This is a genomic window from Promicromonospora sp. NPDC050880, from assembly GCF_044456525.1.
Taxonomy (GTDB): Bacteria; Actinomycetota; Actinomycetes; order Actinomycetales; family Cellulomonadaceae; genus Promicromonospora.
Map to the genome: position 1 here is coordinate 1 of NZ_JBITFV010000001.1, position 52,711 is coordinate 52,711.

At 73.2% G+C, this 52,711-nt stretch carries 63 protein-coding genes and 1 riboswitch (1 of these 64 cut by a window edge); of the genes, 38 read left to right on the forward strand and 25 right to left on the reverse strand.

Features of this window, described 5'->3' with window-relative positions; translation table 11 throughout:
- Positions 1–645 precede the first annotated feature (645 nt).
- Complete coding sequence (locus ACIBBF_RS00005) at positions 646–978, reverse strand: tyrosine-type recombinase/integrase (RefSeq protein WP_397410641.1); 333 nt, start codon at positions 976–978, stop codon at positions 646–648.
- Between ACIBBF_RS00005 and ACIBBF_RS00010 the strand changes: the two genes are divergently transcribed.
- The 4 genes from ACIBBF_RS00010 to ACIBBF_RS00025 all read left to right on the forward strand — a co-directional run bounded on the left by ACIBBF_RS00010 (position 942) and on the right by ACIBBF_RS00025 (position 3,337).
- Positions 942–1,388 carry an NUDIX hydrolase gene (locus ACIBBF_RS00010; RefSeq protein ID WP_397410643.1) on the forward strand — a complete coding sequence of 149 codons (447 nt, stop codon included), beginning with the start codon at positions 942–944 and terminating at the stop codon, positions 1,386–1,388. The genes ACIBBF_RS00005 and ACIBBF_RS00010 overlap by 37 nt on opposite strands.
- Positions 1,381–1,791 (forward strand): NUDIX hydrolase, encoded by a 411-nt coding sequence (locus tag ACIBBF_RS00015; protein WP_397409196.1) that lies wholly within the window; start codon positions 1,381–1,383, stop codon positions 1,789–1,791. Before ACIBBF_RS00010 ends, ACIBBF_RS00015 begins: the two co-directional genes overlap by 8 nt.
- Positions 1,792–2,174: 383 nt before the next feature.
- On the forward strand, positions 2,175–2,744 hold the full coding sequence (locus tag ACIBBF_RS00020; protein WP_397409198.1) for a hypothetical protein: 570 nt from the start codon (positions 2,175–2,177) through the stop codon (positions 2,742–2,744).
- A 404-nt stretch (positions 2,745–3,148) separates the two neighbouring features.
- Entirely contained in the window at positions 3,149–3,337 is a 189-nt protein-coding gene (locus ACIBBF_RS00025; RefSeq protein ID WP_397409200.1) for a hypothetical protein, read from the forward strand.
- Positions 3,338–3,340: 3 nt separating this feature from the next.
- Here the strand turns inward: ACIBBF_RS00025 and ACIBBF_RS00030 are convergent, their stop codons facing one another.
- From ACIBBF_RS00030 to ACIBBF_RS00040, 3 genes are all read right to left on the reverse strand, one after another.
- A complete protein-coding gene (locus ACIBBF_RS00030; RefSeq protein ID WP_397409202.1) occupies positions 3,341–3,604 on the reverse strand; it encodes a GlsB/YeaQ/YmgE family stress response membrane protein in 264 nt (87 codons plus the stop codon).
- Between the two features lie 48 nt (positions 3,605–3,652).
- Positions 3,653–3,826, reverse strand: a complete 174-nt coding sequence (locus ACIBBF_RS00035) for a CsbD family protein (protein WP_397409204.1) — start codon at positions 3,824–3,826, stop codon at positions 3,653–3,655.
- A gap of 119 nt (positions 3,827–3,945) precedes the next feature.
- Positions 3,946–4,332: a hypothetical protein gene (locus ACIBBF_RS00040; RefSeq protein WP_397409206.1), complete on the reverse strand. Its 387-nt coding sequence runs from the start codon at positions 4,330–4,332 to the stop codon at positions 3,946–3,948.
- Positions 4,333–4,426: 94 nt separating this feature from the next.
- Between ACIBBF_RS00040 and ACIBBF_RS00045 the strand changes: the two genes are divergently transcribed.
- From ACIBBF_RS00045 to chrA, 3 genes are read left to right on the forward strand one after another with little or no spacing between them, the layout of a single operon-like run.
- Positions 4,427–4,936: a Chromate resistance protein ChrB gene (locus tag ACIBBF_RS00045; RefSeq protein ID WP_397409208.1), complete on the forward strand. Its 510-nt coding sequence runs from the start codon at positions 4,427–4,429 to the stop codon at positions 4,934–4,936.
- Positions 4,933–5,364 (forward strand): chromate resistance protein ChrB domain-containing protein, encoded by a 432-nt coding sequence (locus ACIBBF_RS00050; RefSeq protein ID WP_397409210.1) that lies wholly within the window; start codon positions 4,933–4,935, stop codon positions 5,362–5,364. Before ACIBBF_RS00045 ends, ACIBBF_RS00050 begins: the two co-directional genes overlap by 4 nt.
- 59 nt (positions 5,365–5,423) lie before the next feature.
- Positions 5,424–6,821: a chromate efflux transporter gene (chrA, locus tag ACIBBF_RS00055; protein WP_397409212.1), complete on the forward strand. Its 1,398-nt coding sequence runs from the start codon at positions 5,424–5,426 to the stop codon at positions 6,819–6,821.
- Positions 6,822–6,843: 22 nt separating this feature from the next.
- On the opposite strand, the gene ACIBBF_RS00060 is transcribed toward chrA, so the two are convergent.
- Positions 6,844–7,245 carry a hypothetical protein gene (locus tag ACIBBF_RS00060; protein WP_397409214.1) on the reverse strand — a complete coding sequence of 134 codons (402 nt, stop codon included), beginning with the start codon at positions 7,243–7,245 and terminating at the stop codon, positions 6,844–6,846.
- A gap of 120 nt (positions 7,246–7,365) precedes the next feature.
- Entirely contained in the window at positions 7,366–8,307 is a 942-nt protein-coding gene (locus ACIBBF_RS00065; protein ID WP_397409216.1) for an AraC family transcriptional regulator, read from the reverse strand.
- A 147-nt stretch (positions 8,308–8,454) separates the two neighbouring features.
- Between ACIBBF_RS00065 and ACIBBF_RS00070 the strand changes: the two genes are divergently transcribed.
- The 4 genes from ACIBBF_RS00070 to ACIBBF_RS00085 all read left to right on the forward strand — a co-directional run bounded on the left by ACIBBF_RS00070 (position 8,455) and on the right by ACIBBF_RS00085 (position 11,814).
- Positions 8,455–9,228 carry an SDR family NAD(P)-dependent oxidoreductase gene (locus ACIBBF_RS00070; protein WP_397409218.1) on the forward strand — a complete coding sequence of 258 codons (774 nt, stop codon included), beginning with the start codon at positions 8,455–8,457 and terminating at the stop codon, positions 9,226–9,228.
- A 117-nt stretch (positions 9,229–9,345) separates the two neighbouring features.
- Positions 9,346–9,499, forward strand: a riboswitch (cyclic di-AMP (ydaO/yuaA leader).
- A gap of 67 nt (positions 9,500–9,566) precedes the next feature.
- Positions 9,567–10,433, forward strand: coding sequence for a M15 family metallopeptidase (locus tag ACIBBF_RS00075; protein ID WP_397409220.1), 867 nt, complete (start codon positions 9,567–9,569; stop codon positions 10,431–10,433).
- 28 nt (positions 10,434–10,461) lie between these two features.
- The gene (locus ACIBBF_RS00080; protein ID WP_397409222.1) at positions 10,462–10,893 is read left to right on the forward strand and encodes a hypothetical protein; all 432 of its coding nucleotides are present in this window, start codon (positions 10,462–10,464) and stop codon (positions 10,891–10,893) included.
- A 168-nt stretch (positions 10,894–11,061) separates the two neighbouring features.
- Entirely contained in the window at positions 11,062–11,814 is a 753-nt protein-coding gene (locus ACIBBF_RS00085) for a C40 family peptidase (RefSeq protein WP_397409224.1), read from the forward strand.
- 64 nt (positions 11,815–11,878) lie between these two features.
- Here the strand turns inward: ACIBBF_RS00085 and ACIBBF_RS00090 are convergent, their stop codons facing one another.
- Positions 11,879–12,817: an NADP-dependent oxidoreductase gene (locus ACIBBF_RS00090; protein ID WP_397409226.1), complete on the reverse strand. Its 939-nt coding sequence runs from the start codon at positions 12,815–12,817 to the stop codon at positions 11,879–11,881.
- A gap of 110 nt (positions 12,818–12,927) precedes the next feature.
- Here ACIBBF_RS00090 and ACIBBF_RS00095 point away from each other — a divergent pair, with 110 nt between their 5' ends.
- The 3 genes from ACIBBF_RS00095 to ACIBBF_RS00105 all read left to right on the forward strand — a co-directional run bounded on the left by ACIBBF_RS00095 (position 12,928) and on the right by ACIBBF_RS00105 (position 14,524).
- The gene (locus ACIBBF_RS00095; protein WP_397409228.1) at positions 12,928–13,449 is read left to right on the forward strand and encodes a MarR family winged helix-turn-helix transcriptional regulator; all 522 of its coding nucleotides are present in this window, start codon (positions 12,928–12,930) and stop codon (positions 13,447–13,449) included.
- 90 nt (positions 13,450–13,539) lie between these two features.
- Positions 13,540–13,806, forward strand: a complete 267-nt coding sequence (locus tag ACIBBF_RS00100) for a DUF1905 domain-containing protein (protein WP_397409230.1) — start codon at positions 13,540–13,542, stop codon at positions 13,804–13,806.
- Positions 13,807–13,873: 67 nt separating this feature from the next.
- Positions 13,874–14,524, forward strand: a complete 651-nt coding sequence (locus ACIBBF_RS00105) for a hypothetical protein (RefSeq protein ID WP_397409232.1) — start codon at positions 13,874–13,876, stop codon at positions 14,522–14,524.
- Between the two features lie 44 nt (positions 14,525–14,568).
- On the opposite strand, the gene ACIBBF_RS00110 is transcribed toward ACIBBF_RS00105, so the two are convergent.
- A complete protein-coding gene (locus tag ACIBBF_RS00110; protein ID WP_397409234.1) occupies positions 14,569–15,813 on the reverse strand; it encodes an ROK family protein in 1,245 nt (414 codons plus the stop codon).
- 106 nt (positions 15,814–15,919) lie between these two features.
- Between ACIBBF_RS00110 and ACIBBF_RS00115 the strand changes: the two genes are divergently transcribed.
- The 4 genes from ACIBBF_RS00115 to ACIBBF_RS00130 all read left to right on the forward strand — a co-directional run bounded on the left by ACIBBF_RS00115 (position 15,920) and on the right by ACIBBF_RS00130 (position 20,745).
- Entirely contained in the window at positions 15,920–17,194 is a 1,275-nt protein-coding gene (locus ACIBBF_RS00115) for an ABC transporter substrate-binding protein (protein ID WP_397409236.1), read from the forward strand.
- Positions 17,195–17,221: 27 nt separating this feature from the next.
- Complete coding sequence (locus tag ACIBBF_RS00120; RefSeq protein ID WP_397409238.1) at positions 17,222–18,160, forward strand: carbohydrate ABC transporter permease; 939 nt, start codon at positions 17,222–17,224, stop codon at positions 18,158–18,160.
- The gene (locus tag ACIBBF_RS00125; protein WP_397409240.1) at positions 18,160–18,981 is read left to right on the forward strand and encodes a carbohydrate ABC transporter permease; all 822 of its coding nucleotides are present in this window, start codon (positions 18,160–18,162) and stop codon (positions 18,979–18,981) included. The genes ACIBBF_RS00120 and ACIBBF_RS00125 overlap by 1 nt, the downstream gene beginning before the upstream one ends.
- A gap of 75 nt (positions 18,982–19,056) precedes the next feature.
- The gene (locus ACIBBF_RS00130; RefSeq protein ID WP_397409242.1) at positions 19,057–20,745 is read left to right on the forward strand and encodes a glycoside hydrolase family 13 protein; all 1,689 of its coding nucleotides are present in this window, start codon (positions 19,057–19,059) and stop codon (positions 20,743–20,745) included.
- Between the two features lie 4 nt (positions 20,746–20,749).
- On the opposite strand, the gene ACIBBF_RS00135 is transcribed toward ACIBBF_RS00130, so the two are convergent.
- Positions 20,750–21,616 (reverse strand): GNAT family N-acetyltransferase, encoded by an 867-nt coding sequence (locus ACIBBF_RS00135; protein WP_397409244.1) that lies wholly within the window; start codon positions 21,614–21,616, stop codon positions 20,750–20,752.
- Positions 21,617–21,699: 83 nt separating this feature from the next.
- Entirely contained in the window at positions 21,700–23,193 is a 1,494-nt protein-coding gene (locus tag ACIBBF_RS00140; protein WP_397410645.1) for an SDR family oxidoreductase, read from the reverse strand.
- A gap of 126 nt (positions 23,194–23,319) precedes the next feature.
- On the opposite strand from ACIBBF_RS00140, the gene ACIBBF_RS00145 reads away from it, so the two are divergent.
- The gene (locus ACIBBF_RS00145) at positions 23,320–24,111 is read left to right on the forward strand and encodes a tryptophan-rich sensory protein (protein ID WP_397409246.1); all 792 of its coding nucleotides are present in this window, start codon (positions 23,320–23,322) and stop codon (positions 24,109–24,111) included.
- A 64-nt stretch (positions 24,112–24,175) separates the two neighbouring features.
- On the opposite strand, the gene ACIBBF_RS00150 is transcribed toward ACIBBF_RS00145, so the two are convergent.
- The 3 genes from ACIBBF_RS00150 to ACIBBF_RS00160 form a co-directional block, all read right to left on the reverse strand.
- Entirely contained in the window at positions 24,176–24,445 is a 270-nt protein-coding gene (locus ACIBBF_RS00150) for a hypothetical protein (protein ID WP_397409248.1), read from the reverse strand.
- On the reverse strand, positions 24,442–25,725 hold the full coding sequence (locus ACIBBF_RS00155) for an anion permease (RefSeq protein WP_397409250.1): 1,284 nt from the start codon (positions 25,723–25,725) through the stop codon (positions 24,442–24,444). The genes ACIBBF_RS00150 and ACIBBF_RS00155 overlap by 4 nt, the downstream gene beginning before the upstream one ends.
- Before the next feature lie 128 nt (positions 25,726–25,853).
- The gene (locus ACIBBF_RS00160; protein ID WP_397409252.1) at positions 25,854–26,420 is read right to left on the reverse strand and encodes a TetR family transcriptional regulator; all 567 of its coding nucleotides are present in this window, start codon (positions 26,418–26,420) and stop codon (positions 25,854–25,856) included.
- A gap of 111 nt (positions 26,421–26,531) precedes the next feature.
- On the opposite strand from ACIBBF_RS00160, the gene ACIBBF_RS00165 reads away from it, so the two are divergent.
- Entirely contained in the window at positions 26,532–27,638 is a 1,107-nt protein-coding gene (locus ACIBBF_RS00165) for a saccharopine dehydrogenase NADP-binding domain-containing protein (RefSeq protein WP_397409254.1), read from the forward strand.
- Between the two features lie 118 nt (positions 27,639–27,756).
- On the opposite strand, the gene ACIBBF_RS00170 is transcribed toward ACIBBF_RS00165, so the two are convergent.
- The 3 genes from ACIBBF_RS00170 to ACIBBF_RS00180 form a co-directional block, all read right to left on the reverse strand.
- Positions 27,757–27,993: a hypothetical protein gene (locus ACIBBF_RS00170; RefSeq protein WP_397409256.1), complete on the reverse strand. Its 237-nt coding sequence runs from the start codon at positions 27,991–27,993 to the stop codon at positions 27,757–27,759.
- A 228-nt stretch (positions 27,994–28,221) separates the two neighbouring features.
- Complete coding sequence (locus ACIBBF_RS00175) at positions 28,222–28,917, reverse strand: haloacid dehalogenase type II (protein ID WP_397409258.1); 696 nt, start codon at positions 28,915–28,917, stop codon at positions 28,222–28,224.
- Between the two features lie 31 nt (positions 28,918–28,948).
- Positions 28,949–29,608: a DJ-1/PfpI family protein gene (locus tag ACIBBF_RS00180; RefSeq protein ID WP_397409260.1), complete on the reverse strand. Its 660-nt coding sequence runs from the start codon at positions 29,606–29,608 to the stop codon at positions 28,949–28,951.
- 166 nt (positions 29,609–29,774) lie between these two features.
- On the opposite strand from ACIBBF_RS00180, the gene ACIBBF_RS00185 reads away from it, so the two are divergent.
- Positions 29,775–30,725, forward strand: a complete 951-nt coding sequence (locus ACIBBF_RS00185) for a GlxA family transcriptional regulator (protein ID WP_397409262.1) — start codon at positions 29,775–29,777, stop codon at positions 30,723–30,725.
- Positions 30,726–30,744: 19 nt separating this feature from the next.
- On the opposite strand, the gene ACIBBF_RS00190 is transcribed toward ACIBBF_RS00185, so the two are convergent.
- From ACIBBF_RS00190 to ACIBBF_RS00200, 3 genes are read right to left on the reverse strand one after another with little or no spacing between them, the layout of a single operon-like run.
- Positions 30,745–31,320 (reverse strand): TetR/AcrR family transcriptional regulator, encoded by a 576-nt coding sequence (locus ACIBBF_RS00190; RefSeq protein WP_397409264.1) that lies wholly within the window; start codon positions 31,318–31,320, stop codon positions 30,745–30,747.
- Positions 31,317–32,018 carry a DsbA family oxidoreductase gene (locus ACIBBF_RS00195; protein ID WP_397410647.1) on the reverse strand — a complete coding sequence of 234 codons (702 nt, stop codon included), beginning with the start codon at positions 32,016–32,018 and terminating at the stop codon, positions 31,317–31,319. The genes ACIBBF_RS00190 and ACIBBF_RS00195 overlap by 4 nt, the downstream gene beginning before the upstream one ends.
- Complete coding sequence (locus ACIBBF_RS00200; RefSeq protein WP_397409266.1) at positions 32,018–32,182, reverse strand: hypothetical protein; 165 nt, start codon at positions 32,180–32,182, stop codon at positions 32,018–32,020. The genes ACIBBF_RS00195 and ACIBBF_RS00200 overlap by 1 nt, the downstream gene beginning before the upstream one ends.
- 75 nt (positions 32,183–32,257) lie before the next feature.
- Here ACIBBF_RS00200 and ACIBBF_RS00205 point away from each other — a divergent pair, with 75 nt between their 5' ends.
- From ACIBBF_RS00205 to ACIBBF_RS00215, 3 genes are read left to right on the forward strand one after another with little or no spacing between them, the layout of a single operon-like run.
- Positions 32,258–32,530 (forward strand): thioredoxin family protein, encoded by a 273-nt coding sequence (locus tag ACIBBF_RS00205; protein ID WP_397409267.1) that lies wholly within the window; start codon positions 32,258–32,260, stop codon positions 32,528–32,530.
- A 14-nt stretch (positions 32,531–32,544) separates the two neighbouring features.
- Complete coding sequence (locus ACIBBF_RS00210) at positions 32,545–33,408, forward strand: AraC family transcriptional regulator (protein ID WP_397409269.1); 864 nt, start codon at positions 32,545–32,547, stop codon at positions 33,406–33,408.
- A 9-nt stretch (positions 33,409–33,417) separates the two neighbouring features.
- On the forward strand, positions 33,418–34,335 hold the full coding sequence (locus tag ACIBBF_RS00215) for an NAD(P)-dependent oxidoreductase (RefSeq protein ID WP_397409271.1): 918 nt from the start codon (positions 33,418–33,420) through the stop codon (positions 34,333–34,335).
- 12 nt (positions 34,336–34,347) lie between these two features.
- Here ACIBBF_RS00215 and ACIBBF_RS00220 read toward each other — a convergent pair whose 3' ends face one another.
- On the reverse strand, positions 34,348–35,415 hold the full coding sequence (locus ACIBBF_RS00220; RefSeq protein ID WP_397409273.1) for a phosphotransferase family protein: 1,068 nt from the start codon (positions 35,413–35,415) through the stop codon (positions 34,348–34,350).
- A gap of 129 nt (positions 35,416–35,544) precedes the next feature.
- The gene (locus ACIBBF_RS00225; RefSeq protein ID WP_397409275.1) at positions 35,545–36,303 is read right to left on the reverse strand and encodes a DeoR/GlpR family DNA-binding transcription regulator; all 759 of its coding nucleotides are present in this window, start codon (positions 36,301–36,303) and stop codon (positions 35,545–35,547) included.
- Between the two features lie 48 nt (positions 36,304–36,351).
- On the opposite strand from ACIBBF_RS00225, the gene ACIBBF_RS00230 reads away from it, so the two are divergent.
- The 11 genes from ACIBBF_RS00230 (at position 36,352) to ACIBBF_RS00280 (ending at position 46,117) form a co-directional block, all read left to right on the forward strand.
- On the forward strand, positions 36,352–36,735 hold the full coding sequence (locus tag ACIBBF_RS00230) for a DUF4406 domain-containing protein (protein ID WP_397409277.1): 384 nt from the start codon (positions 36,352–36,354) through the stop codon (positions 36,733–36,735).
- Positions 36,732–37,400, forward strand: coding sequence for an NUDIX domain-containing protein (locus tag ACIBBF_RS00235; protein ID WP_397409279.1), 669 nt, complete (start codon positions 36,732–36,734; stop codon positions 37,398–37,400). Before ACIBBF_RS00230 ends, ACIBBF_RS00235 begins: the two co-directional genes overlap by 4 nt.
- Before the next feature lie 59 nt (positions 37,401–37,459).
- Complete coding sequence (locus ACIBBF_RS00240) at positions 37,460–38,131, forward strand: SDR family oxidoreductase (RefSeq protein WP_397409281.1); 672 nt, start codon at positions 37,460–37,462, stop codon at positions 38,129–38,131.
- A 53-nt stretch (positions 38,132–38,184) separates the two neighbouring features.
- Positions 38,185–39,042: an endo alpha-1,4 polygalactosaminidase gene (locus ACIBBF_RS00245; RefSeq protein WP_397409283.1), complete on the forward strand. Its 858-nt coding sequence runs from the start codon at positions 38,185–38,187 to the stop codon at positions 39,040–39,042.
- Between the two features lie 65 nt (positions 39,043–39,107).
- Positions 39,108–39,884: a FadR/GntR family transcriptional regulator gene (locus ACIBBF_RS00250; protein ID WP_397409285.1), complete on the forward strand. Its 777-nt coding sequence runs from the start codon at positions 39,108–39,110 to the stop codon at positions 39,882–39,884.
- A 206-nt stretch (positions 39,885–40,090) separates the two neighbouring features.
- Positions 40,091–41,404, forward strand: coding sequence for an ABC transporter substrate-binding protein (locus ACIBBF_RS00255; protein WP_397409287.1), 1,314 nt, complete (start codon positions 40,091–40,093; stop codon positions 41,402–41,404).
- Positions 41,404–42,351 (forward strand): carbohydrate ABC transporter permease, encoded by a 948-nt coding sequence (locus tag ACIBBF_RS00260; RefSeq protein ID WP_397409289.1) that lies wholly within the window; start codon positions 41,404–41,406, stop codon positions 42,349–42,351. Before ACIBBF_RS00255 ends, ACIBBF_RS00260 begins: the two co-directional genes overlap by 1 nt.
- The gene (locus ACIBBF_RS00265) at positions 42,348–43,238 is read left to right on the forward strand and encodes a carbohydrate ABC transporter permease (protein WP_397409291.1); all 891 of its coding nucleotides are present in this window, start codon (positions 42,348–42,350) and stop codon (positions 43,236–43,238) included. The genes ACIBBF_RS00260 and ACIBBF_RS00265 overlap by 4 nt, the downstream gene beginning before the upstream one ends.
- A gap of 44 nt (positions 43,239–43,282) precedes the next feature.
- Entirely contained in the window at positions 43,283–44,497 is a 1,215-nt protein-coding gene (gene manD, locus ACIBBF_RS00270; protein ID WP_397409293.1) for a D-mannonate dehydratase ManD, read from the forward strand.
- A gap of 203 nt (positions 44,498–44,700) precedes the next feature.
- Entirely contained in the window at positions 44,701–45,282 is a 582-nt protein-coding gene (sigK, locus tag ACIBBF_RS00275) for an ECF RNA polymerase sigma factor SigK (protein WP_397409295.1), read from the forward strand.
- A complete protein-coding gene (locus ACIBBF_RS00280) occupies positions 45,275–46,117 on the forward strand; it encodes an anti-sigma factor domain-containing protein (RefSeq protein WP_397409297.1) in 843 nt (280 codons plus the stop codon). Before sigK ends, ACIBBF_RS00280 begins: the two co-directional genes overlap by 8 nt.
- Before the next feature lie 115 nt (positions 46,118–46,232).
- Here ACIBBF_RS00280 and ACIBBF_RS00285 read toward each other — a convergent pair whose 3' ends face one another.
- Both ACIBBF_RS00285 and ACIBBF_RS00290 read right to left on the reverse strand, forming a co-directional pair.
- Complete coding sequence (locus ACIBBF_RS00285) at positions 46,233–46,928, reverse strand: fasciclin domain-containing protein (RefSeq protein ID WP_397409299.1); 696 nt, start codon at positions 46,926–46,928, stop codon at positions 46,233–46,235.
- 139 nt (positions 46,929–47,067) lie between these two features.
- A complete protein-coding gene (locus tag ACIBBF_RS00290) occupies positions 47,068–47,469 on the reverse strand; it encodes a PaaI family thioesterase (RefSeq protein ID WP_397409301.1) in 402 nt (133 codons plus the stop codon).
- 80 nt (positions 47,470–47,549) lie between these two features.
- Here ACIBBF_RS00290 and ACIBBF_RS00295 point away from each other — a divergent pair, with 80 nt between their 5' ends.
- The gene (locus ACIBBF_RS00295; protein WP_397409303.1) at positions 47,550–48,134 is read left to right on the forward strand and encodes a TetR/AcrR family transcriptional regulator; all 585 of its coding nucleotides are present in this window, start codon (positions 47,550–47,552) and stop codon (positions 48,132–48,134) included.
- Positions 48,135–48,151: 17 nt separating this feature from the next.
- Here ACIBBF_RS00295 and ACIBBF_RS00300 read toward each other — a convergent pair whose 3' ends face one another.
- The gene (locus tag ACIBBF_RS00300; protein WP_397409305.1) at positions 48,152–48,733 is read right to left on the reverse strand and encodes a TetR/AcrR family transcriptional regulator; all 582 of its coding nucleotides are present in this window, start codon (positions 48,731–48,733) and stop codon (positions 48,152–48,154) included.
- 134 nt (positions 48,734–48,867) lie between these two features.
- Here ACIBBF_RS00300 and ACIBBF_RS00305 point away from each other — a divergent pair, with 134 nt between their 5' ends.
- A complete protein-coding gene (locus ACIBBF_RS00305) occupies positions 48,868–50,493 on the forward strand; it encodes a hypothetical protein (protein WP_397409307.1) in 1,626 nt (541 codons plus the stop codon).
- A 47-nt stretch (positions 50,494–50,540) separates the two neighbouring features.
- Positions 50,541–52,097, forward strand: a complete 1,557-nt coding sequence (locus tag ACIBBF_RS00310; protein ID WP_397409309.1) for a family 20 glycosylhydrolase — start codon at positions 50,541–50,543, stop codon at positions 52,095–52,097.
- Positions 52,098–52,106: 9 nt separating this feature from the next.
- Here the strand turns inward: ACIBBF_RS00310 and rsmI are convergent, their stop codons facing one another.
- Positions 52,107–52,711 carry the 3' portion of a 16S rRNA (cytidine(1402)-2'-O)-methyltransferase gene (gene rsmI / locus ACIBBF_RS00315; protein WP_397409311.1) on the reverse strand. It continues 259 nt past the right edge of the window, so the window shows 605 of its 864 coding nt (coding positions 260–864); its start codon lies off the right edge, out of view; it ends in the stop codon at positions 52,107–52,109.

Genomic DNA, 52,711 nt, shown 5'->3' on the forward strand with positions numbered 1-52,711 from the left:
CTGAGATGACCATGCTTGCCCTGCATCCGGTGCCTCCCGAGATCAGCGTCTGCCCCATCTCACAGCACCCATTGCACTGACCGGTTGAATCCGCCATGACTCCGGACGGGCCGAGTTTCCGCTTGGCGAGGTACTCGAAGTCCGAATCCGAGTGCTGTTCGAGGACCGGGCGGGTGACGCGTTCGCGTCGGCGACTGCAATCGAGTTGTTCGAAGGAAACAAGCTCGTGGCGACGGGCGAGCTCCTCGACACGCCGTAGTGGCTCCTCACGTCTCGCGGCGGAGGAGCTAGCGACTGGGCTGGAGAGTTTCGTGCAGCAACTCGAGAGTTCGGTGCCTCGCTTCTGCCTCGCTTTCCCTGTTCCTGCCTCGGTTTCGCCTCGGATTCGGGCACCGCTAGTGACCGCTAGTGACCGCTCATGACCACCAGGTCTGGGTTAGACTCGACATGCTGGAATCGTTGAGATTCCGCCGATCCGACTCCGCCCACGCAGGCGAGCGAAGGATCGCAACCCGAGCCTTTCTGCTCGGCGGAGCGGGATGAACCCTTTCGAGAAGGTCGGGGGTTCGAATCCCCCTAGCTCCACAGACGGAAACCCCGCTTGACCAGGGCGAATGCTCCAGTCAAGCGGGGTTTCTTCGTTGCCTAGGAGGCGTCTTCCTCGGATTGCGGCCCCCCGGCGGCCCCCGCGTCGTCAGAGACCCCTTCGTTGAGGCGATCCAGGCCCGCCTTGTCGGCTCCGGTACCCAGGTAGTGCAGGAACCGGTTCGTGGTCGCGATGGACTCGTGGCCGCACCAGGTCTGCACCGTTCCGGGGTCGATGCGCCGTGCCAGCCAGAGGCACGCGGCGGTGTGCCGTAGGTCGTGGAGGCGTCGGCCACGGCCGGTCCCGACGTTGTTCCCGGCGTCGTCGAGCCTGGTCCAGTCGAGCGGCCGCAGTGATGACGACCGCCATAGTTGCGCCCCGCCTGACGTCAGAACGGGACGACAGCGGGCCTCAGCGGCTCATGGTCGCCCTCGCCGTGGTCCAGCGGGACGATTCCGTTCTCCTGGTCCAGCGTCGAGACGATGGCGCGCTCCGCTGGCAGTTCCCGGCTGGCATCGTGAAGCCCGGCGGGTCACCTGCCGATGCCGCCGTCCGTGAGACCTATGTCGAGACCGCCGTCCACTGCTCCGTCCGCGAGCAGATCGGAGCCCGTGTGCACCCGCACACGGGTGTGTATATCGAGTATTTCCACTGTGACTACCTCGCCGGTGAGGCGGAGAATCGCGACGTCGTGGAGAACGCCAGCGTCGCCTGGGTCGCCGTGGCGGACCTGGGAAAGTTCATACCGGAGAGCACTATCTACCCGCCCATTCTCGAAGTGCTGGGAGGCACGCATGTCTGAGGCAGTGACCGAAGAGAAGCCCGCCATCGCAGCGGCGATCATCGTCCAGGACGGGAAGCTGCTGATGGTTCAGCGGCGTGTTTCCGAGGGGTCGCTCTCGTGGCAGTTCCCCGCCGGTGCCGTCGAGCCGGGGGAGACATTCGAGCAGGCGGCGGTCCGTGAGGCGGCCGAAGAGGCTGGGCTCACGGTTCAGGCCGTGAAGTTGTTGGGGGAGCGTGTGCACCCGAACACCGGCCGCCTGATGGGCTACGTCGCGTGCGACGTCATCAGCGGCGAGGCGTACGTCGCTGACGCCGAAGAACTCGCAGACATCGTGTGGGCGACACCCGACAAGTTCACCGACTACGTGCCCTACGGCTTTGCGCCGGCGGTGCAGGACTACCTCACGGCGACGCTGGCCTGACGCGGTAGCGGTAGCGGAGTCGCGGACTATCCGTCGAGCGCCGGAACCCGGGTTTCGAGCCAAATCAGGGGTGTAGCTCGAGGGCCGCTACTCCGCTACCTCCGGCGAGAATCGTTGAAATCTAGCGGCTCCCGGAGTGGCGGGCGCGGTAGCGCCCCCGCTACCGGTAGCGGGGCTCTCCGCTACCTGCGCTACCCCGCTCGTCGCGCTGAGCGGGGTCGGCTACGGTCCTGCTCGCTTGCCGTAGACGGCTCAGGTGTCCTCTCCTGGCCGCCGACCCGATCGACCTTCTGTTGCCCGGGTTCGTCGTCAAGGTCAACCACAGTGGCATCGATCGTCCGGTCCCACCGGGCCTCTGCTCATAACAGGAGTAAGGAAATTCATTGGCCGCAAATCCGTTTGTTGACCGCCTGATCACGCAGGGTACCCCGTCGCAAAAGCTGCAATTCGCAGCGGCTTGCGCCGAGCGGTCTGCGGGCGTTCTGTTCTGGGCGGCATCGCTTGATGACCGAATGGCGGATGCTGACCTATACGGCCAGATACTGGATAGACTCTGGTCGGGAGTCGCGAAAGAGGGCGAGTGGGCTCGTCTTGTGGAGCAGATCGAGGGCACGCAGGATCTGGTGGATGGGCACGAGCGCGGCGGCGCATATTCTTATGCGTTCAGCGCTGGCGCGCTGATGCACTCGTGCTTGAACTTTGCTCGATCGATGTTTCCTTCCGGACTTTCTGGGATCGCTGAGGAAGCAACAAACAACGCGTCCCGGATAGGATTTAGAGTTGGTGTAAATCTTATCGATGAAGAACTGGGTGAGCATATGAGAGACGCCAACGCCGTTCTCCTATCTGCAGCGATGCCGAGTGCCGTGGACATGTTGCGCGAACGGGCACGCAGTATTGGGCGAGGGCGTCTCTCTGCATTGAAGAAGTGGGGGGACGAGAACGGCCTGTGAGCGGGCCTGCTCGACGGGAGAGCGCTTGTCGCATGAGGGATCCCGTGCCGCACCGGCACTTCGTTACCTACGGGATGAGCGAGCTGCGTGCGCCCCCCCGGCAGCCCTGGGCTGGACGCACCGCATGCACTCGGGAACCCGCTCCAGCAGGGCCGAAGATGGGCCCTGGCATCCTTCGGTCGGGGGTTCGAATCCCCTAGCTCCACAGACGGAAACCCCGCTTGACCAGGGCAAACGCTCCGGTCAAGCGGGGTTTCTTCGTTGCCTAGGGGGCGTCTTCCTCGGATTGCGGCCCCCCGGGGCCCCGCGTCATCAGCGACCCCTTCGTCCAGGCGATCCAAGCCCGCCTTGTCGGCTCCGGTCCCCAGGTCGTTCGGGTACCGGTTCGTGGTCGCGATGGACTCGTGGCCGCACCGCCCGAGAGCGTCGCCGCCGTCGTCGAGCGCGCGCTGACCGACCGGCGGCCGATGGCGCGCTACCTCACCGGTGCCGCGGCCCTGATGACGGCCGTCCTGAGGCGGGCGTTGCCGACCCGGGACGTCGATACGGTGACCGGCGTGATGATGGGGCTGCCGACACGGGTGGCCGACTGACGCTCAGGTTCGCCGTCGAGCGATCGCTCCCCAGATCACCAGGACGAGCAGCGAGCCCACCAGGGCCCAGAACCACGTCGTCAGCGAGAAGAACGAGTCGTTGACCTGGACATCGAACAGCGCTCCGCCGATCCATCCGCCGAGGAGCGCGCCGAGCACGCCCACGACGAGCGTGATGAGCCAGCCACCGGCGGCCCGGCCAGGAAGGATCGCTCGGGCGATGGCGCCCATGATGAGACCGATCAGGATCCAGCCGATGATTCCCATTGGTGCTCCCTTCGAGAACGGGTCGTGGTGGTGGTGACGCGCTCGTACTCAGTCCTTGAAGGCGTCCTTCACCTTCTCGCCGGCCTGCTTGAGCGATGCCTTGGCCTGGTCGGTCTCGCCGTCGGCCTGGAGCTCTTCGTCGTCGGTGGCCTTGCCGAGCGCCTCCTTGGCCTGACCCGTCGCGTCTTCGGCGGCATTCTTGAGCTTGTCGTCGATGCCCATGATGTCCTCTCTTCGCAAGGGGTTCTTTCACCTCCACCATCACTCGAACGGCAGAAGCTCGCCAGAGGAGGCCCTGGCTCCGGGCTCGTCGCACGTCAAGCCGGTCCTCTTCGGCCCGGTCAGTCCGGCTCGACGTACCCGGTGATCTCCCGGCGGAGCCCGGTGCGCTCCGCCCTCGGCTCCAGGGCTTCGTTGCCGGGCCAGTCGAGCGGTATCTCCGTCACGTCCGCACGGTCGAACTCGAGGACCGTGTCGTTGTCCAGGGCGCTGTACTCCGACCGGTAGGGGTCGTCCACCACCCCGGCCAGCCGGTCACCGTCCTGCGCGGTGACGCGCACGTACGGCGTGTCGGACCAGCCGGTCGCCGGGTCCCCGTTCCCGGAGACCTGGACGCGCACGACGTTGCCCACCGTGACGTGCTGCCGGATCCCGGGGTGCAGCTGGCCGCCGGACCAGTCGTACACGTCCTCGGGCCGCGGCCGGAACACCTGGTAGCCACCCTCCATGCGGTCAGGCTAACGACGGGACCACCGCGACGCTCCCCAGGTCGAGCCGGGCACCCTTGATCAATCTCATGTAACCGTGGTTACATGAGGCCCTATGACCGGCGAGTGGGTGCTGCTGAGCTACCGGCTGCCGCGGGAGCCGTCCTCGCCGCGCGTGGCGTTGTGGCGACGGCTGAAGCGGTACGGCGTCGCGCAGATCTCGGACGGGCTGGTCGCACTGCCGGCCGATGCCCGGACCCGGGAACAGCTCGAGTGGGCGGCCGACGAGGTGGTCGAGCGCGACGGAACCGCGAGCGTGTGGCTGGCACGCCCGGCCAGTGCCGCGCAGGAGCGCGAGCTCGCCGGGGCCATGGCGGGCGCCCGGGCCAAGGAGTACCTGGACCTGGAGGCCGCCGCCCGCGCTGCGCTGGACGAGGCACCTGCCGCACGGCGCAAGTCCCTGACCGGCCTGCGCCGCGCCTACCGCGACGTGCGCCGCCGCGACTTCTTCCCGCCTGCCGAACGGGATCGTGCGCAGGCGGCGCTGCACCGCCTGGAGGAGCTGGCGCGGCTCGACGACGACGCGGCACCGGCCGTGCGTGCGGCCACCCGGGGTGCGCGATGAGGTGGGCCACACGGGCCGGGGTGCACATCGACCGGGCCGCGTGCGCCTGGCTGATCAGCCGGTACATCGACCCGGGTGCCGTCTTCGTGTTCGTGGCGGACGCGAGCGAGGTGCCGACCGATGCGACGCCGTTCGACATGCGTGGGGTCGAGCTCGGCCACCACGGCCAGGACTGCAGCTTCGAGACCTTCCTGTCGCGCTACGAGCTGACCGACCCCGTCCTGGCCCGGATCGGACAGCTCGTGCACGAGGCCGACCTCGACGACGGCCGGTTCGACGCACCCGAGGCGCCCGGCCTCGACGTGATCCTGCGCGGCCTGTCGATGACCGGCGACGACGAACACACCCTCGCGATCTCCGGGCCCGTGTTCGACGGGCTCTACGAGTTCTACCGCCGCTCCTACCTCCTGGGCCGCGAACCCGCCTGAGGCCGAGACCGGTACCCGCGGCCCGGAACCCACCGCCGATCACACGACTCTGGAGTGCGATGAACGTCGACAGCACCAACCCCGACGCCGGGCAACAGCCCGGCGGCCGACAGCGGGACCTGGTCCCGTTCCGCACCGCCGTGCGCGCCTGGTTCGCGATCTCCTGGCAGACGTTCGGCGGACCGGCCGGCCAGATCGCCGTCATGCAGCGCACGCTGGTGGACGAGAAGCGGTGGATCGGGCAGGGCCGGTTCCTGCACGCGCTCAACTACTGCATGCTGCTGCCGGGGCCTGAGGCGCAGCAGCTCGCCGTGTACACGGGCTGGCTCCTGAACGGGTGGCGCGGTGGCATCCTCGCCGGAGGCCTGTTCGTGCTGCCCGGGATGCTCGCCCTGCTGGTCCTGTCCGCCGTGTACGTCGCGTTCGGCGACACGACCGTCGTCTCCGCGGTCTTCGCCGGCCTGGCACCGGCCGTCCTGGCCATCGTGGTCCAGGCCGTGCTGCGGGTGGGCAAGCGGGCGCTGACCAGCCCCGCGCTCGTCGTGCTCGCCGTCCTGGCGTTCGTGGCGCTCACCTTCTTCGCGGTGCCGTTCCCGCTCGTCGTGCTCGGTGCGGGCGTGGTCGGGTGGCTCGTGCACCGGTACGCCCCGGGCTGGATCGCCACCAGGCCGCCCCGCGACCAGGGCGACGGCCCCGCGCCGCTCATCCCCGACGACGCCCTGCACGCCGAGAAGCCCTCGGGGCGTCGGGCGCTGCGGGTGCTCCTGCTGGGACTCCTCGCCTGGGGGCTCCCGCTCGGCGCCGTCGCGCTGCTCACGGGTGCGGACAGCGTGTTCACCCAGCAGGGTCTGTTCTTCTCCGGCAGCGCCCTGGTGACGTTCGGCGGTGCCTACGCCGTGCTGGCCTATGTGGCCCAGCAGGCGGTGCAGACCTACGCCTGGGTCACGCCCGGGGAGATGACGCGCGGCCTGGCCCTGGCCGAGACCACACCCGGCCCGCTGATCATGGTCGTGCAGTTCGTCGCGTTCCTCGGCGCCTACCGCGATCCGGGCGACCTCGACCCCTGGGCCGCCGCGCTGCTCGGCGCGCTGCTGACCACCTGGGTCACGTTCGTGCCCTCGTTCCTGTTCATCTTCCTCGGCGCCCCCTACGTCGAGCGGCTCCGGGGCAACCGGGCGCTGTCCTCCGCGCTGACGGCGATCACCGCGGCGGTCGTCGGCGTCATCGCCAACCTCGCGATCTACTTCGCCACCCACACGCTGTTCGCGGCCTCGACCTCGTTCGCCGCCGGCCCGCTGCGGTTCGAGGTTCCCGACCTCACCAGCGTCCAGCCCGCGGCGCTCGGGATCGCCGTCGTGGCGGGGCTGCTGCTGTTCGTGGTGCGCTGGTCGGTGCTGCGGACCCTCGGGGTGTGCGCCCTGCTCGGGCTCGCTCTCGGGCTCGTGGGGTGGATCTAGCAGGTCTGCGCACCGGGAGGGATCAGCGCGTCCTGCCGTCCCGGTCGCGCACCAGCCGACGGGTGATCGCGGCCACGATCGTGCCGCCGCCGAGCGTGCCCACCAGCACGAGGATCGCCCCGACCGCCCACAGCCCCGAGTCGTCGCTCGCCGCGGCCTGGATCGTCCAGGCCGTGGTGAAGGGCAGCGCGACGCCGAGCACCGCGAGCCAGGCCGGCACGAGCAGGGATCCGATGACCACCAGGCCGACGAGCGCGACGACGCACGCGACGACCTGGACCGTGCCGTAGGGACCGGTGACGGCGCCGGTCACGGGGTCGACGTCCTGGGTCGTGTCCTGGCCGAGGGCCCACCAGGTGGTGACCGAGAGTACGACGAGCGTGAACGTGGCAAGAGCGATGAAGGAGGGGTTCCGCGTCGTCATGGCTCCATTGTGCAGTGGCCCGGCCCCGGGCGTGCCCGCCGGCTCGTCATGCCGTCCGCACCCAGGGCGGCGGACCGGTGGTCGCACCCGCGCACGCGTCGGACGGGGAACCCGCCCTGCTCAGCCCTCGCTCGTGACCGAACGCCGTGCCTCGTCCCGGAACTTCGCGGGGGACGCCCCGACCACGCGGCGGAACGCGGTGCTGAACGCGCTCTCGGACTGGTAGCCCGTGGCCCGCGCGAGCTCCGAGATCGACAGCGTGTCCCGGGCAAGGGCGTCGCGCGCGAGGCTCATGCGCCACTGGATCAGGTACTCCAGGGGCGGCACCCCGACGTGGCTCTTGAACGACTGGGCGAACGCGGAACGCGACATGTGGCTCAGCTCGGCGAGCTCCTGGAGGCTCCAGGAGTGGGCCACGTCCGCGTGCACCGCGCGCAGGGCGGTGCCGATGCCGTCGTCGTTGAGCGCACCCAGCCAGCCGGTGGGCCGGTCGGTCTGGCCGGCGTGCGCGCGCAGCATGTGCACGAGCAGGATCTGCGCGAGGTGGTTCTGCACCAGCGGCCCGCCGGCGGCAGCGGAACCGACCTCGGTGGCCAGGTGGTCGATGAGCTGACCGAGCCGTGCGCCGTGCGGATCGGCGGCGCGGACGATCACGAGCGGCGGCAGCAGGTCGGTCAGGAGCGCCGCGTTCTGCTCGTCGAACCCGATGTGCCCCACGCAGAGGTAGACGTCCTGGTCGGACTCCGGGCCGATCCGCACGAACCCGTCCACGGCCTCCGCCCACACCTCCTGCGCGGGGCGCGGACGGGCTCCGGGCGTGCTGGCCAGGACGTAGGGCGGCGGGTTGCCCAGCATGAAGGTGTCGCCCTCGCGCAGGAGCACGGGTTCGTGCCCGTCCAGGGTCAGCCAGCACGTGCCACGGACCAGGCCGCCGATCCGCACGTGCAGGAAGGTCTCGAAGCGCAGCGCCCACTCGCCCACGGCCCGGAGGCTCGGGCCGACCACCGTGCGAGGCCGCAGCAGACCGATCGCATCGGCCACCGGGTCCTGAAAGCCCAGCATCGACGACACCTCCTGGACGATACGTCAAGAATTCGCGGGCAGGCGCCATGGATCGTACAGGATGGTCACGGCCCGGGCGTGGGCCCCGTGGAACCTGGACGGATAAACCTTTCGTGCCGGTCGACCGCCCGATGGCACCATCGAACCGTGATCGATCCCGGACTGAGCGGAAAGACCGTCCTGGTGACCGGCGGCGGCATGAACATCGGCGCAGCCGTCTCCCGCGCCTTCGCCGCACAGGGTGCGCGCGTGGCCGTGCACCACGTGGGCGGCTCGGCGTCAGGATCCCGCGAGCACGCGCGCGCCGCCACCGACGAGGTCCACGCCTTCGTGGCGTCCCTGCCCGGCGCCGTCGCCGTCGAGGCCGACTTCCTCGTGCCGGGCGCCGCCGCGCGGCTCATGGACCAGGTCACCGCACGGCTCGGTCCGGTCGACGTGCTCGTGAACAACGCCGCGCACGCCGAGGAGTCCGACTCGTTCGACACCGTCGGCGAGGCCGGGTTCGAACGCACCTACCGCGTCAACGCCGTGGTGCCCGCGATGCTCGTCGCCGAGCTCGCGCGCCGGCTGCCCGACGACGCCGCACCGGGCGGCGTCTCCGTCGTCAACATCTCGACCGACGCCGCCCGCGGCTTTCCCGGGCAGGTCTCCTACGGCACCTCGAAGGCGGCACTCGAGTCGCTGACGCGCGGCGCCGCCGTCGACCTCGGCCCGAGGATCCGGGTCAACGCCGTGGCGCCGGGGCCGGTGCAGACCGGATGGATGAGTGACGAGCTCGTGGACGCCGTCGTGCCGGCGATCCCCCTGGGCCGGGTCGGCGACCCGGCCGACATCGCCGATGCGGTGGTCTTCCTGGCCTCGCACCAGGCCAGGTGGATCACCGGCCAGGTGGTGCAGGTCGCGGGCGGGCACTTCCTCTAGCTCGCCGGGCGACGCGCGGCCGTTACTCTTTCGTGACATCCCGGTGCAGACGGGGTACATTCGTGGCGGCCCGCCGTGCGGCGGGACGTCCTGGCGGGCGCCGAGCCCTGTCACCGCCCGGAGTCACCGACGAACCACAGGACAGGGACGGGGGACCCACTTCCGGGCACTGCGGTGTCCTCGGGGTGAAGTCGGCGGACGTCGTCCGTCGGCCGGGTCAGTCTCCGACCCGAACCCGACAGCTAACCTCGCAGGCGCCGGGAGATACGTTCCATGCCATCGAAGACCCTCGGGCACCTGCCAGCGCCTCCACACCTTTCCCCACGTCGGGGAGCACGATGAGGCACGGGCAGGAGCGATCCCTGCCGCAGTCCTTCGCGCCGCGTCCGGCACCTGCCCGGCGAACGCGCGGGCGCCACAGCAAGGGGCGGCACGCCGCGCCGGCACGGCGGCCGCGGACCTCGATGCTGGGCCGGCTGCCCCTCACTCTCGGCGTCGGCCTCGCCCTCGCCTCGACGACGTCGTTCACCGCCGCCTCCTTCGGCGCGCCGGGAACCGGTGAGCCCCTCCTCTCTGCGCCCGACGGCGCGGCCGCGCTCACGGGCGCGGGCCCGGCGTCGGCGGCCCTGGCCGATCGGAGCAGCGGAGCCTCGCGGAGCCAGGAGCGCACGTCGCTCGAGCGGTCCGCCGGCGTCACGGTCCCTGGCGACGCGGTGCTGCCCGTCGAGAAGTCGGCTCCCGTGCAGGTCGAAGCACCTCCGGTGCTGCCCGGCTGCGACGGCGTGGCCACGGGCGAGGGTCTCAACGGCCAGCTTCCCGTCAGCGAGCTGTGCGACCTCTGGGACGGCTACCCGCCGATCCGCGCCGACGCGGCGGTGGCCCTGGCGCGTCTCAACCAGGCCTACACCGAGCAGTTCGGCGAGTCGCTCTGCCTCACGGACGGCTACCGCAGCTACGCGCAGCAGGTCGCGGCCAAGGCGGCGAAGCCCACCCTGACGGCGACCCCTGGCACCTCGAACCACGGCTGGGGTCTGGCGGTGGACATCTGTGCCGACGGCTACGCCGGCGAGCGCTGGGACTGGCTCAAGGCGAACGCGCCCGAGTACGGGTGGGACAACCCGCTCTGGGCCCAGGCCGGCGGTGCCGGCCCCTACGAGCCGTGGCACTGGGAGTTCACGGCCGCGGTGACGGACGCCGCCCGATGAGCCGCCGGGTGCGGACGGCGGGGGTGTGATGAGCCCGACCCGTCGCCTGCGTGCGCTCCTCGCCGGACCTGGTTCGGGGTCGGCGGGAGTGCTGTCCGTGCTGTTCCTCGTGCTCGCCGTGCTGGGTGGGCCGGTCGTGTGCGGCATCCATGCCGACGAGCACCCGCAGGCGCATCACGGTTCAGCCGTCGAGGCGGCGTCCGGCCCGGCAGGCGGCCTGGTCCCGGCGGACCGCGCCGAGCCCACGTCCGACGGCGGCGAGGCGCACTGCTCGGACCACGGCCGCGCGACGGCGCAGACCGACCCCGTCGTGTCGTCGTCGTCCGGTCTGGCCGCCGTCGCCGAGCCCGCGGTGCAGGGGATCGCGCCCGTCCTGGCGTACCCGGACCACCGGACCGCGCCGGGCGTGGTGCGCCCGGCCGCGCCGAGCCTGCACGCCCTGGGGATCTGCCGGACGTAGGACGCCGGCCACGTCGACGCCGAGGCGTCGACCGCCGGCGCGCCGCCCACCGACGGGCCGCGCGTGGTTCTTCGTTCGAGCAGAAAGGCCGATCTTCTGATGGACCCCACGATCTCTGCTGCCCCGACCGCACGCGGTCGGGGCAGGCACCGGGCGGTACGCCGCCCCTTGTTCACCACCACCGCCCAGGTGGCGGCCGTGCAGGCCGTCACCCGAGGCGCCGTCGTGGCTGCGGGCTCCGGTCTGCTGATGTCCCTGGTGGCCGCCCCGGCGCAGGCGGCGCCGGCCGGCGGTGTCGCCGCGACGGTCGAGGGCGGCGTGCTCCAGGGCAGCCTCAACAGCGCCGACCTCGACGCCCTGGCCGGTCAGGCCCGGGCCGCGCTCGCCTCCGCGCCGGTGGTGACCGTGGCCACCGACGCGGAGCTGAAGGTCGAGAAGGCCGCGGTGTCGGTCGTCTCCGCCGCGGAGAACGACGAGTACCAGGCGCAGCTCGCCGCGGAGGCCGAGGCGGAGGCTGCCGAGGCGGCGGCCGCTGCTGCGGCGGAAGCGGCGCAAGCAGCCGCCGCGGTCGAGATCCCGGCCTCGGCGTCGGGTTCCGCGGTGGTGTCGATCGCCATGCGGTACCTCGGTGTGCCCTACCTCTGGGCCGGCTCGACGCCCGAGGGCTTCGACTGCTCCGGGTTCACGTCCTACGTGTTCGCGCAGGTGGGCATCGACCTGCCGCGCACCTCCTCGGAGCAGCGGTACGCCGGGACCGAGGTGTCCTGGGCCGACGCCCGGCCGGGCGACCTCATCTGGAGCCCGGGTCACATCGCGATCTACGCGGGTGACGGCATGCAGGTCGAGGCGCCGGTGCCGGGCAAGACGGTCCGGTACACCGCCATCTGGCAGTCCAACCCGACGTTCCTGCGGGTCGGCTGAGACCCCTGTCCGGGGCGAGGCCAGCCCCTCGCCCCGGACAGGTACCGCGCCGGACCCGGGCCGGTCACGCGCCGTCCGGCACGGCGACCACCTTGCCGTGCACCTGGCCCGCCTCCGCCTGCACGTGGAGCGCGGGCAGCTCGCTCAGCGGAACCCGCCGGGCGATCTCGACGTGCAGCTCACCGTCGTCGACGAGCGTGACGAGCTGTGCGAGCACGTCCGCGTCGGGGTGCAGGAAGACCGTGGCGGCGCGCACGCCGCGCGCCTCGTCGCCGGGCGTCGTGACCCGCGGCGTGGTGGAGACCACCACGCCGCCGTCGCGGACCCGGGCGGCCATCGCGGTGAACCCCTCGGGGGTGATCGGGGCCAGGTTGAGCAGCACGTCGACGGGTTCGGTCACCGCGTCGAGCACCGAGGTGGTCGTGTGGTCGACGATCTCGTCCGCGCCCGCCGCCCGGACGCTCTCGGCGCTGCGGGGGCTCGCCGTGGCCACGACGTGTGCGCCGGCCCGCTTGGCGAGCTGCACGGCGTAGCCGCCCACGGGGCCGCCGGCGCCGTTGACGAGCACCCGCTGGCCCGCCTCGAGCCCGCCCGCCTCGAAGAGCGCCTGCCAGGCGGTGAGCCCGACCGACGGGAGACCGGCGGCGTCGGCGAGGGGGATCGCCGTCGGCGCCGGCACGAGGTCACCGGCCGGTGCGACGACGTACTCCGCCGCGGAGCCGTCGGCGCTCATGGGGATGAACCCGACCACCTCCTGGCCCACGGTGAGGCCGTCCACGCCCTCGCCCACCGCGTCGACCGTGCCGGAGACGTCGTAGCCGGGGACGTGGGGCAGCGTCACCGGGATCGGCAGGAATCCGCCGCGGATGCCGCCGTCCGCCGGGTTGTACGCCGAGCCGGCGACCCGGACCCGCACCTCGCCGGCGCCGGGCACCGGCTGGTCGGCGTCCTCGTACCGCAGGACCTCGGGGCCGCCCGTCTCGTGGAACCGCACTGCCTTCATGATGTTTCCCTCCGTCGTGTGCTTCGGATTCGAAGCAACTGCGGAGGACGCTAGCACTGCTTCGAACTTGAAGCAAGTGATTCGAAGTCGAAGCACGGTAAGATCTGTCGATGACCTCCTCGCCGCCTTCCCTGGATGCCACGCAGCTCGGCGCCTACTTCGCCCTCATCGAGGCGAGCAGCCTGCTGAAGCACACCGTCGAGCAGCAGCTCCAGGACGCGGGCGGCCTCAGCTACGTGCAGTTCCAGCTCCTCGCGAGCCTCGGCGACTCCCCGACGGGCAGCCGGCGGATGACCGACCTGGCCGACGGCGTCGTCTACAGCCGCAGCGGCCTCACCTACCAGGCGCAGACCCTGGAGAAGCGCGGCCTCGTCACCCGCACGCAGGCCTCCGACGACGAGCGCGGCGTCACGGTGACCATCACGCAGGAGGGCCGCGCCGTGCTGGCGGCGGTGTTCCCGGGCCACATCGCCGTGCTCGATGACCTGCTGTTCGCACCGCTGACCCGGACCGACATCGAGACCCTCGCCGACATCCTCGGCCGCGCGCGCGACCACATGCGGCGGACGCCGCCGCGGTCGGCCGGGCCGCGCCGGCGCAAGAGGGCGGCGGCTCCGGAGCAGGCCCCGTAGGCCGGGTCGCGCGCCACCGGTGAGTTGTGGAGCCCGGCGTCGTCTGACCCTGTGAACCCGTCGTCAGCGCACTCCCAGAAGGTGGTCCCCATGATCGACAAGAAGTTCACCGCGATCCTCCGCAAGAGCCCGAACGAGGGCGGCTGGACCTACGTGGTCTGGCCCGAGTCCGCCGAGTTCTTCCAGACCCGTGGCCTGGTCAAGGTCCGGGGCACGATCGACGGCCACCCGTTCCGCAGCTCGTTCATGGCGCTGGGCGACGGCACGCACAAGCTCCCCGTGAAGGCCGACGTCCGCACGGCGATCGGCAAGGAGGAGGGCGACACCGTGACCGTGCACCTGGAGGAGCGGCTGTAGGAGCGGCGTCGCCCGGCGGCGGATTTTCCGTGGTCAGGCGCCCGGGCGCCTGCCTAGGCTGCCGGGCGTGCATCCGTTCGACGACCTGGCCGGCCTCCCGCACCGCGAGGTGGCCGGACGCCTCCTCGCCGACGGCTGGAACGTGTGCGGCCTCGGCGACTGGGCCACGGTCTGGCGCTCTCCCGACGGTGCGCTGGTCGCCCGGGTGAGCCCCTTCGAGCCGGCGTACCAGGTCTTCGTGGCGCTGTGCCGCACGCTGGACGGCCATCCGCTGCTCCCGCACATCGAGTTCGACGCCCCGCTGGACGGCGGCGGTCGCCTCACCGTGCTCGAGTTCCTCACCCCGGCCGGGTCGGCCGAGGCCGACGCCGTCGTGCGCCGCTGGGAGGCGGCGCTGCCCGGCGACCCTGTCACCGAGGTGCGCCGCGAGGCGGAACGGCTCGACGCCGAGGCGGCCCGGGCGATCCCGTTCTGGGGCGGCCTCGACCACAACCCCGGCAACGTGCTGCGCACCGCGGCCGGCGAGCCAAAGCTGGTCGACCTGTTCTACGCGGCCGGCCTGGAGATCTACCGGGTGCTGGCCGAGAACCCGGCCGAGATCGCCGAGGCCTTCCCGCCGGACCAGCGCCGCTACGTCTGCGACATCGCCGCGCTGGCCCGCCAGGCGGGTCCGGGTGAGCTGGCTGCCCTGCGCGCCGCGGCGGACAGCATCGCCTGACGTCGCCCGTCCGGGGCGACCGTGCCCCCGACACGGCGGTGCGGTCAGCGGCCGGTTGCGCTCCGGACGAGCTCGAAGTCGAACGGACTGGCCCGGACGATCGCCAGGGCGCGCCGCACCGCGCCCACGTGGACACCGTCGGAACCCAGCGCGGAGGCCACGATCGCGGGCACCGGCGGGTGGATGTAGGAGGGCAGCCGTTCCGCGGCCCGCGCCACGACCGGGCCCAGCGCCGGGGCGAGCGCGCCACCCACGACGATCCGCTCGACGTCGAGCAGTGACGCGATGACGGCGCAGACGCGGGCGAGCCGGTCGGCGAGCTGCTCGACGATGCCGACGGCGACGGCGTCGCCGCCCTGCGCCGCCGCGAGCACGTCGGCGGCGTCGAGCGTGGCGGGGTCGTGCCCGCCCAGCGCCGAGCCGGCCAGGTCACCGGCGTCGGCCGCGCGGCGGGCCAGCTCGCGGGCCACGTGGGCCAGGCCGTCGGCCGACCCGACGCCCTCGACCAGGTCGAGCAGCCGCATCTCGCCGGCCCCGCCGCGCGGGCCCCGGAGCAGGGTGCCGTCGATGATGAGCCCGGCCCCGAAGCGCTCCCCGGACAGCAGCGTGGCGAACGACGACTGCCCGACGCCGGCACCGGTGGTCCACTCCGCGACGGCGGCCAGGTTGGCGTCGTTCTCGACGGTGACCGACTGGCCGACGTCGGCGAACTCCTCGGCGAGGCCCGGGTTCATGCGGGCCCAGAAGCGCCCCTGGTTGCCCGGCGGTGAGGCGCCCTGGGCGTCGGTCGGTGCCGGGACGCCGAGCACCACGGCGAGCACCGGGCCGGCCTGCTCGCCGGTGCTGCCGGTGCCGCTGCCGCTGGTGCCGACGGCGTCGTCGATCGCGCGGCGGATGGTGCGTACCCGGGTCGCGGGGGAGGCGTCGGCCCGCAGCTCCTGGGCGGAGCGGGCGAGCACGGCGCCGCGCAGGTCTGCCACCGAGGCGGTCACGTGGTGCTGCCCGGCGTCGACCCCGACGACACGGCCCGCGCGCGGGTCGAACGCGTACCGCCGCGCGGGGCGGCCCAGGCGGTACTCGCCGGCGGCCCGGGCGTCGTCGAGCTCGCTGACCCAGCCGCGCGCGGTGAGCTCGTCGCACAGCGCGAGCACGGTGGAGCGGGTGAGGCCGGTGTCGGCCATCACGTCGCTGGCGGTGAACGTCTCCCGGTCCCAGACGAGCCGGAGCGCGGCGGCGGCGTTGGTGTGCCGCAGCAGCCGGGCGGAGCTGGCCACGGGGTAGGAGTCCACCCCTTGACTCTAGCGCGCGCCGCGTACATGATCGGGACAGTAAATCTAGACATTAGATTTAGGTCCGCACCAGCGTGGGTGGGGGCCGGACCAAGGAGACGACGACGTGCCAGCACCTTCCCGTCCACCGTCGCAGGGACTGAGCCGACGGGCCTTCCTCGGCGCCGGCCTGCTCGGCGCCGGCCTCGCGCTGACGGGCTGCGGGCCCCTCGGCCGGGGCGCCGAGGTGTCGTTCCACCAGTCCAAGCCCGAGGCCATCGGCTACTTCGGCGAGCTCCTGGGCCGGTTCCGCCAGGCACACCCGGGCCTGCGGGTCAGCCACGACTCGTCGTCGAACCTGTCGGCCGGGTTCGTCCGCAACTCGCCGCCCGACCTCGGGTGCCTCAACTACAACTTCGAGGTGGCGCGGTTCGTGGACCGCGGCGCGATGAGCGACCTCGGCGACCTGCCCGAGGCGGGCCGGATCAACCCCGACCTGCTGCCGCTCGTCGACCTGACGGCGTCGTACCCCGGGCGCACCAGCGTGCTGCCGTACTCCCTCATGGCCGCCGGAGTGCTCTACAACCGCACGCTCTTCGCCGACCACGGACTGGTGCCGCCGACCACGTGGTCGGAGCTGATCGAGGTCTGCGACGCCCTGACCGACGCGGGCGTGACCCCGTTCTACGGCACCTACGCCGACCCGTGGACGGTGGGGCAGGGGCTGTTCGACTACACCGTGGGCGGGATGGTCGACGTCACCGCGTTCTTCGAGGCCCTGGCCCAGCAGGGCGCCGACACGGGGCCGGACTCGCCGGTCTCGTTCGAGAAGCACCTCCGCGAGCCGGTCGAGCGCATGCTCACCCTGGTGGGCTACTCCAACGCCGACGCCGCGAGCCGGGGCTACGGCGACGGCAACCTCGCCTTCGCGCGGGGTCAGGCGGCGATGTACCTCCAGGGCCCGTGGGCGCTCACGGAGATCGCCAAGACGGCGCCCGACCTCGACGTCGGCGTCTTCCCGCTCCCCATGACGGACGACCCGGCGGACCGCAAGGTGCGGGTCAACGTCGACCTGGCGCTGTGGATCCCCGAGATCTCACCCAACCAGGACACCGCCCGCGAGCTCCTGACGTTCCTCATGCGGCCTGAGGTCATCGACACCTACAACGCCGACAACCTCGGCTTCGGCGTCACCACCGACGCGCCGCCGGTCACCCACCCCACCCTCGTCGAGCTGCAGACCTACTACGACGACGCCCGGTTCTACCTCGGCCCGTCGCAGCTCGTGCCGCAGTCCATCCCGATCTACAACTACGCCCAGGCGCTCGTCACCGGTGCCGACCCGGGCGCCGTGCTGCGCACCGTCGACGCCGACTGGGCGCGGCTGGCCCGCCGCTCCTGAACCCGCCCCCGAACCCGAGGACCTGTCATGGCGACACCAGCCACCACGCTCCCCGAGGCCCGCACCGCAGCGGCCCTCGCCGAGGGAACGTCGGTGCGCCCCGCCCCACGGCGGCGCGTCGACGCGACCTACTACCTGTTCCTGCTGCCCACCGTCGCGCTGTTCACGCTCGCGATCACCGTCCCCGCGATCATGGGCGTGGCCTACAGCTTCACCGACTCCATCGGCTTCGGTGAGGCCCGCTTCATCGGTCTGACCAACTACGCCGTGCTGTTCTCCGACCCGGCGATCCTGAGCTCCTACGGGTTCACCGTCGGGTTCGCGCTGGTCACGGTGGTCGTCGTCAACGTCGTGGCGTTCCTGCTCGCGATCGGGCTGGCGGCCCGCATCCCCGCCCGGGCGGCGCTGCGCACGGTGTTCGTGCTGCCCATGGTGGTCTCCGGCATCATCATCGCCTACGTCTTCAACTTCCTGTTCTCCAACTCGCTGCCGCAGCTCGCCTCCGCCGTCGGGCTCACGGCGCTCCAGGAGAGCGTGCTGGCCGACCCGGACCTGGCCTGGACGGCGATCGTGGTGGTCACGGCCTGGCAGGCGATCCCGTCGGCGCTGCTGGTCTACACCGCCGGCATCGTCTCCATCCCCGGCGAGGTGTACGAGGCGGCCAGCATCGACGGCGCCTCCGGCTGGCGGCAGCTGCGCACCATCACGTTGCCACTGCTCGCGGGGTACGTGCTCATCAACATGGTGATCGGGTTCAAGAACTTCCTGAACGCCTACGACGTCATCGTGGGCCTCACCGACGGCGGACCAGGCACCGCCACCCGCAGCGTGGCCATGACCATCTTCTCGGGGTTCACCGGCGGCGACTACGCCTACCAGATGGCGAACGCCACCGTCTTCTTCCTCATCGCCCTCGTGCTGGCCCTGGTGCAGCTGCGGCTCACCCGTGGAAAGGTGGCTGTCTGATGTCCAGGCGCATCAATGTCCCGGTCACCGTCGTCCTGCTCACGTGCACGCTCGCCGTCCTGGTGCCGCTCTACGTCACGGTCACGATGGCGCTGAAGACCACCGAGCAGTCGGTGGACGGCAACGCGTTCTCGCTCCCTGCCCCGGTCAGCCTCGACGGGCTGGCCGAGGCCTGGACCCTGACCAGCTTCCCCCGGTCGTTCGCGGTCTCGCTGCTCGTCACGGCGGTCGCGGTCGCCGGGACCGTCGTGCTCAGCTCCGTCGCGTCCTACGCCATCGCCCGCAACTGGGACCGGCGCCTGTTCCGGTGGTCGTTCTTCTACCTGCTCGGCGCGATGTTCCTGCCCTTCCCGGTGCTCGCGCTGTCCCAGGTGCGGCTCACGGGGCTCGCGGGCCTGGACAACCCGGTCGGGGTCGCGATCCTGCACGTGATGTTCCAGCTCTCGTTCAGCACCCTGCTGTACACGGCGTTCCTGCGCTCGCTGCCCGCCGAGCTGGAGGAGAGCGCCCGGCTCGACGGCGCCACCACGTGGCAGGTCTTCTGGCGGCTGGTGTTCCCGCTGCTGGCGCCGATGAGCGCGACGGTGGGCATCTTCGCCTTCCTGGCATCGTGGAACGACTTCATGATGCCGTTCCTGATCACGTCGGACCCGGCGCTGCAGACCCTGCCCGTGCTGCAGAACATCTTCCAGACCCAGTTCAGCAACAACTACAACGTCGCCTTCGCGTCCTACCTCATGGCCATGGCGCCGGCGATCGTCGTCTACCTGTTCACGCAGCGCTGGGTGATGTCCGGGGTCACCCAGGGCGCCGTCAAGTGACCAGCCCCGGCTAGCCGGTCCCGACAAGCCCAGCCAGACAAGCCCAGCCAGACAAGCAAGGAGAACGATCACCTCATGACCGAAGTGATGGAGCCCACCCTCACCCCCGACTCCTCCGCCGGAGACGCCACCTGGTGGCGGCAGGCCGCCGTCTACCAGATCTACCCGCGCGCGTTCGCCGACGCGGACGGGGACGGCATCGGCGACCTCCCGGGCATCACCGCGCACGTGCCGTACCTGCGTGAGCTCGGCGTCGACGCCGTCTGGCTCAGCCCGTTCTACCCGTCGGCGCTCGCGGACGGCGGCTACGACGTGGACGACTACCGCGACGTGGACCCGCGCCTGGGCACGCTCGACGACTTCGACGCGCTGGTGGCCGCGCTGCACGACGCCGGGATCAAGCTGATCGTGGACCTCGTGCCGAACCACACCTCGGACCGGCACGTCTGGTTCCAGGAGGCCCTGCGGTCGCCGAAGGGATCGCCCGCGCGCGACCGCTACATCTTCCGTGACGGCAAGGGGCCGGACGGTGCCGAGCCGCCCGCCGACTGGCAGTCGGTGTTCGGCGGCCCGGCCTGGGAGCCGGTCGGGGACGGCCAGTGGTACATGCACCACTTCGCTACCGAGCAGCCGGACCTGAACTGGAAGAACCCCGAGGTCCGGGCCGACTTCCTGCACACGCTGCGGTTCTGGTCGGACCGCGGGGTGGACGGGTTCCGGGTCGACGTCGCGCACGGGCTCGCCAAGGACCTCGGTGAGGAGCTGCCCAGCCAGGCCGAGCTCGACGCCACGCCGCGCGACGGCAACCACCCCCTGTGGGACCGGGACGACGTGCACGACATCTACGCCGAGTGGCGCACGGTCTTCGACTCCTACGACCCGCCCCGCACCGCCGTCGCCGAGGCGTGGGTGGCCGCGGACCGCCGGGCGCGCTACGCCAGCGCCCACGGCCTGGGCCAGGCGTTCAACTTCGACCTGCTGGAGGCCGACTTCGACGCCGGGCAGTTCCGCGAGATCATCACGTTCAACCTGGAGCTCGCTGAGACGTCCGGGTCGTCCACGACGTGGGTGTTCTCCAACCACGACGTCGTGCGGCACGCCACCCGCTACGGCCTGCCCCCGCGTGGCACCGGTGCGGCCGGCGGCGACCACACCGCGGAGAAGCAGGGCAAGCGGTGGCTGCTCTCGGGCGGCACCGAGCCCGTGCTCCAGCGGGAGCTCGGGCTGCGCCGGGCACGTGCGGCGACGCTGCTGGAGCTCGCGCTGCCGGGCTCCTCGTACCTCTACCAGGGGGAGGAGCTGGGCCTGCACGAGGTGGCCGACATCCCCGACGAGTCGCGCCAGGACCCGACGTTCTTCCGGAGCCCGGGCATCGAGATCGGCCGCGACGGGTGCCGTGTCCCGCTGCCCTGGACGCGCGAGGGTGCCTCGTTCGGGTTCGGTGCCGGGCCCGCCGACCTGCCGCAGCCAGACTGGTTCGGGGACCTCGCGGTGGAGGTGCAGGAGCAGGACCCGGCCTCGACGCTCGCGCTGTACCGCCGGGCCCTCGCCCTGCGCCGGGAGCTGCAGACCGACGAGACCATGGAGTGGCACGACACCGGCCGCGACGACGTGCTCGCGTTCCGCCGGCCGAACGGCTGGCTGAGCGTCACCAACTTCGGTGACGACGTCGTCGACCTTCCCGCCGGCGAGGTGCTGCTGACCAGCGCCCCGCTCGACGGCGGCCGCCTGCCGGGAGCGACCACGGCCTGGCTGCGGGTCTGACCGGCTACCCGGCCCGGCGGCGGTCGAGGCGGTCCGGCAGCCGGTCGAACCCCGCCGACACGTAGGTGGCCACCGCCGGGGTGCGCGCTCTCTCGGTGATGACGACGGCGCTGGACGAGCCGAGCTCACGCAGGGCGGCCACCCCGGCCAGGGTGACCGCCCTGCCGTAGCCGTGCCCGCGGTGGTCCGGGTGCACGCCGAGGGGCTCGACCAGGCCGGGCCGCCCGGCGCCGGCCGACCAGACCGTGGTCGCGCCGACCGCCGCGCCCGCCTCGTCGTAGGCGACCAGGCACCGGGCGTCGGCGTAGAGCGGGCCGGCTGCCATCGCGTGCCAGCGGTCGTCGGTGAACGAGGGGCCGCCGAACGCGGCCCGGTGGACGGCGGTGCGCTCGCCGGCCCGGTCGGGTCCGGCCACCTCCACCCGAACGCCCGGGGCCTCGACCGGGCCGGCGAGGTCGCGCACCAGCGGGGCCCACGGCTCGTCGTCGCCCCAGCCCGCCTCGCCGAGCAGCTCGCTCACCAGGGCGCCCGGCGGCGCCTCGACCATGACTTCCCCGCCCGGCAGCACGCCGCGCTCCGGCGTCGTCACGTCGGCCACCATCCTGCGGGCCAGGGACTCGTCCCGGCGCACGTCGGGCGCCGTGCTGAGACGTAGCAGGTCCGCACCGTCGAGCAGGCCGACGGCGAGCACGTGTCCGTCCCGTGTCCAGGTGCGGACGGCCGCGGCCGTCGCCGTGGTGCCCCACCGCCAGAACCAGCCGATGTCCCCGGGGTGGAGCTGCACGGGATCCGTGTCGGACTGCCACTCCCGCAGCACGTCGACGACCCGGGTCAGGTCGTCGGCGCCGGGCACGTTCAGGTGGATCGTCATACCGGCGATCCAAGCCGGTGCCGGTCCGGTCGGCGATCTTTTTCTCGGGCCCCGCCCGGCACGGGAGGGGCCCGGACGCGGACTCACCCCGGGCGCGACGCACTCGCCTGCGCCTTTCCCTGTTCCTGGGCGGCACGGGCGATGTTGCGCTGCATGCCGCCGAACACGATGCCGTGGAAGGGACTGATCGCCCACCAGTACAGCTGCCCGGGCAGCCCGCGCGGCGAGAACACCGCCCGCTGGCGGAAGGTGGGCCGGGCCGAGCCCGGGTCCTCGACGGACAGCTCCAGCCAGGCCCGCCCCGGCAGGCGCATCTCCGCGCGCAGCCGCAGCATGTGGCCCGGGTCGATCGCCTCGACGCGCCACCAGTCCAGGGCGTCACCGGGGGAGAGCTGATGGGGGTGCCGGCGACCGCGGCGCAGGCCGGGACCGCCGAAGAGGCGGTCGAGCACGCCCCGGGCGACCCAGCCGAGGCGCCAGGAGTACCAGCCGTGCGCCCCGCCGATGCCCTCGATCACCGTCCACAGCGCCTCGGCCGAGGTGTCCACCCGGCGCGAGCGGTCGTCGACCAGCAGGCTCCCGCCCGCCCAGTCCGGGTCCTGGGGCAGCGGGTCGGACGGCGCACCCGGCGTGGAGGCGGACACCCAGCTCGTCCGGACGTCGAGGTCACGGATCCGGGTCAGGGCGAGCGTCACCGCGTCGTCGAAGCCGAGGAGCCCGCCCGGCGGGTCGGGCACGTACTCCTTGATGTCGTCCTCCTGGGCCACCACCTCGTGCACCAGCGATCCCACGAGGGGTCGCGCGATACCCGGCGGCACCGGTGTCACCAGCCCCACCCAGAGGCTCGCCAGGCGGGGCGTCAGCACGGGGACCGCTCCGACCAGCCGGCGGCGCAGCCCGGCCACGGCGGCGTAGCGCTGCATCATCTCGCGGTAGGTGAGCACCTCGGGTCCGCCGACGTCGAAGGCACGGCTGACGTCCGCCGGGACGCGGGCGGCACCGACGAGGTAGCGCAGCACGTCCCGGACCGCGATGGGCTGGATGCGGTTGTCGATCCAGCGCGGCGCGACCATCACGGGCAGCCGCTCGGTGAGGTACCGCATCATCTCGAAGGAGGCACTGCCGGAACCGAGGATCACGGCGGCGCGGAGCACGACGGTCGGCGCGCCGCCGTCGAGCAGGATCTCCTCGACCTCCCGGCGGGACTCCAGGTGCGGGGACAGCCGTTCCTTCTCGGGGTGCAGCCCGCCGAGGTAGACCACACGGCCGACGGCCGCCTCCCGGGCCACCACCGCGAACCCGCGGGCCGTGCTCCGGTCGCGCTCGGCGAACCCGGGTCCGGCGCCGAGCGCGTGGATCAGGTAGTACGCGACGTCGACGCCGTCGAGGGCCCGGCGCAGGTCCGCACGCGACGTCGCGTCGCCTGCCGCCACCTCGACCTGGCCGGCCCACTCGCGCGGCGCGACCCGTTCGGGATGCCGGGCGAGCACGCGCACGTCGTACCCGGCCGACAGCAGCTCGGGGACCAGGCGCCCGCCGATGTACCCGGTCGCGCCGGTCACGAGGGCGAGGGGCACGGTCACTCACCAGCCTTTCGCACACAACAGGAAGCCAAGCAGACTACTAGTTAGGCTAGAGAGTATCGCGGTCGCTGTCGTGCCGGGCCGTCGGCCGACCGGACGGGACACGAGGAGGAGCACCACATGGCACAGGAGAGATCCACCGACCGGACCGGGCAGGTCGCCGTCACCCTCAGCTTCCTGGTGTGCCTCGCCGGCTCCATGATCGGCGTCGGGGTGTTCGGCGGCACCCCGATCTCCTCGGCGGCGGGCGGTGCGCTCTCCACCGACGCCACGCTCCTGGCACCGGCCTCGGGTGCCTTCGCGGTGTGGACGGTGGTCTACCTCGGGCTCGCCGGCTACACCGTGCTCCAGTGGTTCCCGGTGGCCGAGGACAGGCAGCGTCGCCTGCGGCTGCCGGTGGCCGGGACCATGCTGCTCAACGCCGCGTGGATCCTGGTGGTGCAGGCGGGCCGGCTCTGGGTGAGTGTGCTGGTCATCGGGGTTCTGTTGATGCTCCTGAGCCGCATCTTTGTCCTGTTGACCCGCACCCGCGCGAGCGGTCCGCTGGATCGCGTGCTCGTCGACGGGGTGCTCGGTGTCTACCTGGGCTGGGTCTGCGTCGCGACCGTGGCCAACGTCGCGGCGGCCCTCGTCGCCTCCGGGTTCGGTGGCGCGGGCCGCACGCCGGACGGGTGGGCGGTCGCCGTGCTCGTCGCGGTCGCCGGCATCGGCGTCGCGCTCGCCGTGCGAGGCCGGGGGCGGTTGGCGGTCGGTGCCGCCGTCGCCTGGGGCCTGGCCTGGATCGCCGTGGCCCGGTGGGACGGTGCGCTCCCGTCGGCCCCGGTGGCCTGGACCGCTGCCGCCGCTGCCGCCGTCGTGCTCGGCACGACGCTGGCCGTGCGGGCGCGGGCGGTGGCCCGGCCGGCCACCTGACGCGGACCGCCGAGGGCCGGCCCTGCGCCGTCCGGGGCACGAGGCCGGTCGCGGCGACGCGGGCTCAGTGACCGCCCGAGATCACGAAGACCAGGCCCGTGACGACCGCCGCGACCACCGTGCCCAGGCACAGCACCGCTCCGGCCAGGCGCACGGGCCCCGGCCGGGGCGGGCTCACGGGGGCGTTCCCGTCCGTCGTGGCTCCGTCCGGGACCGGCCCGGTGCCGGCCAGGAGGCGCAGCCCCAGGGCGAACAGCGCGGGGATCCCGGCGCCGACGAGCACGCCCGCCACCAGCACCTGGCCCAGCGCACCCCACTCGATGAAGTCGTTCACGGCTGCTCTCCCTTCGAGGTGGTGCCGGCGTTCCCGGCGTCGTCCGCTCCCACGGAGCTGATGGCCCGGCCGACGGAGGAGGCCGTCGCCACGGCGGGCACGGGGGCGACGCGCTCGCCGCCCGTGGCGCCCGTCGTCGCGGCGACCGGCTGCACGTCGGCGCCCTTGTCCTCGTCCCAGTCCTCGTTGACGGTGGCGTGGTTGACCGGCCGGCGCCGCGAGGCGATCCAGATGGCGAGGGTGGACGCCACCAGCACGACGAGCACCGCGATGGTGCCCGCCGCGCCGCCGATGGCCGACTCGAGCCAGTGGCACAGCGCGCCGACCAGCCCGGCGGCCGGCAGGGTCAGGGCCCAGGCCACGAACATGCGCCCGGCGACGCTCCAGCGCACCTTCGCGCCCGGCATGCCGACGCCGGAGCCGAGCACCGAGCCGGTCGCGACGTGCGTGGTCGAGAGCGAGAAGCCGAAGTGGCTGGACAGGAGGATGACCGCCGCGGACGACGTCTCCGCGGCCATGCCCTGGCGCGTGTCGATCTCGACGAGGCCCTTGCCGAGCGTGCGGATGACCCGCCAGCCACCCATGTAGGTGCCGACGGCCATGGCGATCGCACAGCTGAGGATGACCCACAGGGGCACGTCGGAGTCGGCGGGCACCGCGCCGCCCGCGATGAGCGCGAGCAGGATGATGCCCATCGACTTCTGCGCGTCGTTGGTGCCGTGCGCCAGCGAGACCAGCGAGGCCGAGCCGATCTGGCCCCAGCGGAAGCCGCGGTTGGTCACGTCCTGGGGTACTCCGCGGGTCAGGCGCGCGACGCACCACGTGCCGAGGCCGGCCACGGCGATCGCGATGAGCGGGGCGAGCAGGGCGGGCAGCAGCACCTTGGACACCACGCCGGTCCACAGCACCCCCGACGTGCCCACCGCTGCCAGCACCGCGCCCACCATGCCGCCGACGAGGGCGTGCGAGGAGCTGGAGGGGATGCCGAGCAGCCAGGTGAGCAAGTTCCAGACGATGCCGCCCACCAGGCCGGCCAGCACCACCGGCAGGGTGATCACCTCGGCATCGACGATGCCCTTGGCGATGGTGGCGGCGACGGCGAGCGAGAGGAACGCCCCGACGAGGTTGAGCACGGCGGACAGCGCGACGGCGGTCCGCGGCCGGAGGGCGCGGGTGGCGATGGACGTGGCCATCGCGTTCCCCGTGTCGTGGAATCCGTTCGTGAAGTCGAAGGCGAGTGCTGTCACGACGACGAGCACGAGCAGGAGCGTTTCGGTCACGCCCTCGATGGTCGGAGACGGATCAGGGGTCGAACCGCGATTTCGGGCGAAAGCAAGGCACTGTTCCGCCATCGTTCATCTGATGTTCACCTGACGGCCGACCCGAGGCCGGGCCGGTGTGCCGCGCCTCACTGCGCCAGGGCCTCCCGCAGGGTGCCGGCCACGGCAGCCAGGTCGTCGCTGAAGCTCGTGCCGTCCCCGGCGGTCCAGCGGCGGAAGGCCAGGCCGAGCGTCGCGGCCCCGACCTGCGCCACGAGCGCGGCGGTGCCGGGCTCCGCGCCGCGTTCCAGCAGGGCCTCCTCGATCGCCGCGACCACGCCTGCCGCCTTGGTCCGCTCGCGCTCCTGGAGCTCCGGGCTCGCGTCGATCACGACCCGCCGGCGGGCGGCGTGGCCGTGGTCCACGAGCGTGGCCACCTGGGCGCCGACGCGGCCGAGGGCGTCGAGCGCCGCGGCGAACGGCGGCGCGTCCGGGTCGGCGGCGAGCACCGCCGCGCGGACGGCGTCCGGCAGGCGTTCCGCGCCCGCGAAGAGCACCTCGCGCTTGTCCGGGAAGTAGCGGAAGTAGGTGCGACGGGTCAGGCCGGCGCGCTCCGCGATGTCCGACACGGTCACCGTGTCGTAGCCGCGCTCCAGGTACAGGTCGAGCGCGGCCTCGGTCAGGCGCTCCTGCGCTCCGGGATCCCATCTCGCCACGATCAGAGACTAGCACTGATGACACTGTGTGCCATGAGTGCTACCGTGATGATGACACACGGTGACATCACTCGGGTACGGGCATGCCCGGCCTGACGAGAAGGAGACCTCATGGCACAGCGGAGCGGTGAGACGGACAGCCCGGCCCGGACCGGGGAGATCTGGGTGCTCGGAGCCACGGGGAGGACGGGCCGGGCCGTGGCCGCCCGGCTCGTGGCGGACGGCGTGGCACCCGTCCTGGTGGGGCGCGACGCCGGGCGGTTGCGCCGGGCCGCCGAGCAGCTCGGGCCGGGGTCGGGCGTGCGGACGGTCGTCGCCGCCACCCCCGAGGCGACGGCGGACGAGGTCGCCCGGCAGCGGCCCGCGGTGGTGGTCAACACCATCGGCGACTACGCCCGGACCGCGCTGCCCGTGGTGCGCGCGTGCCTGCCGGGCGGCCACTACGTCGACCTGGCCTCCGACCTGGGCGCGATGGAACAGCTCGCCGCGCTGCACGACGAGGCGGAGAGCGCCGGCAGCACCCTCGTCACGGGCGCCGGGTTCGGCGTGCTGGGCACCGAGGCCGTGGTGGCCCGGCTGTGCGCCGGGCGCCCCGTCCCGGCCCGGGTCCGGGTCGACGCCCTCGCGTCGGTGGCCGTCGAGGCGGGCCGGCTGGGCGAGGCGCTGGCCGCCAGCATGGTGGACGTCGCGGCGACCGGCGGCCGCCGCTACGCCGCAGGCCGGCTCGTGCGCACCCGTCTCGGCGCCGACGTCTACCGCTTCACCCTGCCCGACGGCGTGGCGGTGACCAGCGTCGGTGCTCCGTCGGGCGAGCTCTACGGGGCACGCACGGCGAGCGGCGCCCCGGACGTCGTCGCCACGTCGATGCTCGTCCCGGCCGCCCCCGCGGTCCGGGCGCTGTTGCCGGTGGCGGGTGCGCTGCTGCGGGTGCCCGCGCTACGCCGGCTGGTCGTGTCCCGGCTCGCCCGCGTCGAGCTGCCCGCCTCGCCGCGGCCGCGCGAGCACACCTGGGGGCACGCCGTCGTCACGTGGGCCGACGGCACCGAGCGCGAGGGGTGGCTGCGTGCCGGCGAGGCGATGGACTTCACCGCCGCCGCGGCGGCCACGGTCGCGCAGCGCCTCGCCCGGGGCGAGGGCAAGCCCGGCGCGTGGACGCCGGCCACCGCCCTCGGCCCCGACCTGGCGGTCGAGGCGGGCGGCACCTTCGTCGACGGCTGAGGCGACGCCGGCCGGGTGCACCAGCCGGCGACGCATCGGCCGGTGCACCTGACCGGTCGCCCTGACCGGTCGCCCTGACCGGCCGCTCCGGCCGGTCGCCCCGGGCCGACGTGAAGGGTCAGCCGGCGTCGAACCGCTCCTCGCCGTCCTTGTCGGGGTTGTCCTCGGGGTGCTCGCCGGGTACGGCTCTCGGGTCCGCCGGGTGCATCGGCGAGTCGTCGGCCGAGTCGTCCGGCGTGCGGTCGGCCGGGGCGCCATCCGTGCGGCCGCTCGTGCGGTCGTCGGTCGTGCGGCCGCTGGCACCGTCGGTGGTGCCGGGACGCTCGCGGTAGGTCTCGCTGTCGCTCTCGCTCATGGCTGCTCCTTCCGGACCGGGCGACCGGCGGTGCGAGCGGCCGGTCGCGGGTGGTGCGGCGCCCCGATCGAGCGGACGACCGGGGCGCCGCCCTCCGACCGTAAGGCCGCCTCACGGCACTCGCACCCAGACCCCGTGCCGGACGTCGCGTGCCGGCCCGGCGCGCCGAGGCACGTCAGGTCCGGCACGTCGAGCCCGGCGGACCAGGCCCGATCCGACAGCCTCGCGCTACAGCCCCAGGAGCTGGGCGTGCAGGTCGAGCAGGCTGGTCGCGTGCAGGTCGAACGTGTCGTCCGGCGCGGGCGGGTCGCCGTCGGCCCGTGGCACGTACGCCGTGCGCATCCCGGCGGCGGCCGCGGCGCGCAGGTCCCATGCGTGCGCGGCGACCATGACGGGCGTCCCCGAACCCGTCGGAACCGTGTCCAGGGCCAGCTCGTAGACGGCCGGGTCCGGCTTGTAGCTGCCCGCGTCCTCGGCCGACAGCACCTGGTGCCACCGCAGGCCCGCGTTGGTGCTCAGCCCGGCGAGCACCCGGCGGCTCGCGTTCGAGAGGCCGATCACGGTGACGTCGGCGGTGAGCAGGTCCAGGCCGGCCACCGTGTCCGGCCACGGCTGCAGCCACTCCGACGCGTCCGTCAGCCGGGCGGCGGCGGCCGGCAGCAGGAAGCCGTCGCGGACCAGCCTGGCCACCGCCTCGCGGTCGAGCTCGTGGCTCGGCGCGAAGGCGCGCCGGCCCGCCACGATCGCACGCTCCTGGTCGGCCACGTGGGCCAGCCAGCGGCGGGCGACCTCGGCCGCGGCCCTGCTGTCGAGCGCGGCCATGGCCGACACGTGCCGCCCCATGCTCCCGGTCTGGTCCACCAGGGTGCCGAGAACGTCGAAGACGACGGTCGGCCGGGTGGTCTCCTTCGTCGCAGGCTCCATCCGTCCACCGTAGTGCGCCCGGAGGCCGTCGTCAGAGGGGCTGGGGCACCCGGCCCCGGTCGGCCCAGACCGTGCCGCGGCGCTCGAACTCGAAGAAGCCCTCGACCGCCCGGGCGATCCTCGGGCCGGCCTCGCGCTCCAGCACGTACAGTCCGAGGTCCAGGCCTGACGTCACACCGCCCGCCGAGAGCAGGTCACCGTCGTCCACCACCCGGGCGTCGATGACGTGCACGCCCGTCTCCTTCAGCAGGTCCGTGCCCAGGGCGTTCGTGACGGCGGTGCGCCCCTGGAGGAGCCCCGCCATCGCCAGGGCGAGGGACCCCCCGCACACCGTGGCCACGGTGACGTCCGGGTTGGCCAGGGCCCGCCGGACCAGCGGCATCGCGGCCGACTGCGCGAAGCGGGCCAGCAGCGCGGGGATCGTCTCGGCGCCGTCGTCCGTGCCGCCCTCGACCGGGCCCACGGCTCCGGGGACGACGACGTAGCCGGGCCGGTCGGGGTCCAGCCCGCTCCGGGCATCCAGGCTGATCCCCGGGATGCCCGAGGCGACGGCTCGCGGCCCCTCGGCGGCCACGAGCTCGGCGGTCGTCCCGCCACCGACCATGCCGCCGGCGGTCAGGACCTCGTAGATCCCGATCACGTCCAGCGGGTCGAATCCGTCGAACAGGACGACCTGGGCCGACACGGCCATGATGATGCTCCCTCGGTGCGGTCACGGGCGCCGGAGTGGCGCCCCCGACCATGCTCGGCGGCACGCTCGCAGCCAGGACAGCGGCCGGACGGCCATAAACCGACGAGATCTGGCCAGCCGCCCCGAACCCGCGAGATCTCGCTCTCGTGCCGGATAGCGTGGGCGCGTGCATACCGTCGCCGTCGTCGCCCTGCCGGGCACGATCATCTTCGATCTGGCCACGCCCGTGGAGGTCTTCGGCCGTGCCCGCCTGCCCGACGGGCGCCCCGCCTACCAGGTGCTCGTCTGCGGCACCGAGCCGGTGGTCGAGGCGGGCCCGCTGCGCATCGGGACCGACCTGGGGCTCGAGGCGCTCGCGCGGGCGGACACCGTCGTCGTCCCCGGGCGGATCCGGCCGGAGGACCCCGCACCCGAGGCCGCGCTCGCCGCGCTCCGTGCGGCCGCGGCGGACGGGACCCGCATCGCGTCCGTCTGCGTGGGGGCCTTCACGCTCGCGGAGGCCGGGCTCCTCGACGGGCTGCGCGCCACGACGCACTGGCTCGCCGCCGACGCCCTGGCCCGCCGGTACCCGGCCGTCGAGGTGGACGCCGGGTCGCTCTACATCGACAACGGACAGATCCTCACGTCGGCCGGCGCGGCCGCCGGCCTCGACCTCTGCCTGCACCTCGTGCGCCGGGACCACGGCGTCGCCGTCGCGGCGGACGCCTCCCGGCTCTCCGTGACGCCGCTCCACCGGGACGGCGGGCAGGCGCAGTTCATCCTGCGCAACCCGCCCACCTTCCGGACCGCGACCCTCGAACCCGTGCTCCGGTGGATCGAGGAGAACGCCCACACCGACCTGGCGCTCGCCGACGTCGCCGCGGCCGCCCGCACGAGCGTGCGGACCCTCAACCGCCGGTTCCACGAGGAGACGGGGCAGAGCCCCATGCAGTGGATCACCGGGGTGCGCATCCGGCACGCGCAGGAGCTGCTGGAGACCACCGACTACGGCGTCGAGCGCATCGCGCGGCAGGTGGGGTTCCCGAGCCCGAGCACCTTCCGCGCGCTCTTCCGCCGCGCCACCGGGGTCACCCCGAGCGGCTACCGGGTCACCTTCCGCGGGCGCGACGCCGCGTAGCGCGGCGGCCGGCGTCCCGTCAGCCGGCGGCGCGCAGACCGCGCAGCGTGAACTCGAGCCGCCGGCGGTAGCCGTCGCGCGGCTGCTGCTCGCAGGCGCGCGCGATGATGCCGCGCTCCCAGACGAGCAGGTCCACGTCCTGCGGGGTGAGGTCGCCGCGGATCACCCCGGTGGCCTGGGCGTCGGCGAGGAAGCCGGCAGCCGCCGCGCTGGCGTGCTCGCACAGGGCGGTCACCGGCGCCGAGCCGGGGAGCGCCCGCAGCAGGACGTCGTTGGCGGCGGGCTCGTCGTACTGGAGCAGCCAGATCTGCCGCAGATAGGTCTCGAACCGCTCGACCGGGTCGTCGACGGCGGCGGCCGCGGTGATGATGCCCCGGATGCGCTCGGCCACGAGGTCCTCGACCACCGCGTCGATCAGGCCCTGCCGGCCCCCGAAGCGGTGGTAGATGGTGCCTTTGCTGACCCCGGCCGCGCGCGCCACCTCCTCCAGCGGGGTGTTCAGGCCGCCGGCGCGGAAGACGTCGAGGGCAGCCGTGCGGATGCCCTCGACGTTGCGCCGCGCGTCGGCGCGCAGGCGCGGGGACTGGGAGGTCACCGGGCGGCTCCGGTCGCCGCCGAGCCGACCGTCTCGTTCCAGCTTGTGTCGAGCGCCTGCAGGAACGCCTCCACCGGCTGGGCGCCGGAGACGGCGTACTTCTCGGCGAACACGAAGAACGGCACCCCGTTGATGCCGTACTGCCGGGCCTGGCGCAGGTCCGCCTCGACGGCCTCGGCGTACTCCCCGCTCGCCAGGGCGGCGAGGGTCGCCGCGCGGTCCAGGCCCACCTCGGCGGCCAGGTCCGCCAGCACCTCGTGGTCGGAGACGACGAGCCCCTCGGTGAAGTACGCCTGGAAGAGCCGGCGGATCATCTCGCGCTGCTTGCCGTGCGCCGCGGCGAAGTGGCTGAGCTGGTGCGCCGTGCGGGTGCTGACGGCCTGCGCGCGGTCCAGGTGGTACTCCAGGCCGACCTGCGCGGCGCGTGCCGAGACCTGCTCGTTCATCGCCACGGCCTGCTCGCGGGGGATGCCGTGCTTGGCCGCGAGGTGGTCGGCCGGGTTGACCGGGGCGTCGCCGTCGCGGACCTCCGGCATGAGCAGGAAGCTGTGGTAGCGCACCTCGACGCCCGAGGCGTGCGGGAACTTCTCCAGCGCCTGGTCGAGCAGGGCGTCACCCATGTAGCAGAACGGGCACACGACGTCGCTCCAGACGTCGACGACGAGCCGTCCCGCCGAGCCGAACGCCTCGCCGGCCATCAGGAGCACACCCCGTCCAGGTCGCAGACGCCGAACGCCTCGCCCACGGGCAGGAGCTCGAACGGCATCGGGGTGACGGGGGTGGTGCCGGTGGTCTCGGGTGCCGGCTCGTGGGCGGCCTCGGCGACCGGCGCCGGCTCCGCGACCGAGTTACTTGACGTCATGGTCAAGAACCGTAGGATAACTTGAACAGTGCGTCAAGATGGCGCGGAACGAGTCGCGACGGGATGGACCGAGAGATGTCCGCTGTGCAGTTCGAGCTCTTCACCTCGGCCTTCTGCGGCCCGTGCCACCACACGCGGGCCGTCCTGGCGGAGGCGGTGCGGATCGTCCCGGGCGCCACGATGGTGGAGCACGACGTGGCCCACGAGGCAGGCCTGGCCGAGTCGCTCGACATCCGGTCCACCCCCATGGTCCTCGTCCGGGACGCGGACGGCGCCGAGGTGTTCCGCGCCGCGGGAGCGCCGACGGTCGCCCAGGTGCTGGTCGCGGCAGAGCGCGCGCTGCGCTGAGCGAGACCTGACCCATGTCGGGCACCACGGGCCTGCGGCTCCGGTTCGGTGCCGGCGCTGCGGGCGTCGAGCGCCTCGAGGCGTCGTTGGTGGGCGAGAGCTTCGCGCCGCACCGGCACGACACGTACGCGATCGGGATCACGCTGGCCGGGGTGCAGAGCTTCCGGTACCGCGGGGAGCAGCGCTACTGCATGCCGGGCGAGGCGCACGTGCTGCACCCGGACGAGGTGCACGACGGCACGGCCGGCACGGCCGAGGGCTTCCGCTACCGGATCGTCTATCTCGACCCGGGCCTGGTCCGGGAGGCGCTGGGCGACGGGCCGCTGCCGTTCGTGCCCGATCCGGTGATCGGGCGGCGGGCCGTGCCCTCCGCGCTGGTGGGATGCCTGCGGGGGATCGACGACCCGATCGGTGAGCTCGAGCGGGTGGAGCTCGCCGCCGACCTGGCGGGGATGCTGGCCCGACACGCGGCGCCGTCGGCGGCCGGCCGTGGCACGCTCCCACTGGGCGCGCTGCGGAACGTGCGCGAGCTGATCGACGACGACCCGGCCGTGGTGCACCCGGTGAGCCGGTACGAGGAGGTGTCCGGGCTCGACCGGTGGACGGTCGCCCGCCAGTTCCGGGCGGCGTACGGGACGAGCCCGACCCGCTACCGCACGATGCGGCAGCTCGCCCGGGCGCGCGGGCTGATCCTCGCCGGACGGTCCCTCGCCGAGGCCGCGGTCTCCGCGGGCTTCGCCGACCAGAGCCACCTCGGCCGCATGTTCAAGCGGACCTACGGGCTGACGCCGGCACGCTGGGCCGCCGCGGTGGCGAGCGGCAGCGCACCCGGCCGGTCGGCACGATCGTTCCAGACCGCGGGGCGGGAGCGCCGGTAGAACGGTCGCGTGACCACTGGATTCCTCGGACTCGGGGTGATGGGGCAGCCCATGGCCCTCCATCTCGCCCGCGAAGGCAAGCCGCTGATCGTCTGGAACCGCACCCGGGCGAGGACCGAACCGCTGCGCGAGGCCGGTGCGCGCGTTGCCGGCTCGCCCGCCGAGGTGTTCGGCGCGGCGCGGGTCGTGATCGTCATGCTGAGCGACGAGGCGGCCATCGACGAGGTGCTCGGCCGGGGGACGCCGGCCTTCGCGGACCTCGTCGCCGGCCACGTCGTCGTCAGCACGAGCACGACGTCGGCCGGGTACTCGGCCGGTCTGGCGGCCGACGTCGAGCGCGCCGGCGGCAGCTATGTCGAGGCGCCCGTCTCCGGATCGCGCAGGCCCGCCGAGGACGGCGAGCTGGTGGTCATGCTGGCCGGTGACGGTCCTGTCGTGGACGAGGTGCGCGAGATCCTGCGGCCGGTCAGCCGGGAGACCGTCCTGTGCGGGGCCGTGCCTCGCGCGACGCTGCTCAAGCTGTCCACGAACACGTTCCTCATCGCGATGGTCACCGGCCTGGCCGAGGCGTTCCACTTCGCCGACCGGCACGGGCTGGACCGCCGTCTGCTGGCCGCGGTGCTGGACGCGGGGCCGATGGCGAGCAACGTCTCGCGGATCAAGGCCGGCAAGCTCCTCGACGACGACTTCTCCGTCCAGGCGGCGATCCCCGACGTGCTCAAGAACAACCGGCTGGTCGTCGAGGCCGGTCGGCAGGCCGGGACGAGCACGCCGCTGCTCGACGTCTGCCTCGCGCTCTACGGCGAGACCGCGGAGCTCGGGCACGGTGGGTCCGACATGGTGGCCGTGATCAGGGCGATCGAGGCGAGGACGGCCGCGGGGCACGCGTCGCAGGACGTGCCCGGGGACATGGCGCGAGACGGCTGAGCGGCCGGCGGCTCAGGCCGCTGCCGCCCAGGACAGCGCGCGCAGGCAGCCCGAACGGATGTCGTCGAGGTGCGCGGCCCGTTCCGCGGGTGGCGCGGCCCGGTACAGGCCCTGCCGCGCCGCCGTCAGCCCCGGGCCGAGGCGCAGGTGCAGGCCCCAGGTGAGGTGGGCGGTGGCGAAGCCCAGGGCCGCCTCGGCGCGCAGGTCGGAGCCGACCAGCTCACTGAGCGCGCGGCCGTAGGCGTCGAGGAGGGCGGGCTCGTCGAGCTCGCCGTGCCCACCGAAGGCGCGGTAGAGGGAGACGAACGTGCCGAGGTCGAACCCGACGGGACCTACCCCGGCGTGCTCCCAGTCGATGAGCGCGAGGTCGCCGGCCGGGTCCAGGCCCGCGTTGCGCGGGGTGAGGTCGCCGTGGACGAGCGTGGCGGGCAGCCCCTTGGCGCGCGTCACCAGGGAGTCGGACGCGTCCAGGCAGGCGTGCAGGGCGCGGACCTGCTCGGCGGTGAACAGCGTGCGCAGCAGCGGTTCGTGGGCCAGGGCGTCCAGGTTCTCGTGGCCGGTGTCCCGGTGGTGGGCGTACGCGGCGTAGCCCTCCCGCTCCAGCCAGGGCGCGTCCAGCAGGTCGGGGCGGGACTCGCCCGGTACGTACAGCAGGGCCGTGCGCCGCGCCGCGACCAGCGCCGCCTGGGGTGTCCAGCTCCGCTGGAGCACGGCGCCGACGTCGCGCATGATGATCCAGGCACGGCCGTGGTGGCTGAGCACGGTGGCGTCGGGCGGCGTCGTCAGACCGTCCGGGAGCAGGCCGGGCAGCCCGCTCCGGAAGAAGCGGCCCTCGCGCTCGTCCAGCCCGTCGTCGCGCGAGTCCAGCAGCGACTGCCGGCCCCAGGCCGGGACCTTGACGATCCACAGGGACGCGCCCGCGTCCGGCGCCGCGACGGCGACCCGGAGCACCGCCGCCTGGCCCAGCCCGGACGACAGGTCGCGCACCGAGAGCACCCGCACGCCCGTGCCCCACGGGCCCGGGTGGGAGTCGAGGACCGCCCGGATCGTCTCGGCGTCGGGCAGGGCATGGTCGGTCATCGGGTCCGTGCCTTCCTCGCGACTGCGGTGCGGGTGGCGACACGCTACCGGCGGTGCGCGGGGGAGCGCCTCACGAACCGGGATATCCGGGCGCGCTGCGGGAGGGCTGTCCCGGCGTGGCGGGAACGGTCAGCCGGCGGCCAGGACCTCCACGCCGAGCCCCGCGACCTGCTCCACGACGGGGTCGTGCGGGTCGGCGTCCGTGATCACGCCGTTGACCTTCGCCCAGGGCAGCACCCGGAACCGGGACGCCGTCCCGATCTTCTCCGACGAGGCCAGCACGTACGTCTCGGCCGCCCGAGCGGACAGCGCGCGCTTCATCGCGGCCTCCTCGGCGTCGCCCGTGGTCAGCCCGGCCTCAGGGTGCACGCCGGTGACGCCGAGGAGGCAGAGGTCGGCGGACACGTTCTGCGCCGCCTCGACCGCCGCGGCGCCGGAGGCGACCGCCGAGTGCTTGAAGACGCGCCCGCCGAGCAGGAAGACCTCGGCGCCGGGGTGGTCGAGGAGCGCAACGGCGACCGTCGGGCTGTGCGTGATCACGGTGCAGGCCAGGTCGGGCGCCAGGGCCCGCGCGACGGCGAGCGCGGTGGTGCCGCCGTCGAGGATCAGCGCGCCACCCGGTCGCACGAGCCCGGCGGCCACGGCGGCGACACGGCGCTTGCTGTCCGGGGCCACGGCCTGCCGGTCTGCGTACCCCACCACCGCCGGGGACACGGGCAGGGCGCCGCCGTAGACGCGTTGGCAGAGGCCCTCGGCGGCCAGGTCGCGGAGGTCGCGTCGCACGCTGTCCTCGGAGATCCCGAGGTCGGCCGCGACGTCCTTGGCCACGACCTTGCCCTCACGGGCCAGCAGGGCGAGCAGGTGGTCACGTCGTTCGGCAGCCAGCATTCCGGTTCTCTCCCGTTGTTGCACGTTTCTGCATGTATCGTAGCAGTCGTGAACGACAAGCCCCTGCTCATCCTGATCGCCGGCCCCTACCGCTCCGGGACGGGCGGTGACCCGCAGGCGATGGCCGACAATCTCGCTCGTCTCGAGGCCGCGGCCTGGCCCGTGTTCGAGGCCGGCCACCTGCCCGTGATCGGGGAGTGGATCGCCCTGCCGGTGCTGCGCTCGGCCGGCGCCGGACCCACGGATCCCCTGGCCGACCAGGTCCTGTACCCCGTGGCCGACCGCCTGCTCGCCCGCTGCGACGCCGTCCTGCGGCTGCCGGGCGACTCCACCGGGGCGGACCAGGACGTCGCGACGGCCCGCCTCCGCGGCCTGCCCGTCTACCACGACGTCGCCGAGATCCCGCGGCGCGTCCCTCAGGAGGCCGCGTGACGGGGCGTCCCGGCGTCGACGTCCCGGACGGCCGGGGGCGAACCGGCCTCGACCAGGCCGGGCGGGCCCTGGACCGCAACCCCGGTGTCGTGGTCCGCGACGTGGAGCTCACCTCCCAGGGCTGGCACGTGCTGCGCCGCACCACCTTCGACTACCGCCGACGCGACGGTCGCTGGGAGACGCAGCAGCGCGAGACCTACGACCGCGGCAACGGGGCGGTGGTGCTGCCCTACGACGTCGGCCGCCGCCGCGTGCTGCTCACCCGGCAGTTCCGCTACCCGGCCTACGTCAACGACCATCCCGACGGGATGCTCGTCGAGGCCGCCGCCGGGTTGCTCGACGCGGACGACCCGCTCACCGCCGTCCGGCGCGAGAGCCTGGAGGAGCTGGGGCTGCGCCTCGGCGACCTGACCGAGGTCTTCGACGCCTACATGAGCCCCGGCTCGGTGACCGAGCGCCTCCACTTCTTCGCCGGCCCCTACACCCCGGCCGACCGGACGGGCGCGGGCGGCGGGCTGGAGGCCGACGGCGAGGACATCGAGGTGCTCGAGCTGCCGTTCGCCGAGGCGCTCGCGATGACGCGGGACGGGCGCATCGTGGACGGCAAGACGATCATGCTGCTGCAGTGGGCGGCGCTGGACGGTCCGTTCGGGTCCGGTCGCTGACCCCGCCGTCCGGCGTGGTGAGGCATAGCCTGGGTCCGTCCCTCACGGAAGGAAGCACCATGTCCCGCGTCCTGATCATCGGTGGCCACGGCAAGATCGCGCTCCTGCTCGCCCCTCTGCTCGTGGAACGGGGTGACGTGGTCACCAGCGTGATCCGCAACCCCGACCACGCGGACGACGTCGCGGCGACCGGGGCCATCCCGCTGGTCGCCGACGTCGAGCACCTCGACACCGACGGCCTCGCCGACGTGGTGCAGGGGTACGACGCCGTCGTGTGGTCCGCGGGTGCCGGCGGCGGCAACCCGGAGCGGACCTACGCCGTCGACCGGGACGCCGCCGTGCGGTCGATCGACGCCGCCCGCTCCGAGGGCGTGCCGCGCTACGTCATGGTGTCCTACCTCGGCGCGCAGACCGACCACGGCGTGCCCGAGGACAGCTCCTTCTTCGCCTACGCCGAGGCCAAGGCCGCGGCCGACGAGCACCTGCGCGCCTCCGGCCTCGGGTACACGATCCTCCAGCCCGGCCCGCTCACGCTCGACCGGCCCACGGGCCTCATCGAGGTGGTGAACCCCGGCGACGGCCGCGTCTCGCGCGCCGACGTCGCGGCCGTGGCCGCCGCCGTGCTGGCGGACGAGAGCACCGTGGGGCGCACCATCCCGTTCGGCAACGGCGCGACCCCGATCACGGACGCCCTCGCCGGGCTCCCGGACGTGGGCGATCAGTCCGAGTGAGCACTTCCCGGCGGACCGGGCCGGGGCCCGGCCGCCGCACCTACGATCGGCGGATGTCTCAGCTCGCCGTCGGCGCCGTGCTCGGCGTCCTCCTGCTCACCGCCTGTCAGGCCGCGCCCGGTGCGAGCCACGACGAGGAACGGCCGGCGACGTCGGCCGCCGTCGCGGAGGTGACGCTCCCGCCCACCAGCGGCCGGTTCGACTACCAGCTCGGCGCGGCCTACGAGCCCGCGGGCGGGCTCGACGTCGTGGTGCGGGACGCCACCGCGGACCCGGCGCCGGACGCCTACAACGTCTGCTACGTCAACGGGTTCCAGACCCAGCCCGGCGAGGACGACCTCTGGCTCGACGGCAACGAGGACCTCCTGCTGCACGACGCCGCGGGGGAGTTGGTGGTCGACCCCGACTGGCCCGACGAGTACGTGCTCGACCCCGGTACCGAGGAGCGGCGTGAGCGCATCCTGGACATTCTCGGACCGGTGATCACGGGGTGCGCCGACGCCGGCTTCGACGCCGTCGAGATCGACAACCTCGACACGTGGACACGGTTCACCGAGCCGGAGACCGGCCTGATCGAGCAGGCCGACGCCCTCGCGCTCGCGGCGGAGTACATCGACGTGGCGCACGGGGCGGGTCTCGCCATCGGGCAGAAGAACGCCGCGGAGGCGACCACCGAGGGGCACGACCTCGGCTTCGACTTCGCCGTGACGGAGGAGTGCGCGGCCTACGACGAGTGCGGGTCGTACACCGGGGTGTACGGGCAGCACGTGCTCCAGATCGAGTACACGGACAACCTGCCGCAGGACTTCGACGTGGTCTGCGCGAGCGCGGACCGCGCACCGCTGACCATCCTGCGCGACCGCGACCTGGTGGGGCCGGACGACGGGGCGTACGCGTACGAGCAGTGCTGACCTGCGGGTGAGCGCGCCGGGCCACCGGGGACGGCCGTGGCCCGGCCGGTGCTTATCCTCGACGCATGACATCCCCTCTCGCGCTGCCGCCGGACCCCCGAGATGCCGGCTCGTCCGGGCGCAAGGGGTTGCTCACCGAGCACATCGCGCGGCAGCTCGAGCAGCAGATCCGGTCGGGCGAGCGGGCGGTGGGCACCAAGCTGCCCTCCGAGCGTGAGCTCGCGACGCAGTTCGGGGCGAGCCGGAACGTGATCCGGGAGGTGCTGCGCCGGCTGGAGGCGACCGGACTCATCGAGGTGGCCGCCGGTCGTGGGTCGTTCATCGCGGACCAGTCCTCCGGGCGTGCGCGCGGGTACGACGCGCTCTACCGCACGGAGCGGCCGACCGTGCGCCAGCTCATCGAGGCGCGGATCCCGCTCGAGGTCGAGATCGTGGGGCTGGCCACCGAGCGGGCCTCGGACGAGCAGGTCGAGGCCATGGCGGCCGCCGACGAGCGGATGCGGCGTGCGCGCGACGTGGTCGAGAAGGCGCGCGAGGACCTCGCGTTCCACGACGCGATCGCGGCGGCCTGCGGCAACCCCGTGCTGCGGATCATGCTGTCGTCGATCGGCGGCCTCATGTTCGAGATGATGCTGCGCTCCAACTCCGACCCGGGCATCGCCGAGCCGGGGGTGCCGCACCACCCGGAGATCCTTGCCGCGATCCAGGCACGTGACGTCGAGCAGGCCCGGCTGCGCATGCGCGAGCACCTGGCGCTCGGGCTGCGCACCTATGGTCCGGACCTCGACGTGGGCCTGGACCTGATGGCGTCGCGGCACATCGAGACCCTGCTGGGGCGGTAGGAGGCGCGGCGCCCCCGCAGCCCTTTCCGGCCCGGGCCACCGCCTTTGGACCCGCCGAAGACCCCGTGCTACCGTCCAACTGGTCCTACCAGTTGGACCACCAGTCATCCTTCCCCGTCGAGTGCGGGATGTTCGCCCTTCCGGAAGCGGATAGAGGGCGAATATCCCGCACTCGACGGGTTCACACATGGGGGTGTGGAGTACCTGTGCCATCGACCATCACGCCGCAGCGGGGCGGGCAGCTGAGCCGGCGGGCGTTCGGCGTGCTCGCCGCCGCGTCCGTCCTGGCGGCCTGCACGCGCGGCCCGCGGACGGCGAGCCCGGACGCCCCGTTGCGGGTGCTCGCGATCAACCACGTCTGGACGCAGGCGATCAGCCGGTACCTGCCCGAGCTCGAGGAGCAGATCGGCCGCAAGGTGTCGCTGCGGATGCTCACCGCCGACCAGCTCACCTCGAGCTTCAACGTCAAGCTCAACGCCTCGGCCACCGACATCGACGTCATGACGGTCCGGCCGCTGCAGGACCAGCTGATGTTCGCCCGCAACGGCTGGATCGCCGACCTCACCGACCGGGTCGAGGGCGACCGCGACTTCCGGTGGACCGACTTCCAGGACGCCCCGCGCGAGCGCTCGGTCACGCGGGGTGCGGCCGTCAGCGTCCCGGTCGTGACCGAGCGGCCCGCGCTCTACTACCGCAGGGACCTGCTGGAGGACTTCGGGGGAGCCCCCGCGACCCTCGACGACATGCTCGACATCGCCCTCGAGCTCGAACGGCGCAGCGAGGGCTTCTTCGGGTACGTCGGCCGTGGTCAGCGCAACGGTGCCGTCTCGCAGTGGTCGAGCTTCCTGTACTCCTTCGGGGGCGACTTCACGCACGACGGGCGGTCCGGGATCGGCACGCCCGAGGCGATCGCCGCGTACGAGTACTACGGGCGCCTGCTGCACGAGGCGGGCCCGCCCGGCGTCACGAACATGAGCCTGGAGCAGGCCATGCCGATCTTCGCGCAGGGCAAGGCTGCGATGTACATCGACGCCGACGCCATCTACAGCAACTTCCTGGACGAGAAGATCTCCACCGTCACCGACACCGTCGGGTTCGCGCCCTTCCCGGCCGGGCCGGCCGGGTCCGTCCCGCACAACATCCCGTCGTGGAGCCTCGCGATCAACGAGTTCTCGCTGCTGCGGGACGACGCGTGGGAGTTCCTCCGCTGGGCGGCCAGCCCGCAGATGGTCGCGCGGCTGCAGTCCGAGGGCATCCCCGGCGCCCGCCAGTCCGTCTGGGACGATCCGGCGACGCTGGCCTCCTTCCCGGCGGAGCTCGCCGAGACCATGCAGGTCAACGCGGCCAACGGCATCGGGCACGACCGTCCCGACGTCATGCAGGTGGGCCGTGCCCGCGACATCGTCGGCCGACCGCTCGTGTCCGGCATCGTCGGCGAGGACGTGCCGTCGGTCGCCGCAGACGCGGACGCCGAGTTCAACGACTTCCTCGTCCGTGACAACCGTCAGCGGGAGTTCTGATGACGACGACCACCGCGCGCCCCGCGACCGGCCGGCGCACCACGCCGTCCGACACGCCGATGGTGACCTTCGAGCAGGCCAACCGCCGCCTCAAGTGGGCCCTGCTGGCCCCGGCCCTCGGGTTCGTGGGCCTGATGATCGCGTTCCCGCTCGCGTTCACGATCAACCTCAGCCTGACCGACGCGTTCGGCGCCGTGAACGCGGGCAACACCTGGGTGGGCCTGCAGAACTTCGCCGACGCCCTGACCGACACGCGCCGGTTCTGGCCCGCCGTGGGCCGCACCGTCGTGTTCACGCTCGGCGCCGTCGTGCTGGAGACCGTGCTCGGGCTGGCCCTGGCGATGCTGATGCGCAAGGCGTTCCGCGGCATGGAGATCGTCCGCACCATCCTGATGGTGCCGCTGCTGGCGACCCCGGTCGCGATCGGCATCCTGTGGATGCTCATCCTCGACCCGACCAACGGCATCGCGAACCACCTGCTCGGGTTCGTCGGCATCCCGCCCCAGGAGTTCCTCGGGTCGGTGTCGCAGTCGCTGCCCACCCTCATGCTCATCGACGTGTGGCAGTGGACGCCCATGATGACCGTGCTGCTGCTCGCGGGCCTGACCACGCTGCCGGAGGAGCCGGAGGAGGCCGCCCGCGTCGACGGCGCCAACGCCTGGCAGCGGTTCGTGCACATCATCCTGCCGATGCTGCGCACCACGATCCTGACGGCCCTGGTGCTCCGCGGCGTCGACGCCCTGAAGACGTTCGACCTGATCTACGCGACCAAGGGGCCGGGCGGCGGCTCGGACTTCGAGGCCGAGACGCTGAACGTCTACGCCTACGGTCTCACCTTCGACTACCAGGAGTACGGCCTCGCCTCGGCCGTCCTGGTCCTGTTCACGCTGTTCATCGTCGCGATCGTGGTCGTGCTGCGGCGCCGGACCGAGAGGAGCGCCTCGTGAGCGCCGTGACCACCCCCGCCCCCGGCGGCGCGCCCGTGCGTGCCTCGCAGCGTGTCGTCGCCCGACGGCGGCGCGGCCCGCAGCGTGCGCTGGGCGCCCTGCGCGCCGTGCTGATCGTGATCGTGTGCGCCGTCATCGCACTGCCGATCGTGTGGATGATCGCGGCCGCCTTCAAGACGAACGTGCAGGTCACCGATCCCACGGTCGGCCTGGCCTTCTCGCCCACCTGGGACAACTTCCGGGGCGTCCTGGCCGACGGCGCCCTCGTGCAGTCACTGGGCAACTCGCTGCTCATCGGCGTCGTCTCGACGGCGCTCAGCATCGTCATCGCGGTACCCGCCGCCTGGGCCGTGGGCCGGTTCCGGATGCGCCGCACCGGCTCGGTCGTGCTCGTGGCCCGCATCATCCCGGCCATCTCGCTGCTCGTGCCCTGGTACTACATGTTCGCGCAGCTCGGCCTGGTGGGCAGCCACCTGGTGCTGATCCTGAGCCACATGTTCGTCTCGGTGCCGCTGATCCTGTGGATCATGATCGGTTTCTTCGAGGGGCTGCCGGTCGAGCTGGAGGACGCCGCCCGCACCGACGGGCTGTCCGCCTTCGGGGCGTTCCTGCGGATCGCGCTGCCGCTGGCGGCGCCGGGTACGGCGTCGGCGGCCGTGCTCGCGTTCATCTTCAGCTGGAACAACTTCATCTTCGCTCTCATCCTCGCCGACGAGCGGACCATGACCATGCCCGTGCTGCTGTTCAACTTCATGTCCTACGCCAGCACCGACTGGGGCGGGCTCATGGCCGCCGCCACCCTGATGACGGTCCCGGTGCTGCTGGCCGCCGTCTTCGGGCAGCGCTACCTCGTGGCGGGCCTGACCGCCGGCGCCACCAAGGGCTGACGCCCTCCCACGTCCCTCCGACAGCCACCGACGGAAGGTTCCCCATGAAGATCGTCGACGCGAAGGTCGTCGTCACCTCGCCCGGCCGCAACTTCGTCACGCTCCAGATCACCACGGACGACGGGGTGACCGGCCTGGGCGACGCCACCCTCAACGGCCGGGAGCTCGCCGTGGTCAGCTACCTGCGCGACCACGTCGTGCCGCTGCTGATCGGCCGCGACCCGCACCGCATCGAGGACACCTGGCAGTACCTCTACCGCGGCGCCTACTGGCGCCGGGGGCCGGTGACGATGGCCGCGATCGCCGCCGTCGACGTCGCGCTGTGGGACATCAAGGCCAAGGTGGCCGGCCTGCCCCTGTACCAGCTCCTGGGCGGTGCGAGCCGTGACCGGGTCCGCGCCTACGGGCACGCGAACGGCTCCAGCCTGCCCGAGATCTTCGACTCGGTCCGGGCCCTCCAGGAGCGCGGCTACCAGAGCATCCGCATCCAGAGCGGCGTGCCGGGCCTGAAGTCCGTCTACGGCGTGCACACCACGACGTCGGCCGACGGGTCCGCGCCGGACGTGCTCGCCCGCCCGGCCGTCGAGGACTGGGACACGGGCGCCTACCTGCGCTACGTCCCGCGGGTCTTCGAGGCCGTGCGCAGCGAGTTCGGCCCGGACCTGCCGCTGCTGCACGACGCACACCACCGGCTGTCCCCGATCGAGGCGGCCCGCCTCGGCAAGGACCTGGAGCCGTACGACCTGTTCTGGCTGGAGGACTGCACGCCCGCCGAGGACCAGGAGGCCCTGCGCCTGGTGCGGCAGCACACGACCACCCCGCTGGCGATCGGCGAGGTGTTCAACACCGTCTTCGACTACCAGACGCTGATCGACGAGCGCCTCATCGACTACGTGCGCTCCGCCGTGACGCACTTCGGCGGCGTCAGCCCCATGAAGAAGCTGTTCGACTACGCGGGCCAGCGCGGCATCAAGAGCGCGATCCACGGGCCGGAGGACATCTCGCCCGTGGGCATGGCCGCCGCGATCCACCTCGACCTGGCGATCCACAACTTCGGCATCCAGGAGTACTCCGGTCACACGGACCTGACCAACGAGGTCTTCCGGCACGCGTACACCTTCGAGGACGGGCACCTGCACCCGGGTGAGGCCCCCGGCATCGGCGTGGAGCTGGACGAGGAGCTCGCCGCCGCGCACCCGTACGTGCCCGGGTACCTGCCGGTCAACCGCCTTCAGGACGGGTCCGTCCACGACTGGTGACGGGGGTCACCCCCGGGCGTCCCATCCAGGATCCCGTCAGCACCGAACCTCCTGAGCGGCACCCTGCGAGTGCCGCTCAGGAGCACGTGCGTGGAGCGTGGGAGGGCGGTGGGGACCAGATGCCGGTCGCACTGTGCGAGCAGCCCGTGGTGTCGCCCATGTCGCCGGCCGGCCGCGAGCCGTTCGTGAGGCAGACTGGGGCGGTGGCCTCACCACCAGCCCGTACCTCGCCGCTCGACGCCGTCGACGCCCTGCTCGTGGCGTGCGCGGGCGGCGACCCGGAATCGTTCGCGCCCGTGTACGACGCGCTCGGCCCGGTGGCGTACGGTACGTCGCTCGGCGTGCTGCGCGACCCGGACCACGCGGCCGAGGTGACCCAGGAGGTGATGGTGGAGGTGTGGCAGACGGCCTCGCGGTTCGACGCCGCGCGCGGCTCGGCACGCACCTGGGTCGCCACGCTCGCCCGCCGGCGGGCGGTCGACCGGGTCCGCTCGGAGCAGGCGCACCGTGACCGCGACCAGCGGGACACCGACCTGCGGACCAACGAGACGGCCCGTGACGTGGTGGTCGAGGACGTCGAACGGCGCCTCGAGGGCTCGGCCGTGCGCCGCTGCATCGAGGGGCTCACCCCGACCCAGCGCGAGGCCGTCGTGGTCGCCTACTACGGCGGCCTGACCTACCGCGAGGTGGCCGAGCAGCTCGGCGCCGCACTGCCGACCGTGAAGAGCCGGATCCGCGACGGACTCGGCCGGCTCCGCGACTGCCTGGGGGTGGCCCGTGGCTGACGATCTCAGGGCGGACCGCCCGCACGCCGACGTCTGGGACCTGCTGCCCGGGTACGCCCTGGACGCCCTGGACGACGCCGAGCGCCGGGCCGTGGACCGGCTCCTCGCGTCCGATGCCGACGCACGTCGTGCGCTCGACGAGTACCGCGACGTCGTCGCGTCCTTCGCGGTCGAGGCGGAGCCGCCGGCCGCGCTGCGGGCGAGCGTGCTCGACCGGGTACGCAGCACGCCGCAGGTCCCGGGTCCGGACGTCGCCGACGTCGCGGAAACCGGCACCGCAGTGCCGGCTGCGACTCCGCCGGCCGCGACTCCGCCGGCTGCAGCCTCGCCGGCTGCGGAACCCTCGTCGGAGGGCGCGGGCGCCGTCGTCGACCTGGCGGACCGCCGCCGGCGTCGGCGCTGGGGCACCGTGGTGGCCGCGGTCGCGGCAGCGGCCGCGATCGCCGTGCCCACGACGATCGCGGTGCAGGTGTCCGCCGAGCGCGACCGGCTGCGCGAGCAGGCGCAGGCGGTCTCCGAGATGCTGGCCGACCCGGACAGCTCGATCCTGCGCGGCGCCGTCGAGGGCGGCGGCGAGGCGACCGTGCTGGTGGCCGACGACGACATGTTCTTCCAGGCCGAGGGCCTGCCCGAGCCCGGCCAGGGCCGGGCGTACCAGCTCTGGGTGGTGGCCGGCGACGGCAGCGTCTCCTCGGCCGGCGTGCTCGCGCTGCGGGACGGCACCGCGTCGTCGCTGGTGCGGGACTCCGACGGCGTCGGCATGGCGGTGTCGGTGGAACCCGCGGCGGGCTCCGAGCAGCCGACGACGACCCCGGTCGTCGTCCTGGGCACCTGACCGCCCCGGAGGGCTGGTCAGGCGGACCCAGGCAGCACGCAGGCGCGACACAGGACGAGAGCGGGGTCCCGATCCGAACCGGATCGGGACCCCGCTCTCGTCCTGGTGGACCGGATCACATCTCGGGCATCAGCACCGAGTCGACGAGGTACACGGTCGCGTTCTGGGTCATCACGCCGCCGCAGATCACGTTGGCGTCGTTCACGGTGAGCTCGTCACCGCTGCCGGCGACCTCGACGGTGCCGCCCTCGACGGTGGTCTGCTCGCCGACCACCTCGTCCGGGGTGAGCTGGCCGGGCACCACGTGGTAGGTGAGGATCTTCGTCAGCAGGTCGCTGTCGGTGGACAGGGTGTCCATGGTCCCGGCGTCGATCTTCGCGAAGGCGTCGTCGACCGGGGCGAACACGGTGAACTCGTCGCCGTTCAGCGTGTCGACGAGGTTCACGTCCGGGTTGACCTCACCGCTCACGGCCTTGACCAGGGTGCTCAGCAGCGGGTTGTTCGACGCCGCGACCGCCACCGGGTCGGCGGCCATGCCGGTGACCGAGCCCGGGCCGTCCGGCACCTGCTCGGCGTAGTCGGCGCAGCCCGGGCCCACGAGGTTCGCGGCCGGGTCGGCCATGCTGTCGTCCTCGGCCGGGGACTCCTCGGTCATCGAGTCGTCCGTGGGGCCGGTGGTCTCCTCGGACGCGGCGGTCTCCTCCGAGCCGGTGTCCCCGCCCGACGAGTCCATGCTGCAGGCCGACAGCCCGAGCACGGCCAGGGTGGCGATACCGGCGACGGCGTAGGACGTACGGGTTCGAGCGTTCATCGGTCTCTCCTCGGTGCGGCGTCACCCCGCGTCCTGCGGGGCGTCTTGACCGGGGTTCGGAGCCGTCGCCCGACCGGATGGGGGTGGATGCGAACGAGTTCGGCCGAGGGTCGTGCACCCTCCGCAGCCCGCGTCGCGGTCACGCGGCCGGGCGGACCAGGCGCACCGTCTGGAGCACGTGCACGCACAGCTCACCGGACTCGTCGGTGACGCGGACCTCGACCAGCACCTGGCGCCCGCTCGCGCGGACGGGGGTCGCCGTCGCGGTCGCCGGGCCCGCCACGGGGCGGAGGAAGTGCGTGGTGGAGTCCACGGTGGCCGGCAGGGTGCCGGGCTCGCCCTGGGCCGCGGCGCAGACCGCGGCGACGCCGTCCGCCAGACCCATGAGCGCCCCGCCGTGCAGGCCGCCGCCGACCGTCGACAGGCCGTGCTCGAACGGCAGCCGCCCGACGACCTCCTGCGGACCGATGGTGTCGAGCTCGACGCCGAGCGTCCTGACGAACGGCGCTGCCGCGTAGACCTCGTCGGCGGTCATGGTCATGCCGGCACCCTCTTCCGATATCTGTGGAGATCTCTCTCTAGAGACCGGACTCTAGTGACGGCCTGGAGTACCGTCAACGCATGCCCCGCCCGACCCACGACACCTCGGCGATCCTCGACGCGGCGGGCCGGATCCTCGGTGCGGGTGGCCCCGCGGCCGTCACCATGGCGGCGGTCGTCCGCGAGGCCGGCGTGCCGAGCGGGTCCCTCTACTACCGGTTCCCCGACCGGCCGGCCCTGCTGGCCACCCTGTGGAACCGCGCCGTCGAGAGCTACCACGGCGACGCCTACCCGCTGTTCGACGGCGATCCCGTCGACGCGGCGGCCGCGCTCGCGGCCTACACGGTGCGCTGGTGCCAGGCCGAGCCGGCGCACGCGCACGTGCTGCTCGCGGGCCGTGCGCGGTTCGAGGCCGACGCGTGGCCCGGGGCCGCGCGCGAGACGGAGGCGGCCGAGAGCGACCGCTGGAACGCGGCGATCCGCGGCCTGACCAGGCGGCTGCGGGCCCGGACCACGGTGTCGACCAGCGAGATCCTGCTGGTCGTGGTCGACCTGCCGTATGCCGCGGTGCGCCGGTACCTCGGCGGCGACCGGCCGATCCCGGCGGACCTGGCCGACGTGGTCTCGGGGATCGTGCGCAGGTCGTTCGACGACCCGGCGGGGTAGCCGGACCGGGGCGGCGGCTATCCGCGGGTGGGGAGCCTGCGCCCCTCGACGACCGCGAAGATCGCGCGCTCCAGCGCGTCGGCCACCTCGGACGGCTCGCCGAGGTAGCCGGCGAGCATCGCGCCGTCGCGGAGCATCATGAGCTCCTCGGCCCCCTGCTCGGCGCCGGGCACGCCCAGCTCGTCGAGCATCGCCGCGAACGTCCGGCGGTACCAGGCGCGGTGCTCGGCGACGACGGCGCGGACCGGGCTGCCAGGTTCCGCGTACTCGGCGGCCGCGTTGATGAACGAGCAGCCCCGGAAGCCCGGCTTGCAGGCCTCGGCGCCGATGCCCTGCGCGAACCGGCGGAACGCCTCCGCGGCGTCGGGTGCCGCGGCGCGCAGCCCGTCGAGGGCGGCACGCTCCCAGGCGCCCTGTCGCTCCAGGTAGGCCACCACGAGCAGGTCCTTGGTGCGGAAGTGGCGGTAGAACGTGACCTTCGTGATCCCCGCGCGCTCGATGATCTTGTCGGCGCTGACGGCGCGGATGCCGTGGGCGTAGAAGAGCTCCGTGGCCGCGTCGAGGATGCGGTCGCGGGTGGAGGGGGTGCTGCTGTTCATCCCGGTCGCTCCTGGGTGATGGTGCCGATGCCTGACCGACCAGTCTACAGCGTGGTGGAGTGACGTGTTCGTCTACCTCGCGGACGTCGTCCCGGGGTTCCCACCTGGTCGCCCCGTGGGGGAGAATGAAGCCCGTGGCCATCCGGAACGTCCGATTCGTCCCACACCACCGCCCTGCCTCCGTCACGGTCCTGCTCGCTGCCCTCCCCGTGGCGACAGCCCTCGCCCTCGCCGGGTGCACCGTGCCCACGGCCGAGGGCGTCGACGGCAGTACGGGGGAGAGTTTCCAGGTCAGGGAGCCGGAAGGGCACGCCCTCGTCCTCGATTCGTCGGACGCCGCGGAGCTCGCCCTCACCGCGAGCCAGGCGTTCTTCCACGCCTCCCCGGTGGCCGTCATCGCCCCGGCGGACGACACCGACGCCCGAGCGACCGCGGCGGCCACCGGCGCCGCCGTCACCGCACCGGTGCTGCTCACCGACGGCGGGGTCTCGGACACCAACCTCGTCGCCGAGCTCGACCGGCTCGGGGCCGGCACGGTCGTCGTCGTCGGTGACGAGGAGGCCGTCGCGGAGGTCGGCGCGGCCACCGGCAAGGCCGACGTCGTACGGTTCGACCCCGGTGCGCTGAGCGCCGCGGCCGAGGCGGCCGCCACCGGGGGCCGCGGAGGCGCCGACAAGCCGGAGACCGGCAAGGTGCAGCTCCCCACCGCCGACCGGCTCGACGCGTCGGACGTGGCCGGTCTGCGCGCCGAGATCCCCGACGTCGCCGACCCGCCGCTGCTCCAGGAGATCCTCGTCGCCGTGGACCCGCAGCCGGGGCACGAGGCGGCCATCGGCACGGCGCTCGCCGCCGGAGCGGTCCCGGTCGAGGTGCCGGGCGGAGACATCGCCACCAGCCCCGAGACGGTCGAGACCATCCGCGCGCTCAAGCCGCTCGGCGTGGTCGGGATCGGCGCCGGCTTCGGCACCGCGGACGACCTCGGCTGGCAGGTGGAGGTCGCCACGTCGGGCGCGACGCTGCCGGGCGGGGCGCTGCGGCTCTTCCCGGGCCGGTACGTGTCGACGTCGTACGTGGTGCCGGCCGGTCTCGCGGACCCGGGGGCCGACGCCGTGGCCGCCGCGGCCTCGGCTGCGGCACATGCGGCACCGTTCGACGCGGAACCGCTGGTCACCGTGGTTGCGAGCGTCCGCTCCGGCGTTCCGGGCGACGACGGCGACTACGTCGACGAGCGGCCGCTGGAGGACGTCACGGCCGCCGTCGGGGCGATCCGCGAGGCGGGACAGCTCGTGCTGCTCGACGTCGCGCCGGGCAACCAGCCGCTCGCCGCGCAGCTCGACGCCCTCGAACCGCTGCTGACCAGGCCGGGTGTCGGGGTGTCGGTGCACCCGGAGTTCCGCGTGGCGGGCAACGGCGCCGAGGACGGCTCGGTACCCGTCGCGGAGCTGCAGGCCGTGGTGGACCGGCTCGCGCAGCTCGCCACGGAGCGCGGACTGCCGCAGATCATGCTGGAGGTGCACCAGTCGACGGCCGCCTCCGTGGTGGACCGGTCGCTGCTCGACGTGCCGCCGCAGGTGGCGGTGGTGTTCACCGCCGCAGGTCCGGGTGAGGGTCAGGCCACGGCGGGCGGTGTCTGGGCCGACGTCGCGAACGAGCTCCCCGCGCACACCTACCTCGGCTGGTCCGCCCCCGACGCGCTGCCCGCCGACCCGGCGAGCATCATGCCGACCGAACCGCTCCTGGGCCTGGTCTCCGCCGGCTGAACCTGCGAAACTGCGGGCACCACCGGAGCGAAGGGGCCCTAACAATCGTGACCACCGTGAGCAGCGGCGCGGCAGTCGTCGCCGACGCCGTCATCCCCGCACCTGTCGAGACCGAACCGGGCGAGGGAGTGCTGGACCTCGCCACCGTCACCGTGGACGCGCCCGATGCCACCCTTGCCCGGCTGGCGGGCGAGCTGCTCGCTGCCGCCGGAGCCGTCGTGACCGGCACCGGCGCCCCGGTGGTCCTCCTGCTGGACCCGGCCGCCGGGCCCGAGGACGCGCAGAGCGCGGAGCGCTACACGCTGACCGTGACCCCGGGCGGCGTCACGGTCGCGGCTCCCGGGCGTGCCGGGCTGCTGCACGGCGTGCGGACACTGCGCCAGCTCGTCAACGCCCGCCGCGGGGAGACGGGCGGTCCGGTCGAGGTGGGCGCCGTCGTCGTGCGGGACGCACCGCGGTACCCGTGGCGCGGGCTGTCGCTCGACGTGGTGCGGCACTGGTTCGGGCCCGCCGACCTGCGTGCGGTCGTGGACCTCGTCGGCTCCTACAAGATGAACCGGCTGCACCTGCACCTCTCGGACGACCAGGGCTGGCGCCTGGAGATCCCGTCCCGGCCGGCGCTGACCGAGAAGTCGTCGCAGGGCGCCGTGTCGGGCGCGACGGGTGGGTTCCTCACCGCCGACGAGTACCGCGAGCTCCAGGAGTACGCGGCCGAGCGGGAGATCGTCATCGTCCCGGAGATCGACGTGCCGGGCCACGTCAACGCCGCGACGCACGCCTACGGCGAGCTCATGCCGTCGGGCGAGCCCACCGACGCCTACGACGGGATCGAGGTGGGCTTCTCCAAGCTGCACCTCGACCTGCCCGCCACCGAGCCGTTCCTGCGCGACGTGTTCACCGACGTCGCGCGCATGACCCTGGGGCCCTGGGTGCACTTCGGCGGCGACGAGGTGCTGGTGATGCAGCCCGAGGAGTTCGGCCGGTTCGTGGTGCTGTGCCAGGAGATCGTCACGGCGGCGGGCAAGACGCCGGTGGCCTGGCAGGAGGCCGCTGGCTCCGCACACGGTGACCAGGCGGCGGTCGCGGCGCTGGCGGCCTCCGGCGCCGCCCCCGCTCCGGGCGAGGCGCCCGGCGCCGACGGCCCCTCGCTCGTCGAGCCCGGCACCGTGCTGCAGTACTGGGACACCCGGCCGGACCCGGCACCCTTCGTGCGCGCCGCACAGGCGGGGGCGAGGTTCGTGATGTCCCCCGCGGACCGCGCCTACCTCGACATGAAGTACACGCCCGAGCACCCGCTGGGCCAGCAGTGGGCGGCCTTCGTCGAGCTGCACGACTCCTACGACTGGGACCCGGCGCGCCTCGTCGAGGGGCTGCCGGAGTCCGCGATCGAGGGCGTGTCGGCGGCCATCTGGACGGAGACGCTGGCCAGCCGCGCTGACCTCTTCTCGATGCTGCTGCCGCGGCTCGCCGCGGTGGCCGAGACCGCGTGGTCGCAGCCGGGTGCCAAGGACTGGGAGTCGTTCCGGGCCCGGGTCGCGGTCGAGGCGGCCACGTGGCGCCGCGACGGCGACGCCTACCACCCGACACCTCAGATCGACTGGTGACCCGGGCCGTCAGCGCGCAGGGCGGGCGGCCAGGGCCGCCGCGTAGAGGTCACGCTTCGGCACGCCCGCGGCGTCGGCCACCTCGGCGACGGCTGCCTTGAGGCGCTCGCCCGCGGCGACACGGGCCAGCACCTCGTCCACGACGTCCGCCACGCTCGCGCCCGTCGCGGGCGCCCCGCCGACCACCACGCAGATCTCGCCCCGGAGCTGCTCGGCCGCCGCGCGCTCCGTGAGGTCGGCGAGCGTGCCGCGCAGCACCTCCTCGTAGGTCTTGGTCAGCTCGCGCGCGACGGCGGCCGGCCGGGTGTCGCCGAACGCGGCCGCCATGGCGCCCAGCGTCTCCGCGATGCGGTGCGGCGCCTCGAAGAACACCATGGTGCGCGGCTCGGCGGCCAGCGCGGCGAGCGTCCGGGCGCGGTCGCCGGGCTTGCGCGGCAGGAAGCCCTCGAAGGTGAACCGGTCGGTCGGCAGGCCGGAGAGCGCCAGCGCCGTGAGCACGGCGCTCGGGCCGGGTGCGGCGGTGACGCGCAGCCCGCGCTCGATCGCGCGCTCCACGATGCGGTACCCGGGGTCGGAGACCGAGGGCATCCCGGCGTCCGTCACGACCACGACGG

What these genes read in the sequence shown, in the direction of transcription:
- ACIBBF_RS00250 (WP_397409285.1), top strand. Translation starts at nt 39,108, where the DNA reads ATGACATCCCCTCTCGCGCTGCCGCCGGACCCCCGAGATGCCGGCTCG.
- ACIBBF_RS00220 (WP_397409273.1), bottom strand. Translation starts at nt 35,415, where the DNA reads ATGACCGACCATGCCCTGCCCGACGCCGAGACGATCCGGGCGGTCCTC.
- manD (WP_397409293.1), top strand. Translation starts at nt 43,283, where the DNA reads ATGAAGATCGTCGACGCGAAGGTCGTCGTCACCTCGCCCGGCCGCAAC.
- ACIBBF_RS00195 (WP_397410647.1), bottom strand. Translation starts at nt 32,018, where the DNA reads ATGGCCGGCGAGGCGTTCGGCTCGGCGGGACGGCTCGTCGTCGACGTC.
- ACIBBF_RS00130 (WP_397409242.1), top strand. Translation starts at nt 19,057, where the DNA reads ATGACCGAAGTGATGGAGCCCACCCTCACCCCCGACTCCTCCGCCGGA.
- ACIBBF_RS00060 (WP_397409214.1), bottom strand. Translation starts at nt 7,245, where the DNA reads ATGACGACGCGGAACCCCTCCTTCATCGCTCTTGCCACGTTCACGCTC.
- ACIBBF_RS00045 (WP_397409208.1), top strand. Translation starts at nt 4,427, where the DNA reads ATGACCGGCGAGTGGGTGCTGCTGAGCTACCGGCTGCCGCGGGAGCCG.
- ACIBBF_RS00035 (WP_397409204.1), bottom strand. Translation starts at nt 3,826, where the DNA reads ATGGGCATCGACGACAAGCTCAAGAATGCCGCCGAAGACGCGACGGGT.
- ACIBBF_RS00290 (WP_397409301.1), bottom strand. Translation starts at nt 47,469, where the DNA reads ATGACCATGACCGCCGACGAGGTCTACGCGGCAGCGCCGTTCGTCAGG.
- ACIBBF_RS00100 (WP_397409230.1), top strand. Translation starts at nt 13,540, where the DNA reads ATGATCGACAAGAAGTTCACCGCGATCCTCCGCAAGAGCCCGAACGAG.
- ACIBBF_RS00080 (WP_397409222.1), top strand. Translation starts at nt 10,462, where the DNA reads ATGAGCCCGACCCGTCGCCTGCGTGCGCTCCTCGCCGGACCTGGTTCG.
- ACIBBF_RS00095 (WP_397409228.1), top strand. Translation starts at nt 12,928, where the DNA reads ATGACCTCCTCGCCGCCTTCCCTGGATGCCACGCAGCTCGGCGCCTAC.
- ACIBBF_RS00015 (WP_397409196.1), top strand. Translation starts at nt 1,381, where the DNA reads ATGTCTGAGGCAGTGACCGAAGAGAAGCCCGCCATCGCAGCGGCGATC.
- ACIBBF_RS00065 (WP_397409216.1), bottom strand. Translation starts at nt 8,307, where the DNA reads ATGCTGGGCTTTCAGGACCCGGTGGCCGATGCGATCGGTCTGCTGCGG.
- ACIBBF_RS00010 (WP_397410643.1), top strand. Translation starts at nt 942, where the DNA reads ATGACGACCGCCATAGTTGCGCCCCGCCTGACGTCAGAACGGGACGAC.
- ACIBBF_RS00170 (WP_397409256.1), bottom strand. Translation starts at nt 27,993, where the DNA reads ATGAGCGAGAGCGACAGCGAGACCTACCGCGAGCGTCCCGGCACCACC.
- ACIBBF_RS00120 (WP_397409238.1), top strand. Translation starts at nt 17,222, where the DNA reads ATGGCGACACCAGCCACCACGCTCCCCGAGGCCCGCACCGCAGCGGCC.
- ACIBBF_RS00030 (WP_397409202.1), bottom strand. Translation starts at nt 3,604, where the DNA reads ATGGGAATCATCGGCTGGATCCTGATCGGTCTCATCATGGGCGCCATC.
- ACIBBF_RS00300 (WP_397409305.1), bottom strand. Translation starts at nt 48,733, where the DNA reads ATGAACAGCAGCACCCCCTCCACCCGCGACCGCATCCTCGACGCGGCC.
- ACIBBF_RS00260 (WP_397409289.1), top strand. Translation starts at nt 41,404, where the DNA reads ATGACGACGACCACCGCGCGCCCCGCGACCGGCCGGCGCACCACGCCG.
- ACIBBF_RS00240 (WP_397409281.1), top strand. Translation starts at nt 37,460, where the DNA reads ATGTCCCGCGTCCTGATCATCGGTGGCCACGGCAAGATCGCGCTCCTG.
- ACIBBF_RS00225 (WP_397409275.1), bottom strand. Translation starts at nt 36,303, where the DNA reads ATGCTGGCTGCCGAACGACGTGACCACCTGCTCGCCCTGCTGGCCCGT.
- ACIBBF_RS00210 (WP_397409269.1), top strand. Translation starts at nt 32,545, where the DNA reads ATGTCGGGCACCACGGGCCTGCGGCTCCGGTTCGGTGCCGGCGCTGCG.
- ACIBBF_RS00135 (WP_397409244.1), bottom strand. Translation starts at nt 21,616, where the DNA reads ATGACGATCCACCTGAACGTGCCCGGCGCCGACGACCTGACCCGGGTC.
- ACIBBF_RS00175 (WP_397409258.1), bottom strand. Translation starts at nt 28,917, where the DNA reads ATGGAGCCTGCGACGAAGGAGACCACCCGGCCGACCGTCGTCTTCGAC.
- ACIBBF_RS00040 (WP_397409206.1), bottom strand. Translation starts at nt 4,332, where the DNA reads ATGGAGGGTGGCTACCAGGTGTTCCGGCCGCGGCCCGAGGACGTGTAC.
- ACIBBF_RS00090 (WP_397409226.1), bottom strand. Translation starts at nt 12,817, where the DNA reads ATGAAGGCAGTGCGGTTCCACGAGACGGGCGGCCCCGAGGTCCTGCGG.
- ACIBBF_RS00285 (WP_397409299.1), bottom strand. Translation starts at nt 46,928, where the DNA reads ATGAACGCTCGAACCCGTACGTCCTACGCCGTCGCCGGTATCGCCACC.
- ACIBBF_RS00180 (WP_397409260.1), bottom strand. Translation starts at nt 29,608, where the DNA reads ATGGCCGTGTCGGCCCAGGTCGTCCTGTTCGACGGATTCGACCCGCTG.
- ACIBBF_RS00075 (WP_397409220.1), top strand. Translation starts at nt 9,567, where the DNA reads ATGAGGCACGGGCAGGAGCGATCCCTGCCGCAGTCCTTCGCGCCGCGT.
- ACIBBF_RS00050 (WP_397409210.1), top strand. Translation starts at nt 4,933, where the DNA reads ATGAGGTGGGCCACACGGGCCGGGGTGCACATCGACCGGGCCGCGTGC.
- ACIBBF_RS00205 (WP_397409267.1), top strand. Translation starts at nt 32,258, where the DNA reads ATGTCCGCTGTGCAGTTCGAGCTCTTCACCTCGGCCTTCTGCGGCCCG.
- chrA (WP_397409212.1), top strand. Translation starts at nt 5,424, where the DNA reads ATGAACGTCGACAGCACCAACCCCGACGCCGGGCAACAGCCCGGCGGC.
- ACIBBF_RS00200 (WP_397409266.1), bottom strand. Translation starts at nt 32,182, where the DNA reads ATGACGTCAAGTAACTCGGTCGCGGAGCCGGCGCCGGTCGCCGAGGCC.
- ACIBBF_RS00165 (WP_397409254.1), top strand. Translation starts at nt 26,532, where the DNA reads ATGGCACAGCGGAGCGGTGAGACGGACAGCCCGGCCCGGACCGGGGAG.
- ACIBBF_RS00125 (WP_397409240.1), top strand. Translation starts at nt 18,160, where the DNA reads ATGTCCAGGCGCATCAATGTCCCGGTCACCGTCGTCCTGCTCACGTGC.
- ACIBBF_RS00295 (WP_397409303.1), top strand. Translation starts at nt 47,550, where the DNA reads ATGCCCCGCCCGACCCACGACACCTCGGCGATCCTCGACGCGGCGGGC.
- ACIBBF_RS00145 (WP_397409246.1), top strand. Translation starts at nt 23,320, where the DNA reads ATGGCACAGGAGAGATCCACCGACCGGACCGGGCAGGTCGCCGTCACC.
- ACIBBF_RS00245 (WP_397409283.1), top strand. Translation starts at nt 38,185, where the DNA reads ATGTCTCAGCTCGCCGTCGGCGCCGTGCTCGGCGTCCTCCTGCTCACC.